Below are 57,671 nucleotides of genomic sequence, written 5' to 3'. Positions count from 1 at the left end.
ACGCGCCCAAGTCCACGAGCCCCGCCGGGCAGTCGACCCTGCGGACCGCCCCGGCCACCGAGAGCGCGCCGACGGCCACGACGCTGTCCGCGACCGCCGAGGGCAACCCGGGCCTCAAGGTGGGACTGACCGCGACCCCCCTCAGCGCGCACGCGATCGAGCTCAAGAGCGAGATCACCAGCGCGGCCACGCCGCTCACCGTCGTCATCGACTACGGCGACACGCACTCGACGGTCGTCCAAGCCTCTGGCAGCCAGACCCTGACCGAGCAGCACACCTACACCGAACTCGGCACGTACACGGTCAAGGTGACCGTGACGGACAGCACCAACAACGTGGTGGCCTCCAACCAGCTGTCCGTCACGACCGAGGGCTCGGACTACACCCCGTACGGCCCGACCCGCCTGCTGGACACCCGCAACGGCACCGGCGCGATCGCGGGCAAGGTCGCCCCGTACACCTCCGCGCGGGTGAAGATCGGCGGCAACGGCACCATTCCGGCCGGCGTGACCGCCGTGGTCCTCAACGTCACCGTCACGAACACCACGAGCGGCGGCCACATCACCGCCTTCGCCGGCGGCACCACGCGTCCGACCACGTCGAACGTCAACTTCACACCCGGCCAGAGCGTCCCGAACCTGGTCATCGTGCCCGTCGGCGCCAACGGCTACGTCGACCTCTACAACGGCGGCTGGGCATCGGTCGACCTGATCGCCGACGTCACCGGCTACTTCACCCAGTCCGCCTCCAGCGGCTACACCCCGCTGGCCCCGGCCCGCTTCGTCGACAGCCGCATAGCCCTCGGCGCCCCCAAGGGCCAGGTCCCCGGCTACGCGGTCTTCAGCACCCAGATCACCGGCCTCCGCCAGGTTCCCGCCTCCGGGGTCACCGCCGTGGCCCTCAACGTCACGGTCACCAACCCGAGGAGCGACGGCCACCTGACCGTCTTCCCGAGCGGGCAGCAGGTGCCGACCGCGTCCAACGTGAACTTCACGACGGGCCAGACCATCGCCAACTCGGTGATCGTCCCGGTCGGCCCCGACGGCAAGATCAGCATTCGCAACGGCGGCTGGAACCCGGCCGACGTCATCGTCGACGTCGTCGGCTACTACAGCCCGCAGAGCAAGGGCTCCTACCTGCCCTTCGCAGAGCCGGGGCGTTTCGTCGACACCCGTGACCCCGATGACGTCGTGTACGGCCCCCTGGGCGGCCGCGACTACATCCACGCGCCGCTGTCCGCACCGGGTGACGGCGTCACGGGCTTCGTACTGAACGCCACGGTGACCAACACCAAGGACAGCGGCTTCCTCGCGGTCGGCCCCGAACCGAGCACGGGCGAGCCCGTGGCGCCCGCCTCCTCGACCCTGAACTGGACACCCGGCAAGACCGTCCCGAACCTGGTCCAGGCGAGCACCGGCGAGACCGGCATCGTCAACTTCTGGAACCAGAGCGACGGGGACATCGACCTCATCCTCGACGTCTTCGGCCTGTACCAGGAGGACTGACCCAAGAGGCCGAGCACCCGCCCGGCCGCCCCTACAGCGCCCCGGGAACGGCCCTCGCAGGCCGCACCCGGGGCGCTGTCCGTCGTACGGGGACCACCCGCTAGCCTCAGCCACCACCGACACCGTCTGGGAGGCTTCCGATGAACGCAGCTGTCCGGCACGAACCGCGCACCGCGGAACGGGAGTACGACCTCGTGCTCTTCGGCGCGACCGGGTTCGTGGGGGCGCTCACCGCCGAGTACCTCGCGGTGCACGCCCCCGCGGGCTGCCGCTGGGCCCTCGCCGGGCGCGACCTCGCGAAGCTGGAGCGGCTGCGCGAGCGGCTGACCGCCCTCGATCCGCGCTGCGCGGACCTGCCGCTGCTGCGCGCCGACGCCCAGGACGCCGCCGCGACGCGCGAACTGGCCGCCTCCACCCGGGTGCTGGCCACGACCGTGGGGCCGTACGTCTGGTACGGGGCCGCGCTGGTGGCCGCCTGCGCCGAGGCGGGCACCGACTACCTGGACCTGACCGGCGAGCGGGAGTTCGTGGACCGGATGTACGTCGAGCACGACGCGCGGGCCCGCGAGAGCGGCGCCCGGATCGTGCACGCCTGCGGCTTCGACTCCATTCCGGCCGACCTCGGGGCGTACTTCACGGTCGGACAGCTGCCGGCCGGGGTCCCGCTGACCGTGGACGCGTTCGTGCGCTCCAACGCCCTGTTCTCGGGCGGCACCTTCACCACGGTGCTGACCGCGCTGGGGCGCGGACCGCAGAACCTGGCCGCCGCCCGCGCGCGCCGGATGCACGAGCCCCGGCTGCTGGGCCGGCGGGTACGGGTTCCCGTGGGCGCACCGCGCTTCAGCCGGGAGACCGGGACCTGGGCCCTGCCGATGCCCGTCCTGGACGTCCAGGTCGTGGCCCGTTCGGCGGCGGCGCTGGAGCGGTACGGCCCGGACTTCCGCTACCGGCACTACGCCTCCGTACGGCACCTGCCCGTCGCGGTGGGCGGTACGGCCGCGGTCGGCGGGGTGGCCGCCCTCGCGCAGATCCCGCCGGTGCGCCAGTGGCTCGCGGGCCGCTGGGAGCCGGGCCAGGGCCCGGACGCGGAGCGGCGGGCGCGCAGCTGGTTCAGCGTGCGGTTCGTGGGCGAGGGCGGCGGCCGCCGGGTCTTCACCGAGGTCTCGGGCGGCGACCCGGGGTACGGGGAGACGGCGAAGATGCTGGCGGAGTCCGCGCTCTGCCTCGCCTACGACGCCCTGCCCGAGCTCTCCGGCCAGTTGACCACCGCCGTGGCGATGGGCGACGCCCTGCTGGACCGGCTCCAGAAGGCGGGCATCCGATTCCGGGTGGCGGCCTCCGACTGAGCCCGCGGCCCGGCCGGGCGGCCGGGCGGCCCTATGCGGTGGCTTCGCGCAGGGCCCGCCGGCACAGCGAGTCGGCGTGCCGTGTGGTCTCGGGGATCCGGAAGCGGGGGCTCAGCGCCAGGGCGTGCGCGCAGGCGTTGTCCAGGGACACCCGGTGGCCCACCGACACGTACACGGGCTTGATCCCGTCCTGCGTGCGCAGCGCCCGCCCGACGACCTCGCCGTCGGGTGCGCGGAGCGGGGAGAGGTCTCCGCGCCGGCTGCCGGGTTCCTCGTAGGTGAAGGTGAACGGGTTCTTCGCGACGCCGATGGCCGGCAGCCCGGTGACCACGCCGAGGTGGCACGCGAGCCCGAAGCGGCGCGGGTGGGCCAGTCCGTAGCCGTCGCAGACGACGAGACCGGGCGTGACGGTCAGGGCCTCCAGCGCGGCGAGCACGGTCGGCAGCTCGCGGAAGGCGAGCAGTCCCGGCACGTAGGGGAAGCTGACGCGGCCGACGGAGGTGGCCTCCTCGACGACCCGCAGGGTCGCGGCGTCGAGGACGACGGCCGCGGCGGCCACCAGGTCGCGCTCGTCGTCGTAGGCCACGTCCACCCCCGCGATCAGCCCTTCGCCGGGCGGGGGTCCGGTTTCGGTCAGGACGACCCGACCGCGCAGTTCGTCCTGTATCGCCTTGGCCCCGGCCTCGTCGGCGGGGATCTTCGCACTCGTCATAGTGGTGCGAGAGTAGCCTGGCGATCATGTTCGTCATGGAGCTCACCTACACCGCACCCGTCGAAGCCGTCGAAGAGGAGATGGACGCGCACATCGCCTGGCTGGACGGCTACTACGCCGCCGGCATCTTCCTCGCCTCGGGCCGCAAGGTCCCGCGCGACGGGGGCGTGATCCTGGCCGGCGGGGTCTCCCGTGCGGAGATCGAGAAGATCGCGTCCGAGGACCCCTTCACGACGGCGGGAGTCTGCGCCTACCGCATCACCGAGTTCATCGCGACGAAGACGTCGGCGGACCTGGCGACGGTGCGGGACAACCCGGCCCTGTAGTTCGGGCGCGGATCGGTCCGGAGCTCCGGGTCCGGAGCTCCCTTTGGGCCTGTGGAGTGAGCGGGAACCGGCCGTACTGCGGCCGCTCCAGAGCCCGCGGACAGGCCCGGGACGCCCGCGCCCCCGTCACCCTGTGCGATCACACAGGCGTGTTCAGGCCATCCGGTGACACAGCTCACTCCACGTCGCGTGCACGGATTCGCCGCATCGCGCGTCTATCCCGTTGCCGGGCCCCCACCCCGCGGTCCGGCACGAGATCCGCCGCAAGGGAGCGAGCCTTGATCACTGTCATCGAGCAGGCCGTGCAGGCCCGACTGGTCGCCACCGCGCCGAAGGTCGACACCGTACCCGTCACGCTCTGCTACGACCGGTCGGATCCCTTCGCCGTCCGGATGGCCTTCCCCGCGCCCGCGACCCTGGAGGGCGTCGAGGTCTCGTGGACGTTCTCGCGGGAGCTGCTGGAGTCCGGACTGGACCGCCCGTCCGGCTGTGGAGACGTCCGCGTGCGCCCGTACGACGCCGACCGGACCACCGTGGAGTTCCACGCCCCCGAGGGGGTCGCGATCGTCCTGATGGTGACGGCCGAGCTGCACCGCTTCCTGGAGCGGGCCTCGACGATCGTGCCGCCCGGCCTGGAGCACCTGTACCTCGACATGGACCAGAGCCTCGCCGATCTGATGCGCGGCTCCTGCTGAACCCGGCCCCGCCGGTCGCTCCGCTTCGCTTAATTCGCTTGCCCGCCGCTCCGGCCGCCCCGTAGCTTTGTAGACGCCCCATCGCCGTCGAAACGGAGCAGGACGTTGCTTCTCTGAGGTCCGAGACACCGACCACCGCCCTCACCCGCGGTCCGCTGTCTCCCCGCGTTGCATTCACCACTCACGCAACCTGGAGGCCTCCATGAGTCCTGCTCCCACCTTCGTCACCTGCTCCGACCTGTCCTTCGACTGGCCCGACGGAACACCCGTCTTCGACGGGTTCCACTTGACCGTCGGCCCCGGCCGCACCGGCCTGATCGGGCGCAACGGCTGCGGGAAGTCCACCCTGCTGAAACTCATCGCCGGGGAACTCAGTCCGAGCGAAGGCCAGTTGGCCGTGGCCGGCACCGTCGGCCGGCTTTCGCAGACCGTCACCTTCGACACCTCCCTACGGGTGGACGAGGCGCTCGGAGTCCACACGGCCCGGGCCGCCCTGCACGCCATCGAGGCGGGCGAGGCGACCGGGGCGAATTTCGCGGCGGTCGGCGACGACTGGGACGTGGAGGAGCGGGCCCTGGCCACCCTCGACCACCTCGGGCTCGGCCGGATCGGGCTGGACCGCACCACCGGCGAACTGTCGGGCGGCGAATGCGTGTTGCTCCGGCTGGCCGCCCTGCTGCTGAGCCGCCCGGACGTCCTGCTGCTGGACGAGCCCACCAACAACCTCGACCTGCGGGCCCGGCGCCGGCTGTACGCGGCCGTCGAATCCTGGTCCGGGGTGATGCTCCTGGTCAGCCACGACCGGGAGCTGCTCGACCGGGTCGACCAGATCGCCGACCTGCGCGACGGAGAACTCCGCTGGTACGGCGGAAACTTCACGGACTACGAGGAGATGCTCGCGGCCGAGCAGGAGGCGGCCGAGCGGATGGTCCGGGTCGCGGAGGGCGACGTACAGCGGCAGAAGCGCGAACTGGCGCAGGCGCAGGCCAAACTGGCCCGGCGCAAGCGGTACGGCCAGAAGATGTTCGAGACCAAGCGCGAGCCGAAGATCGTCATGGGTGCCCGCAAACGCGCGGCGCAGGAGTCTGCGGGCAAGCACCGCATCATGCACACCGAGAAGCTGGCGGAGGCCGAGGAACGCCTCGACCAGGCGGCGCTGGCTGTCCGCGACGACGCCGAGATCCGCATCAAACTGCCCGCCACCAAGGTCCCGCCGGGCCGCCGCGTGCTCACCCTGAGCGGGTTGCACCCCGTCCACGGTGCCGCGATCGCGGGCGAGTGGGAGCTGCGCGGTCCGGAGCGGATCGCGCTGGTGGGGGCCAACGGCTCGGGCAAGACCACGCTGCTGCGCACGATCGCCGGGGAACTGGCGCCACGGTCGGGCGAGTCGGTGGCCCACGTCCCGGTCCGGTTCCTGCCGCAGCGGCTCGACGTACTGGACGACGAGCGCTCGGTCGTGGAGAACGTGGCGCGCTTCGCGCCGCACGCGACGAACAACCTGATCCGGGCGCGGCTCGCGCACTTCCTGTTCCGGGGTGCGCGGGCGGACCGGCCGGCCGGCACGCTGTCGGGCGGCGAGCGGTTCCGGGCGACGCTGGCTGCGCTGCTGCTCGCGGAACCCGCCCCGCAGTTGCTCATGCTCGACGAGCCGACGAACAACCTGGACCTGGGGAGCGTACGGCAGTTGACCGATGCCCTGGATTCCTACGAGGGGGCGCTCGTGGTGGCGAGCCATGACGTGCCGTTCCTGGAGTCGATCGGCATCACGCGGTGGCTGCTGCTCGACGACGTGCCGCGGCCGACGACGGCCGAGGAGGTCCGCCGGTCGCTGTGGCACGAATGACCGGGACGGGCGACGAGCACTAAGGCCGCAGGGACAGGGGCAGTAACGCCCAGGACTTGGTGCCGCCCATCGGAGTGAGCACCGGGGTGAGCCCCCAGTCCCCGCCGCAGGCCTCGACCACCGCCGACAGCAGCCACATCCCGCGGCTGCGCCGGATGCGGCACTCCTCGCTCGCCGCGGGCGAGGAGTGCGCCGGGTGCTGGTCGAAGACGACGATCCGCAGCGCGTCGAACTGCCAGCGGACTTTGAGCACCATCTCCTTGTCAGGCGTGAACCGATAGGCACAGGCCACGAGTTCGGAGGCGGCGAGGGCCGCGTTGTCGCACAGGTCGGGCAGTCCGTGCCGGACCAGGAGGGACCGCAGGGCGCCGCGGGCGCTGCCCGCACAGTGGGCGCCGCCCGGCAGGCCTATGGAGTAGCTCAGTTTCTCCGCCCCTGGCGGGGCCTGCCGGAACTCGTGGACCGACCGCAGGCCACGGAGAGTGCCCGTCATCGTGCTGCTCCAAGGTTCTGAGGTACTGAATGCGTGGATGCCGTGTGGTCATACAAGAGTCGAAGGTCGCCCCGTGTGAGACTTGCGCTACCGACCGTAGCGCAACGTGGTGCACAGTGCTACTACTTGTACGACGACTTGCTGTTTTCTCATGGCATTTCCGGACTCGTGCGGGCACTCCCGCACGCCCCGGCCGGAGGAGAGGGGACCCTGTGCCACCCAGGAGTACGCCGACCGCACGCCAGCAGCGCCTGGGCTCCGAGCTGCGCAAACTCCGCGAGCAGTCGGGCATGACGGTGCAGCAGGCCGCGGCGCTCATGGGCGTGGACCGCACCCGGATCCCCAACATCGAATCCGGCCGGATCGCGATCAGCGCCGAGCGTGTCCGCACCCTCGCCTTCAACTACGACTGCCCCGACACGGGGCTGGTCGACCTGCTCGCCTCGATGGCCCAGGAGCGCGACAAGGGGTGGTGGGAGCAGCACCGGGGGATGCTGCCGCCCGGACTCCTGGACATCTGCGAACTGGAGCACCACTCCGTCGAGTTGCACACCGCCGTGACCACGCACATACCCGGGCTGCTGCAGACCGAGGCGCACGCGCGGGCCGTTTTCGACACCGCCGACCCCCCGCTGCCCGAGCCCGACCTCCAGGCCCGGCTCGCCCTGCGGATGCAGCGCCAGCAGGTGTTCGCCCGCGAGACGCCGCCGTTGTACGAGGCGGTCGTGCACGAGGCGGCGCTGCGCATGCAGTTCGGCGGTCCGAAAGTGGCACGGGCGCAGCTCGAACACATACTGGAACAGTCGGAGCGGGCGCGTACGACCGTGCGCGTGATTCCGTTCACCGCCGGCGGGTTCCCCGGCGCCGGCCAGTCCTTCACGTACGCGGCCGCCACGATCAGCGAGCTGGACACCGTGCAGCTGGACAGTTCGCACGGCTCGATGTTGCTCGATTCGCAGATGAAGCTGCTCCGATACCGGGGCCTGCTGGAGCGGCTGCGCTCCCTGGCACTGCCGGCCCGCGACTCCCGCGATTTCATCCGCGCCATCGCACAGACCCTCTGACCGGGCCGACCGGCCGACCGGCTGACTGACCACCTGACCGGATCCGACGAGGAGACGAGAGAACGACATGGGCACGACGACCACGACCGCGACCACCCCATCGACCCCGTCGGCGACCCCGTCGGCGACGGCCGGCATCGCGTGGGACGAGGCATTCTGCAGCGAGGGGGCGAACTGCTTCCGCTTCGGGCGGGACGACGAGGGGAAGGCGTACATCGGAACCACCGACTCGGCCGCCTACGTCACCGACTCCATCGAGGCGCTCCGTGCGCTGATCTCGGCCGTCAAGGCGGGAGCCGCGGACCACCTACTCGCGTGACTTTGGTCCCGCCGGATCACGCCTATGCCCCCTTCAAACTGCGCAGATAACGGGATGCAACCGGACAGAGCGACCTCTGGGGCTTGGCTGGTCTTGATGTCGCGCTTAACCTACGACTCCGTAGGCTACGGAACCGTAGGTAATTCGCTTTGCACTCAGGAGTACCCGTGACGATCACCTCTCCCCACCTCGGCAGCTCGGAGGCGTGGACCGACGCCAAGTTGCTGTTCGCGCTGGAAGAGGTGGTCGAGAAGGAACTCAACCGCCACCTGACGGTCACCAAGGATTGGATGCCCCACGAGTACGTCCCGTGGAGCGACGGCCGGAACTTCCCCGGTTTCTTCGAGGACGGCGAAGCCTGGGACCCGGCGCAGTCCAAGGTCACCGAGATCGGCAAGATCGCGCTCGTCGTGAACCTGCTGACCGAGGACAACCTCCCCAGCTACCACCACGAGATCGCCTCGCTTTTCGGCCGCAACGGCGCCTGGGGCACCTGGGTGCACCGCTGGACCGCCGAGGAGGGCCGCCACGGCATCGTGATGCGCGACTACCTGCTGGCCTCGCGCGCCGTGGACCCGGACAAGCTCGAAGCATTCCGGATGCAGCACATGTCGGAGGGGTTCGAGTCCGACAACCGCCACTCGATGCTCCACTCCGTGGCGTACGTGGCCTTCCAGGAACTCGCGACCCGCATCTCGCACCGCAACACCGGCCACCAGTCCGGTGACCCGGTCTGCGACCGCATGCTGGCCCGCATCGCGCAGGACGAGAACCTGCACATGATCTTCTACCGCAACCTGCTGGGCGCGGCCTTCGAGCTCGCCCCGGACCTGACGATGCAGGCCGTGCGGGACGTCGTGGTCGGCTTCCGGATGCCCGGACACGGCATGCCGGGCTTCGAGCGGATGGCCGCGCAGATGGCGATCGGCGGGGTCTACAACCTGCGGATCCACCACGACGACGTGCTGAGCCCCGTGATCCGCTTCCTGAAGATCATGGACATCGACGGCCTCGGCCCCGACGGGCAGAAGGCCCAGGAGGAGCTCGGCCTCTTCATGGACGGCCTGGACTCCGAGGCCCGCAAGTTCGACGAGCGCCTCGCCGCCCGCGCGGCGCGCATCGCGGCCCGCAAGGCCTGAGTCCGGCCCCGGGTCCGCCGACCTGACCGGTTTCCGCTCGCTCGGGCGGGTGACGACGATTGCCCTGGCAGAGCCCCGCTCTGCCAGGGTTTCGCGTCATGACCGCCATGACGCCGCTCCAGGTCGAGATCGACCAGCTGGCCCGCCTCCACAACGCCCTGGACACCTCGCTGGCCGCGCTGCGCGAGGCCCGGCGGGAGCTGGACCACGTCCGGGCCGACCAGTTGGGCACGGCGGACCTCGACGCGGCGTGCGACGGATTCCAGGAGAGATGGGGCCACGGCACCAAGGAGCTCGCCGGGCGGATCAAGGCCGTACGCGCGGGTGTGCGCCGCAGCGCCGCCGAGTACGCGGAGCTCGACGAGGCCATCCGCGCGGCCTTCCGGCAGGCGGCGCCCGCCCGTGGCTGACTCCCCCGCGACCGGCTCCCCCGCGACCACCTCCCCCGCCCTCGGCTTCGACCCTGCCCCGGGGAACCCGGACGCGGTCCTGGCCCTGGCGAAGAAGCTCCGCTCCTCGGCCGACTGCCTCGCGGAGACCTCCCGCGTCGTCGACGCCCTGGTCTCGCACAGCTCGGCCTGGCAGGGCGAGGCCGCCACCGCCTTCCGCGCCTCCCTGTCGCGGGACCTCCCCCGGCACCTCCACGCGGCCCACACCTCCCTGGCGGAGGCGGCGCGCCGGCTGACCGGCTGGCACGACACCCTGGCCGCCCACCGCACCCTGGCCGCCCGCTACGCGTCCCAGGCCGCCGCGGCCACCACCGACGAGGCCCTCACCGATGCCCGCCGGCTGGCCCGCGAACTGGCCTCGGAGCACTCGGCCGCGGCCCGCCGGGTGGCGGACACGCTGACCGCGACGGCGGAGCGGCTGGCTCCGAAGGAGCCCGGGGTGCTGGAGTCGGTCTGGAACAAGATCGTCAACGATCCCGCGGACGCCCTCTCGAACGCCGCGGCCATTCTGGGAGCGGCCGGCGCGGCCGTCGCCCTCTTCTTCCCGCCGGCCGGGATGGCGGTCATGCTGGTCGCGGGCGGGCTCTCGCTGGCCGCCCTGACCGCGCACCTCGCGGACCCCGGCTTCCGGCGGCCGCTGACCGAGGGTTTCACCCGGGGCAAGTTCGACGCCGCGTTCTGGAAGAACAGCGTGACGCTGCTCGGCGACGGCCTCGGCGCCGTCCCGGGCGTGGCCGCGGTCGCCTCGGGCGCCAGGGCCGGTACGGTCGCCGCCCGCGCGGCCATGGCAGTCCCCGAGGCCGGCGCCCTGGCGGGCGTCTCGCCGGGCGCGGGCGCGTTCGCCCGTACGACGTGGCACACGGCGGACGAGCTGCGGAAGGTGGAGAGCCCGCTCGCCGCGTGGGCCCTTCGGTCGTCGACGCCCGAGGTCAGGGAGCGGGTGGGGGTGGCCGTGGCCGGCACCGGAGCGGCGACGGCGGCCGCCGACTACACCGGCGACGACGAAGCCGTCGACCGCGGTTCCACGGCTGTCGACGGCACCCGCATCGCGGTGGAGGACGGTCCGTCCACGGTCGCGAGGTCGGCGCGCCTCTGGACGCTGGTGCAACCGTGACGCTCCCCTCCGTCCCGCCCGTCTGGTTCCGGCTGCCGCCCGGGTTCCACGACATCGGCCCCGGGGACCGGGGCGACCTGGAGGAGGTCGCCGCAGCCCTGGAGGCGCTGGGCCGCGCCACCGATGCGGATGCCGGTGCGGACGCCGGTGCCGGGGCGGGGTCGCAGCTCGCCCGGCTGATGGACTGCCTCGACGAACTCGCCGGCCAGCCCGGACAGCGCCTGGTCCACTCCGCGGTCGGCCTGCACCCCGAGGGCCCGGAGACGGTCTCCACCTCGCTGTTCTCCCTCGCCGTCCGGCCCGCCGAAGACGCCGGGGCCGGGGCCGGGGCCGGCGCCGCGGCCGGGGTGGCACGGACGGCGCTGGCCCTCGCCCGGTCCGCGCCCGGGAGCGGCTCGGCGCGCCGGTTCCTGGACCTGGCCTCGGGACTCCCGTGCGCCATGGTCTCCGGGGCCTTCCCCGTCCCCGGCCTCGACCGGGGGTTGTTCCAGGCCAGGGCCGTCACGGCGCATCCGGACGGACGCCACCTGCTCCTGCTCGACCTCACCAGCACGGCCACCGAGCACGCCGATGCGTACACGGCCATCCTGGAGGCCGTCGCGCACACGATCGCCTTCGCCGATCCCGGCGCCCGGCCGCCCGCGCCGCCGGGTGGCACCGGAACCTCGCGGATCCTGGAACTGCTGGGATGACGCCGCCACCCGGTCGGGGGCCGCCCCGCACGGTGGCCCCGGCCGGGGCCGTCCGGCACGGTCGCCGGGCGGTCAGGGGCGGCGGGCGGTCACGGGCGGCGGCGCAGGGCCTGGCGCTCGCCTTCGGAGAGGCCGCCCCAGACGCCGAAGCGTTCGTCGTTGGCCAGCGCGTAGTCCAGGCAGGGTTTGCGGCCCTCGCAGGCACCGCACAGCCGCTTCGCGTCGCGCAGTGAGGAGCCGGGCTCCGGGAAGAAGAAGCCCGGGCCCGTCTGCGCGCAGAGGGCGAGTTCGTACCAGGCCGGGGCGGCGGTGGCAGTGGCGGTAGAGGTATCGGTGGTGTTCATCGACATGCCGCAGAGCCTGTCCGCAGGCGATGGACGTCCGATCAACGCCTGATCAACAGCAGAGTGAACGACCGTGCGTGCGGTGAATTGGGTACCATGGCGTCATGGCAGACGGACGTGTGGAACGCGGGAACCAGACGCGGCGGGCCGTCCTGGAACGGACGATGAGCACCGCCTCGGTGGACGGCCTGGAAGGGCTGTCGCTGGGGAAGATCGCCACGGACCTGGGGCTGAGCAAGAGCGGCGTGTTCGCCCTCTTCGGCTCCAAGGAGGAGTTGCAGCTCGCCACCGTGCACGCCGCCCGGACCGTCTTCGTCGAGCAGGTCGTGCGCCCCGTACGGGACGAGCCCGCCGGCCTCGCCAAGGTGTGGCGGCTGTGCGAGAGCTGGCTCGGCTACTCCGGCCGCCGGGTCTTCCCCGGCGGCTGCTTCTTCTACTCCGCCTCCGCCGAGTTCGATTCGCGCCCCGGGCCCGTCCGCGACGAGATCGCGAAGATCCGCGGCGACTGGACGCGGTACATCGAGCGGCTGCTCGACGAGGCCCGACTGGCGGGCGGGTTCGGCGAGTCGGCCGGGTCCGACGTCGAGGACGTGAAGCAGCTCGCCTTCGAGATCATGGCGATGATGGAGCTGGCCAACGCGCACTCCGTGCTGCACGAGGACACCACCGCCTACGACCGGGCCGCGCGGGGCATCCTCGCCCGGCTGCGCGCGGCGACGGCCGCCCCGGAGGAACTCCCGGAGCGGCCGCCCGTACTCGCGTTCCCCGTCGCCGGTTTCTCCGCCGACGACGCTCCGGCCGTCAGCCTCCCGGCCGCGCCGGCTTCGCCGGACCGCTGAGCCGCATCGAGGCCCCGGCGGCCGCCGCGCCCAGCGCGGTGAACGCGATCAGCAGGAAGACCCCGCGCCAGTGGTCCGCCGGGCCGGACCCGGTGAGCAGGGCCGCCGTGCCGGCGACGCCGAGCGCCCCGCCGAGCTGCCGGGCCGTCATCAGCAGGCCGGTACCGGCCGCGAAGCGCTGCGGCGGGAGGCCGGCCGAGGCCGTCGTGGACAGGGCGGTCACCACGACTCCTATGCCGAGCCCGCCGAGGAGTCCGGCGGGCAGGAAGACCTGGGCGTACGAGGTGGATTCCCCGGCCCAGCCCCACAGCAGCAGGGCGTTGGCCGCGAAGAGGAGCGATCCGACGGTGACGGCGGTCCCTTGGAGGCGGGCGGGGACCCGGCGGCCGACGACGAGCGCACCGGCCATGGCGAAGAGGGCGCCCGGTGTGACGCCGAAGCCCGCTTGCAGGACCGAGTAGTTCCAGCGCTCGATGAGGTAGGACGGGCCGGTCAGCAGCCACGCGTACATGGCGGCGCCGAAGAGCAGGGCGCCGATGTTGGCGCGGGCGAACAGCGGGTCGCGCCACAGGTCCCGGTCGACGGCCGGGGCGGGATGGCCGCGCGAGCGGCGCAGCGCGAAGGCGCCCGCCAGGGCTCCGCCGATGACCAGGACGAGCACCTTCGGGTCGGTCCAGCCCCACTCCGCGCCCTGGGAGAGCCCGGCCACGACTCCCCCGATGCCGAGGGCGAGGGCCGTCGTACCGACGGGGTCGGGGAGCCGGCGTCCGGTGCGGGGCTCCCGCGGGATGACCCGGGCGGCTGCCCAGGCGACCGCCAGGCCGGGCGGGACGTTGACGAGGAAGATCGCGCGCCAGTCCCACCACTCGACGAGCAGGCCGCCGACGCTCGGGCCGACGGCGGCGGCCAGTCCGCCCGCCGCCGACCAGGCGCCGAGGGCCGCGGCCCGGCGTGCGGGCGGGGTGTGGGCCAGGACGAGGCCCAGCGCCGCGGGGATCATCCCGGCGGCGGCCGCCCCCTGGAGGGCGCGGGCCAGGATGAGCAGTTCGGCGGTGGGGGCCGCGCTGGCGGCGAGCGAGGTCAGGGTGAAGGCAAGGGTCGAGCCGAGGAAGAGGGCCCTGCGGCCCAGGGTGTCCGCGAGCCGGCCGGCCGCGGCGAGCAGGGCGGCGAACAGTACGGCGTAGGCGCTGACGACCCAGGTCAGTCGGGCCAGCGACACCTCGGGGAAGGCCCGGCGCAGGTCGGGAAAGGCGACGTTGACGACCGTGGCGTCGAGGAAGGCGAGGAAGGTGACGGCACTGGCCAACACGAGCACCCGCCCGGCCCCGGGCCCGGGCCCGGCTCCGGGTCCAGGTCCAGGTCCAGGTCCAGGTCCAGGTCCAGGTCTGGGTCCGGGTCCAGCTCCGGGTCCGGCTCCGCGTCCGACTGCGGCTCCGGCTCCGACTCCGGGTCCGACTCCGGGTCCGACTCTGGGACTGGGCACGGGTCCGGGTCCGGGTCCGGACTCGGGTCCGGCTCCGACTCCGGACCCGGACGCGGAGTCCGGCGCCGACACGAAGGCCGGTTCGGACCCGGACGCCGACTCTGACCCGAAGGCCGACTCCGGCGCGGTGGGTTCGGGGTGGGTGGCGGTCATCGGGTGGCTCCCGCGGCCTCGGCCGGGCCGGCCTCACGGGTCTGTGACGGGGTCGCGCTCAGGAACTCGACGGCGGTCGCGACGACTTGCGGGTCCACGAGGATCCGGCGGTGGCCGAGCCCGCTCGTCTCGATCAGGCGGGCCCGATCCCCGTAGGCCGCCGCGAGGGCGCGGGACTGGCCGGGGGCCGCGGTGTCGTCGTCCGCGTCGTGCACGAGCAGGATCCGCGAGGGGATCTCCTCCGGGTGGCGGCACGCGTCGAAGCGGGGCCAGATGTCGGGCTCGGCCGGGAAGAGCCGCCGCTGGATGTGGCGGCGCATGGCGTCTTCGACGGCCTGGTTCACGCCGAGCATCGCGCGGAACCTCTCCGTGAGGAAGTCGAAGTCGGCGATGGCGCCGATGCCGGCGATCCGGTCGGCCCGGATTCCGTCCCGCAGCGCGAAGAAGGTGGACAGCACCCCGAAGGAGTGGGCCAGGACGCCCGAGAACTCCCCGTACCGCGCGCGCAGTCGGCGGATGATCTCGCGCTGCCGGAGGATGGTGGTGGCCCGGCCGCCGGACTCCCCGTGCCCGGGCGCGTCGAAGGAGACCACGGTCCGGCCCTCGGCCAGCAGCGCTTCGACGAAGCCTGCGAAGCGCGAGGCGCGCGAGGTCCAGCCGTGCACGATGAGAACCGGCCGGTCGCCGTCGCCCCAGCGGTACGTGGTCACGGATATCCCGTCCACGACGAGCCGGCCGGTCACGGCCCGGGCCATGACCTCCGCTTCGCCCGGCTTCACCTTCGGGCGGCCGAGCGGCCGCACGAACAGCGCGAACGCCACCCGCCCGACCGGGCCCGGGGCTACCCGGGCGGTGATGTTGAGGGTCGTGCTCAGGAGTGAAGCCATGGGGTGCATGCCCGGTTCTCCGGATCTCCTCAGAGTGGCCAGACAGAGCTGGCGGGTCAAGATGATGGGGAGATATTAGCACGATCGTTCGTGTTCTTATGAGGACGCGACCCTCTCCCTCGCTCCGCATCAAGGACGCGGCACGGCAGGAGTTCTTCGTACCCCTCGGCGACGGAGAGGGCAGCGCGTCAGTCCTCGGGCTTCGCGCGGCTCGGCTGGACCCGCTTGGGCTCGCCCGGCATCTTCGGGTAGTCCGGGGGGTACGGCATATCGCCGAGCCCGTGGTCGCGTTCGTGGCGGTCGGCCAGTTCCAGCGCGGCGTCCAGGACGAAGGCGTGGTCGTCCATGTCGGCGTGCAGATCGCCCAGTTCCGCGAAGCGGGCCGGCATCGTCACGATGTCGAAGTCGCGCGGCTCCGCCTCGTCCAGCTCGTCCCAGCGCAGCGGTGCGGAGACCGGGGCGTGCGGGCGCGGGCGGATGGAGTAGGCCGAGGCGATGGTGCGGTCGCGCGCCGTCTGGTTGTAGTCGACGAAGATCCGCTCGCCGCGCTCCTCCTTCCACCAGGCGGTGGTGACCTTCCCCGGCATCCGGCGCTCGAGGTCCCGGCCGATCGCGATGGCGCACCTGCGGACCTCCGTGAAGGTCCAGCGCGGCGCGATCGGCACGAAGACGTGCAGGCCGCGGCCGCCCGAGGTCTTGGGCCATCCCCGCAGGCCCAACTCATCCAGGAGAACGCGTAGTTCGTGGGCGACCGCGACCGCGTGGTGGTAGTCGGTGCCCGGCTGCGGGTCCAGGTCGATGCGCAGTTCGTCGGGACGGTCGGTGTCCTCCCGCCGGACCGGCCAGGGATGGAAGGTGAGGCAGCCCAGGTTGGCGGCCCACAGGACGGCGGCCGGCTCGGTCGGGCAGATCTCGTCGGCGGTACGTCCGCTGGGGAAGGCGATGTGGGCGGTCGGGATCCAGTCGGGCAGGTTTTTCGGGGCCCGCTTCTGGAAGAAGGACTCGCCCTCCACTCCGTCCGGGAACCGCTCCAGGGTCGTGGGCCGGTTGCGCAGCGCGCGGGTGATCCCGTCCGCGACCGCGAGGTAGTAGGCGGCCACGTCCCCCTTGGTGAGGCCGCGCTCGGGGAAGTACACCTTGTCCGGGCTGGACAGCCTGACGGTCCGGCCGCCCGCCTCCAGCTCGATCGCTTTGCCCGCTGCACCCATGTGCGCCACGGTAGGCGGACCCGCGCGGACCCGCACACCGAGCGGGCCCGGGCGTACCACCCCAGAATCGGAGACATGGATCTGCCGGTCATGCCACCCGTGAAGCCGATGCTCGCCAAATCCGTGTCCACGATCCCACCGGGCATGCAGTACGAGGCCAAGTGGGACGGCTTCCGCGCGATCGTCCACCGGGACGGGGACGAGATCGAGCTCGGCAGCCGCACCGGCAAGAGCCTGACCAGGTACTTCCCCGAGCTGGTCGCGGCGCTGAAGGCCAATCTGCCGGACCGGTGCGTCGTCGACGGAGAGATCGTCGTCGTCCAGGGCGGGCGGCTCGATTTCGACCGGCTCAGCGAGCGGATCCATCCCGCCGCCTCCCGGGTGAAACTGCTCGCCGAGACGACCCCCGCCTCGTTCGTGGCCTTCGATCTCCTCGCGCTGGGCGACGAGGCCCTCCTCGACACACCGCTCGCCGACCGCCGCACCGCTCTGACCCGCATGCTCTCCACCGCTCGGCCCCCCGTCCACCTCGCGCCCGCGACCACCGACCCCGCGCTCGCGCGGGAGTGGTTCGAACGATTCGAGGGCGCCGGGCTCGACGGGGTCGTCGCCAAACCCCTCGATCTTCCCTACCGGCCCGATGCCCGCCTCATGTTCAAGATCAAGCACGAGCGTACGGCCGACGCCGTCCTCGCGGGTTTCCGTTTCCACAAGAGCGGTCCGATTGTCGGATCGCTGCTCCTGGGGCTGTACGACGCCCACGGCACCCTCCAGCACGTGGGCGTCTGCGCCGCCTTCCCGATGAAGCGCCGAGCCGAGCTGATCGACGAGCTCGAACCGCTCCGGATGCCCGACCCCGGCGGCCACCCGTGGGCCGCCTGGGCCGAGGAGACCGCCCACGAGAGCGCCCGGCTGCCCGGGGCGCAGAGCCGCTGGACCGGGAAGAAGGACCTGTCCTGGGTGCCGCTGCGCCCCGAGCGGGTCTGCGAGGTGGCCTACGACTCCCTCACCAACAGCATCGACGGCGGCGAAGGCGGCAGGTTCCGGCACACGGCCCGGTGGCGCCGCTGGCGGCCCGACCGGGCCCCCGAGAGCTGCACCTACGACCAGCTCGAGGAAGTCGTGGGCTACGACTTGGACGAGGTGTTGGGCGTCAAGGACACCTAGACACGGCCGGTTTCCCGTTCTCAGCCACGCCCGAGGGGCTATGACGCCGAGTCACGAGCTCGACGATGTGCCGGGATCCACCGGCTGATCTCCGGGGTCGGAGGACCAGCCGAGGCCGGTGCGGTGCCGCTCCACGACGCCCGGGCGACAGCCGACCGCCGCCGGCCACCGTTCGGAGCCGCCGCGCCGGCCGCCCGCGTCCACGACGAGGCCCCCTCGTAGGCGCCCGCGGCCGTGGGTCACTCCCGTTACCCGGATCCCGGAAGAAGTCCCGGTCGAGCGTGAAGCCTGCGCGGCCGGGGACGTAAGGTCGCAGCGGGCCGCAGCGCACGCCGCCCCAGCACCCCGATCCACCGAAGGACGCGCATGAGTACAGAACCCGCCGGGCGGCCCGGATCCCACGACACCGGCGCACCGGGCGAGCGCTCCGTCCCCCGCCCGCACGCCGTCGTCGGCGTCGGCGTGGTCGTGGTCGGCACCGACGGCCGGGTGCTGCTCGGCCAGGCGCACGACGGGCGCTGGGAGCTGCCCGGCGGCAAGGTCGACCCCGGCGAGGGCTTCGAACAGGCCGCCGCACGCGAACTGGCCGAGGAAACCGCGCTGCGGGCCGCCCCCGAGGAGATCCGGATCGTGTCGGTGATGCTCGCCGCCCGCTCCGGCGCGACGCAGCTGACGGCCGCGGCCGTCACCTCGGCCGCCGAGGGCACCGCCACGGTCACCGAGCCCCACAAGATCGCCCGCTGGTCCTGGTTCGCCCCGGCCGAGCTCCCCGCGGCCCTCTACGCTCCGTCGGCGGCGGTCCTTCGGGCCTGGCGGCCCGAACTCACCGCGGTCCTTCCTCACGTGCCCTCGTACGACTACCCGACGGCCACGACCCCTTGATCCGAAAGAGACGGCCTCCGCCTAGCCGGCCGCCGCGACCGTCACCACGGTGATCGCGGCCACCGCCATCTGCATGTCGCGGATCGCGGAGCGGACGCTGTCGGACGCCCACTGCCCGTCTGCTATCTCCGCCGTGCGCGCGGAGATCTCCTTGCGCGGGCGGCCCGGGAAGGCCAGCCCGTGCAGTTTGGCCGCGTGGATCAGGGCGACGAGGCTCGCGGTGCGCTCGTCCGGCTCGGCGCCCTTGAGGACGACGGCGGCGAGACGCTCGCGCAGCGCGCGCTCGATCGTGCCGTCGGCCTCGGGATACCGCCGCACCGGGAACACACCGAGCGCCTTCCGCCGCTCCTCCACGACCACGCCGCGCCCGCTCAGCCGCTCCACCGCCGCGGCGATGGCCTTGGCCTGGTCCTTCGTCAGCCAGTCGGTCACCCGTCGCTTGCTCCGGCCGCGCATCCAGGTCTGCATCAACCGGATCCGGCCGTCGAGCAGTTCCTCTCCGGTGGGCGAGGTGTCGACCAGTTCCAGATACTTGCCGGTCACCGCCACCCGCTCCGCGAGCACCAGTTCGAGCAGGATCCCGCCCGCCACGGCCCAGCCCACCGACTGCCGCTGCTTCACCGACCCGGACTCGTCGTCCAGCGACAGCAGCGTGATCTCCTCCGCCAGCGTGATCGTCATGCCCAGCTCCCCCGTAGACCGTCCGCCTTCTCTTGATCAGACGTGCGCGCACGCCCGGAGGTTCCACCGGTTCCCCGCTCGCCCCACAGCCGCGCCGCACGACGCCCGCGCCGCGCCGCCCCCGCGCCCACGACGGCGGCGCCCGGAAGCGGCGCCCTACGGCCGCCCCGCCATCGCGCGCGGGGCGAAGTTCCCGTCGCCCAGGTCCTCCGCCAGCAGGCGCTTCGCGATCGCGTCCGCCGCGGCCCGCAGCTCCGCACTGCGCGGACGGCCCCGGTCCTTCTCCAGCTGGTCGCCCAGCCACTGGGCCCACGCGGCCGAGATGACGCCGGCTTCCCGCTCCCCCGCCGGGGTCTGCGTGTAGAAGCCGTTCTGCCGCGTCATGTAGCCCTCGTCCACCATCCGTTCGAAGACCGGCAGCAGTACCTCCGGGGGCAGGTGGCGGCGCGACGCGATGAGTCCCAGGCTCGCGTAGCCGACCGTGCGGGTCAGCAGGTCCACCTGCATCACCGCCCACGCGCCGGCCATGTCCAGCCGGGTGTCGGAGGAGTTGACGATCCCGCGCGCCGTCTCCGGCCCCATGCTCCGCACCAGCTTGCCGACCGCCAGTTCCAGCAGTTTCGCCGAGTCACCGGAGGCCGTGGCGGGCGAGCCGAAGCCGTCGCCCATGTCCGTGGAACCGGCCCGCGCGCTGTCGCGCAGCTTGACCTGCTTGAGGAACAGCGCCACGACGAATCCGACCACCGCCACCGGCACGGTCCACAGGAACACCGTGTGCAGGGTGTCCGCGTACGCGTCGATGACCGGCCCGGCCGCCGCCGGATCGAGCCCGTGCACGCCCTGTGGGCTCTGCGCCGCCGCGCCCAGCTGCCGCGGGTCCTGGCCGGTGGCGCGCGCCGCCTCCTCCACCCCCTTCGCCAGCGCGGGCGTCAGGGTGTTGGCGTAGATCGTGCCGAAGACGGCGGTCCCGAAGGCGCTGCCGAGGGTGCGGAAGAAGGTGACGCCCGAGGTCGCGGTGCCGAGGTCGGCGTAGTCCACGGTGTTCTGCACGGCGATGGTCAGCACCTGCATGCACAGGCCGATGCCGACACCGAGGACGAACATGTACAGCGATTCCAGCCAGGCGTTGGACTGCGGTCCCATCAGCGACAGCAGGTACAGCCCGAGGCCCATCACGGCGCAGCCGACGATCGGGAAGATCCGGTAGTGCCCGGTCTTGCTCGTGACGTTGCCGCTGAAGACCGACGCGATCAGCAGGCCGATGACCAGCGGCAGCGTCCGTACGCCCGAGACCGTGGCCGAGTCCCCGTCCACGTACTGCAGGTACGTGGGCAGGAAGGTCATCGCGCCGAGCATCGCGAAGCCGACGACGAAGCTGAGGACGGAGCAGACCGAGAAGACGGGGTTGCGGAACAGCCGCATCGGCAGCATCGGCTGCGCGGCGCGCGTCTCCACCAGGCAGAACAGCGCCAGTGCCACGACACCGCCCACGAAGAGCCCGACGATGAGCGGCGAGCTCCAGGCGTACTCGTTCCCGCCCAGGCTCGTGGCCAGGATCAGCGCGCTCGCGCCGGTCGCGACCATCGCGATGCCCAGGTAGTCGATGACCGGCTTGCCGGCGGCGCGCACGGAGGGGATCGTCTTCGCGGCCGCCACGACGACCAGGATCGCGATCGGCACGTTGACGTAGAAGGCCCAGCGCCAGGTCAGGTGGTCGGTGAAGAGTCCGCCGAGCAGCGGCCCGATGACCGTCGCGACGCCGAAGACGGCGCCGATCGCGCCCTGGTACTTCCCCCGTTCGCGCAGCGGGACCACGTCGGCGATGAGGGCCATCGCCGTGACCATCAGCCCGCCGGCCCCGATGCCCTGGAGGCCCCGCCACACGATGAGCAGGGTCATGTTGCTCGCGAGGCCGCACAGGAACGAACCGGTGATGAAGATGATGGCGGAGACCTGGAACACCAGTTTCCGGCCGAAGAGGTCGCCGAACTTGCCGACCAGCACGGTCGCGACCGTCTCCGTGAGCAGGTACGCGGTCACGACCCACGACATGTGGTCCCCGCCGCCGAGGTCCGCCACGATCGTGGGCAGAGCCGTGCCCACGATCGTCTGGTCCAGGGCCGCGAGCAGTACGCCGAGCATGATCGTGCCGAACACGATGTTGCGCGATCGCCGGTCGAGCACGGGCGGTGCCGCGGCGGGTACGGCGGGGGCTGCGCCTTCGGCTGTGGTCACACCTCGCACTCTCACAGCGCCCCCGCCCGCCCGCATGCGGCGTTAGCCCATACGGGCCGGGGCGCGGGGCCGTCGCCGCAGGTGGAGGGGCCGTCGGTACGGTCGGCCCGGCCGCCTCGGCCCGGGCAGCCCCACCAGCGGCACTCAGCGCAGGTAGCCCCGCCGACGGCCCTTGGCGCGCGCAGCCCCCGGCGGCCCTCGGCGCGCGCAGCCCCCCGGCGGGCCCTCAGCGCAGGTAGCCCAGCCCAGGATGCTCCGCCGCGTACCCGGCCACCAGCCGCCGGGCCACCCCGACCGAGTCCACCAGCGGATGCAGCGCGAAGGCCTTGACGGCGTCCGCCCGCGATCCGCTCGCCGCCGCGGCGAGGACCTCCCGCTCGGCGGCCTTGACCGAGGTCACCAGGCCCACCGCGTGCAGCGGCAGCGGGTCGACGGCGACCGGGTGCGCCCCGTTGGCGTCGACCAGGCAGGGCACCTCGATGACGGCCTCGGCGTCGAGCACCGACAGGGTCCCGCGGTTGCGGACGTTCAGGATCAGGGTGGCGCGCTCGTCCCGGGCGATGGCGCGCATCAGGGCGAGGGCCACCTGCTCGTACCCGCCCGACTCCAGGTCGCTCTCCTCGCGCTCGCCGACCCCCGCGACCTCGCGGTTCTCGGCCATGTACGTCGCTTCGCGCTCGGCCCTGGTGCGGTCCCAGGCGGCCAGCGCGGCCCCGGGCGCCTGATCCGGCCGCCCGGCCTCGGCGTAGAAGCCCCGCTGCTGGTCGCGCAGGAAGGCTCCGCGCGTCTGCTTGGCCTCCTGGTAGGCCCGTACCGTGTCGCGGTTGAAGTAGTAGTAGTGCAGGTACTCGTTCGGGATCGCCCCGAGCGAGCGCAGCCATTCGGCCCCGAACAGCCGGCCCTCCTCGAAGGATTCCAGCGCCCGCGCGTCGGCCAGCAGCCTCGGCAGTTCGTCGCGGCCGCCGATCCGCAGCCCGCGCACCCAGCCCAGGTGGTTGAGGCCGACGTAGTCGATCCAGGCGTCCTCGGGCCGTGCGCCGAGCAGCCGGGCGATCCGCCGCCCGAGGCCGACCGGCGAATCGCAGATGCCGATGACCCGGCCGCCGAGCTCCTCGGCCATGGCTTCCGTGACCACCCCGGCCGGGTTGGTGAAGTTGATCACCCATGCCGCGGGGGCCGTACGGGCCACCCTGCGCGCGATCTCGCGGGCCACCGGCACCGTCCGCAGGCCGTACGCGATCCCGCCCGCGCCCACCGTCTCCTGGCCCAGCACTCCCTCGGCCAGGGCGATCCGCTCGTCGGCGGCCCGCCCTTCGAGCCCGCCGACGCGAATGGCCGAAAACACGAAGTCGGCGCCGCGCAGGGCCTCGTCGAGATCGGTGGTGGCCGTGACGGCCGGGGCGTCCGCGATCCCGGCGGCCTGGTCCGCGAGCACCCGGGCCATGGCACCGAGCCGTCCGGGGTCCTCGTCGTACAGGGTCACGTGCGACACCCTGCCCTCGGCGTGATCGCCGAGCAGGGCTCCGTAGACGAGCGGGACCCGGAATCCGCCTCCGCCGAGGATCGTCAGCCGCACGCCCTTACCGCCTTTCGCAGTGCCACGTTTCGTGGCACCAGTCTCCCCCGCCGGATCAGTCCACCGGCGACGGCACGGCCCGCAGCCGCGGCGGCTGGTCCTGCTGCGCTCCCGGACCGCCCTGCAGCGGACCCGTCGGCAGACCCTGCGGCGTCGAGAGGACCAGCGTCATCCGGGTCAGCCCCATGCCGTCGAGCATCGGGCCGGATTCCGCCACCATCCGGCAGCGCACCAGGCCCCAGCCCGGGTCCGGGTGGCGCACGGTGCGCACGGCACCGTCCTGTTCCGCGGCCTCGGCTCCGTGGGTCGTCAGCCAGTGCGGCACTCCGTACCGGTAGGCGGCCTCCATGAAGGGGTCACGGGCCACCTCCTGGCGGATGCTGCGCAGCCCCTCGTCCTCGGGAGCGGCGGCCAGCGCGGTCGCGAACCGGGCCAGCAGCGGTACGCACCAGGCGGGTTCGTGATCCTCCAGCACGGCCGCGGCGTCCGGGTGGAACAGCACGAAGCGCAGGAAGTTGTCGTCCGGCAGGGCCGTCGGATGCGGGCGCACCGACTGGAAGAGCCGGTCGAAGGCCGAGTTGGTCAGGGCCACGTCCCAGCGGTGGTCCACGAGGAAGCTCGGGTAGGGCACGGCCTCCATGAGGGCCGCGTAGTCACACAGGTAGTCGCGTTGGGCCGGATCGTCGGGCAGCCGGTTGTCCTCGGCCGCGCGCCAGGTGGGCGGCGGGTCGCGGTCGACCATGATCCGGAAGAGCCAGAAGCACTGCCGCTCGCTCATTTCCAGGGCCTCGGCCAGGGCCAGCAGCTTGCGGTCCGTCCACTCCTTGACCAGGCCGCGCTCCCAGTTCCCGTACGCGCGCACGCTGATGCGCAAACGTGCCGCCAGGTCCTCCTGGCTCAGCCCGAGTTCCTCCCGGCGCTGGCGCAAAATCTCCTTGCGTCGCTCCGACCGCACGGCGCCGCGTGCGGACTCCTCGCCCGCGAGGCGCTCCCCACCGATGTGGGCGAGCCCTTCGGACGGGCCCACCGCTGCGAGATGTGGCACCGAGGGCTCCCCCCATCTTCATTACGGTCTGGATCTTCATTTCCGTGTGGCGATCCTGCTACCGACTTCATTCGAGTGTCAACTATTGTGGCAATTCCAGCCTCTGGGCAGCTCGATCCCGCCACAGATGTGGCACGTTCTAGCCGTACGGACAGAGACCGGATAGATTCCTGGAGCCGACCACGTGCCCGTACCCCGACCTCGCGCGATCTAGGAGAACCACTGGTGACAGACGGCTTCCCGGCTCCCGTCGCGGTGGCCAACACGCTCCTGGCAGCCACCGTCACGCGGGTCGCAGAACTCGCGGGCAAGCTGGGCCGCGACCTGAACCAGGTCTTCGACCTGCGCCGCCTCTCCGAGGCCTCGGGCGTACCCGCCGACGTGGTGCGGAGCCTGCTGGACGGCCGGCCCGCCGGTGAGCCCGATCTCCAGACCCGGTTCCTCCAGCGCCTCGACCTGCTGCGGCGCACCCGCGTGAAGCCCAACGGCCGCCGCTACACGCAGCAGGAGATCGCCGACGGCGCCGCCATGTCGCGCCAGCAGGCCGGCGCCCTGATCAACGGCGACAGACGGCCGACCATGGAACACTGTGACGCGATCCAGCGCTTCTTCGGGGTACACGCCGGATTCCTCACCGCCCACGACGCGGACGCGCTCACGGACGCCCTCCAGCGCACCGAGCAACAGCTGCTGCAGGACTTCGCGGGCCGCGCACGGGAAACCGCACCCGCCCAGGCCGCTTCGGCGGGCGACCCCCTGGCAAGACTTCTCCAGAACCACGGCGTACGGGGCATCGCCTGGCGCGCCGCCCAACTGCCCAGCGACAAGCACCGGGACAAGGTGACCGAATGGCTGGACATGCTTCTCGAAAGCGTCAAACCGAACGAATCCTGACCCAGTCGAAAGTCTGGGTCTGATCCTTGAGTCCTGATCCGGATCCGCGCCGACGGGGAGAACGGTGAGCATAGGCAGAGAGCAGCGGCGGTTGTGCGGGGAGCTGGTGGCAGGCATCAACCTGACCGCGCCCGTGGAGCCCGTGGACCTCTACGCCGCCCTCTGCGAGGGCATGAGCAAGCACCGCGGCCGCCGGGTGGAGTTCCGGATGGCCTCGTTCCCGCCGGGGACGGCCAGCGGCCTGTGGCTCGACATGGCGGACCGCGATCTGGTGGTCATCGAGGAACGCACCGCACCCGACCACCAACTGGTGATCCTCGGGCACGAGCTGTGGCACATGAAGGCCGGCCACTGCAGCCACCACGTCGACGGCGCCGCCGTCGCCGCGCGGCTGCTGACGGACGAGGCCGACATCGGCGAGACCGTACGCCGGGTCGCCGCGCGCACCCGCGCCGACGTCCAAGAGGAGACCGAAGCGGAGACCTTCGGCTTACTGCTGGGCAGTAGGTGCAGGACCTGGCTCGCCGGATCGGCGAGCCGCCGCGCACCGGCGCAGCGAGACCAACTGGCGGGCCGCATCGAGGCATCGCTCGGATACCGGGGGCACAGGAACGACCGTTGAACGGCGAGGACTACTACATACCGGCCGCGGCCCTGGCGATCGCACTCGCCTTCAAGCTGCCGGCCCTACGGCACAACTGGCGCGACCCGCTGCTGCGATCGGTCTGCGCCCTGCTCACCCTGGCCGGTGCGGTCTTCACCTTCGCGGCCCCGCCCACCATCGTGGCGGTCAACCGCTGGACGGGCATCACCAACTTCTCGGCCCCGCTCGTCTACTGCCTCATGAGTGCCTTCAGCGCTTCCTGCCTGGTCCTGATCGTCAACTGGCGCGGCGGCCCGCCCGAGCAGACCAGACGGGTCTCACGCCGGTGGATCCTGGGCTACGGCACGGTCACCGCGACCCTGATGACGCTCTTCCTCCTCGGTGACGCACCGGTCGAGCGACTGCGCGACTTCGACACGTTCTACGCCAACACCCCGTACATGGGGCAGATGATCGGCCTCTACCTGCTCGCGCACAACGTGGCCGCCTTCGTCATGGTCGCCATGTGCTGGCGCTGGTCCCTCCAGGTGCGCGGCTGGCTCCGGACCGGCCTGATGATCATCGTCGTCGGCTACATCCTGAACCTCAGTTACGACGCCGCCAAGATGAGCGCCGTCATCGGGCGCTGGGTCGGCCTCGGCCCCCGGCTCGACGACCTGAGCACCTACGTCGCCCCGCCGCTCGCCGCCGCCGGCGCCCTCGTCAGCGCGATCGGCTTCGTCCTGCCGCTGCTCTGCCAGCGCCTCTCGGACAGCTGGCAGCACTGGTCCACGTACCGCAGGCTCGGCCCGCTCTGGCACGAGGTCCGGATCTCCGCGCCCCACACCCCGGTCGGTGTCCAGATGTCCTGGTGGTCCGCCGCCGACATCCGGGTGATCCAGCGCGAGTCGGACATCCACGACGGCTTCCTGCACCTCGGCCCGTACTTCGACCGGCGCCACCGGGACGACGCCCTCGCGCGGGCCCTCGGGGCCGGCGCCGACGAGGAGACCGCGCGGGCCGTCGCCGACGCGGCCATGGTCGCGGCCGCCGTGCGCGCCCGGGCGGCCGACCCCGAGGGGCGGATCATCGGGGCCAGCGACGAGGGGGCCCCGCCGCCCGCCGACGGTCCGCGCGACCTCGTGCGCATCTCGCACGCGCTGCGCAACTCCCGGGTGGTGGCCGAATGCCGGCGGCAGTCGTCCCTGTCGGGGAGCTGAGCCCCGGGCGGCGGGGCCGGTGATCAGCGCCCGGCGGCCAGGGGCAGGGACGGGAACAGGTCCTGGAACGGCGCCGCCGAGTCGATCCCGTCCCGCCCGAAGGGCGCGTCGAAGCTCCACACCATGAACAGCAGGAACACGATCAGCGCGCTGAACAGCCCCGCGAGCAGCAGCTCCCGAGCCGAACGCCGGATCTGCAGGGTGAAGATCAGCCCGACGGTGACCAGCCCGCCCGCGACCAGCCCCAGCCAGACCACCCCCGGCAGCGTGGACTCGTCGGTCTGCGTGCGCTCGTGGCGGGCGTCGTCGGCGGCCGCGATGTGGTCCAGCAGCGGCTGGTAGGCCTGCGCCTGCAGCTCGTTGCCCGGGCTCTGGTGGGTGACGCCGCTGCGCAGTTTGCCGAGCAGCTCGCCGCCCTCCGGGGACACCGGCGCCCCGGAGGTCAGCCGCGGCCAGTCCACGCTGACGGTGTGGGACACGTACGCGTTGACCTCGCCCCGGATCCGGTCGCGCACGGCGGCCGGGTAGACGTCGGCCCGCTGGGTGACCTCGTACAGGGACTGGGCCTCGCGGCGCACGCTGTCCTCGGCAGCGCCGCGCGCCTCCCAGACGCCCGCGATGGCCAGGCCTAGCACGATCGCGTAGACCACGCCGACCATCATCACCATGTACTCGAGGACGTCGGGGGTTTCGCTGGTGTCCTCGTCGTCGGCGACCCGGCGGTGCCGGATCGCGGTGAAGGCGAGGACGAGGGCGCAGACGAGCGCCATGGCGATGGCCAGGACCAGCCATTCGGACACGAGGGTTCTCCGTAGGTCGAGATGAGCGGACTGAACGTTAGCCGCGGCTCCTGGAGCGGGGCCGCAGCGCGACGGCCGCGAGCACCGCCGGGGTCGTGACGACGACCATGAGCATCAGGGTGGACATGCCGTCCGGGCCGCGCCGTGCCAGGGCCGCGGAGTGGTACGGGCGCACGTGGAACCGCCCCGCCTCCCCGGCCCCCACCGCACCCCGGTGCGGAGCCACCACTTCGCCCGGAGCCGCCTCCGTGACCCCGGCCGCCTCCGACGCGGCCACCCGCGGCTGCGTCGGCGCGGGCCTTGCCCGCGCCGTCGGCCCCGGGGCGGGCTCCGCCGCCGCGCCGGGCCGCGCGGGGTCGAGCGGCCCGAGCCCCGGATGGCGCACCGTCGGTGCGGCCGGGCCCGGCAGCAGCACCCGGGCGGTCGGCCGTACGGCCGGAGCCGGAGCCGACACCGAGGGTGGCGGCGCGGGCGGCCGCGGCCGCGACCCGGCCGGAACGCACAGGTCGACCCGGGCGCCGCGCCCGTGGCCGTCTCCGGCGACCGCCACGTGGCCGTGCAGCGGGCAGAGCGCCGCCACCAGGCCGGCCCCGGCGAAGTACTGCCAAGCGGTCACCGCGCGTTCTCCCGATTCCGCAGCAGGGATGAGGGCTATGCCTGAAGAAACGATCACGGCGGTGCTTCGATACGCGGCAGACAGGTCGAGATCGGCCCGTGACAGCCGACTTCAAGCCACCCCGGCTCCCCGTCGGGGTGGCCACCGGCCCGGACCCGTACCCACGGGCGCGCCCGCTCGCGCCACCGTTCCGCGCCGCCACGCGCCCCCGTACCGGCGCCCCGCCCCGACAACGCCGCACCACCGCACGCCGCACCACCGCACCACCGCACACCGCGGCCGGCGTTCACCCGCCCGGCCCACTCCGCCACGGCGCGGCCCGCTCCCCCCGCCGATGATCGGAGAACCCGATCCCGCAGCTCAGCGGGGTCGCCCCGGGGAGCACAGGAACGGTGGCAGGTGGACGCGGACGGATCGCAGACCCTCGAAACACAGGTCGACGCCCTGATGGACGGCCTCCGGGCCGATCTGGAACGGCTCGCGTCGATCCCCTCGGTCGCCTTCCCCGGCTACCCCGCAGAGCCGGTCCTGGAGGCGCACGACCTGATCGTCTCGCTGCTGCGCGCGGCGGGCGTCCCCACCATCGAGCGCATCGACCTCCCCGACACCGCCCCGGTCATCTATGGCGAGATCCCGCCCCCGCACCCGGACGCACCGACGGTCCTGCTCTACGCGCACTACGACGTCCAGCCCGCCGGCAACCCGACCCTGTGGCTCTCCCCGCCCTTCGAGCCGACCCCCGTCAGTTCGAAAGGGGGGCGGCCCGAAGCCCTGCGGGCGCGCGGGATCGCCGACGACAAGTCGAACGTGATCGCGCACCTGGGGATGCTCCGGGTCTACGGCGGCCGCCCGCCCGTCGGGATCAAGCTGGTGATCGAGGGGCAGGAGGAGTACGGCAGCCCCTTCGACGACTACCCGCCCACCGATCCGCACCGGTTCGCCTGCGACGCGATGGTCATCGCCGACCTCGGCAACCTGCGGCCCGGGACGCCGACCCTGACCACCGGTCTGCGCGGGGCCTGCGAGGTCGTGGTGGAGGTGCGCACCCTCGCGGAGGCGCGGCACAGCGGGGAGTTCGGCGGAGCCGCCCCGGACGCCCTGCTGGTCCTGCTGCGGGCGCTGGCCGCCCTGCACGACGAGCACGGAGACGTGGCGGTGCCCGGGCTGCGCCGCGATCCCTGGGAGGGAACGACCTACACGGAGGAGGAGTTCCGCGAGCTGGCCTCCGTCCGGGCCGGGCTGCCGCTGATCGGCACCGGCTCGCTCGGCGAGCGGCTGTGGAGCGGTCCCGCCGTCACCGTCATCGGGCTGGACGCCCCGGACGTGGCGGGCGCCGCCTCCGCCGTGGTCCCGTACGCGCGGGCCAAGCTGAACCTGCGCTTCCACCCCCTCCAGGACCCGAAGGAGGCCCGGACGGCGCTCGTGAGGCACCTGCGCGCGCAGCGCCCCTTCGGGATCCCGCTCACCGTCACCCCGGGCGACACCGGCCCCGGCTTCGAGGCGCGGACGGGCGGGCCGGCGTACCGGGCGGCGCTGACCGCGCTCAAGGAGGCCTGGGGCACGCAGGCCTCGTACGTGGCCACGGGCGGCTCCATCCCGCTGGTGAACGGCCTCGCGAGGGCGGCTCCGGACGCGGAGGTGCTGCTGTTCGGCGCTCAGGACGGCATGTGCAACCTGCACGCGCCGAACGAGCGGGTGCTGCTGTCGGAGGTGCGCAACACGGTCGTGGCGATGGCGGCCTTCGTCCGGGAGTACGCGGCGGACTTCTGCGCGGCCCGCTCCGCCGGCGTCGCCCAGGACCCGGCCGGAGGCGCCCGGTGACCACCGCGGCCCCGCCACCGGCGGCCCCGCCACCGCCGGCCGCACCGGCTCCCCCGGAGGGGCCGGCGCCCGCGCGGAAGTTCTCGTTCCCCAGCGCGCTGACCATCCTGGCCGTCGTCACCATCGCGATCTGGCTGCTGGCCTTCCTCGTCCCGGCCGGCGAGTACGACCGCGACGACGGCGGCGCCCCGGTCGCCGGCACCTACCACCAGGTCGAGGGCACCCAGAGCTTCACGGACCGCCTGAACGACCTGTTCCTCTCCCCCGTCAACGGCCTCTACGGCCTCCAGGACCCCAAGACCGGCCAGGTCGGCCCCACCTTCAGCGGTGATCTGTACGGCAGCGCGGGCGTGTTCCTCTTCGTGCTCGCCATCGGCGCGTTCATCACCGTCGTGTTCGCCACGGGGGCCCTCGACCGCGGCATCGCCCGCCTCGCCCACCGGCTGCGCGACCGCGGGGCGCTGCTGATCGCCGCCGTGATGGTGGTCTTCTCGATCCTGGGCACCGTGGAGGGCTTCGCCGAGGAGACCCTCGGGTTCTACGGACTGCTGGTGCCGATGATGCTGGCACTCGGCTACGACAGGCTGGTCGCCGTCGGCGCCGGCATCCTCGGCGCCGGCGTCGGCGTGCTCTGCTCCACGGTGAACCCGTTCGCGACCGGCGTGGCCTCCTCGGCGGCCGACATCTCGCTCGGCGACGGGATCGGGCTGCGGTTCCTCATGTGGATCGTGCTGACCACCGTGACCGTCCTCTACGTGATCCGGTACGCCCGGCGGGTCCAGAAGGACCCCGCCAAGTCGATCTGCGGGTTCCTGCCCGGGGACCGGGAGCAGAAGGCCACCGGCGCCGAGGAGGAGGAACCGGAGCTGACCCGGCTGCACAAGACCGTGCTGGTCCTGCTGGTCCTCGTCTTCGCCTTCATGATCTTCTCGGTGGTGCCCTGGTCGAGCGCGCTCACCGGCAAGGCGGACGCGATCCCGTACGCCTGGGAACTGGACTGGTCCTTCGCGCAGTTGGCGGCGCTGTTCATCTGTGCCGCCGTGCTGATCGGCCTGGTCGCCCGGATGGGGGAGGCCGGGCTCAGCTCCACGATCATCCAGGGCGCCGCCGACTTCATCTCGCCCGCCCTGGTCATCATGCTGGCGCGCGGCGTCACGGTCATCATGAACAACTCGAAGATCACCGACACCGTGCTGCACTCCATCGAGGGCGTGGTGAAGGGGACTTCGTCCGGGATCTTCGCGATCATCGTCTTCCTCGTGAACCTCCCGCTCGCCTTCCTGATCCCCTCCACGTCCGGGCACGCCACCCTCACCATGCCGATCCTGGCCCCGCTCGCCGACTTCGCGGGCGTCTCCCGCGCGCTGATGGTGACGGCATGGCAGTCGGCGAGCGGCTGGATGAACCTCTGGGTCCCCACCACCGCCGTCACCATCGGCGGGGTCGCGCTGGCCAAGGTCGGCTACGACAAGTACCTGCGCTTCGTCTGGCCGTTGCTCGGCATCCTCTTCGTGCTGATCTGCGGGTTCCTGGCCCTGGGCGCCGCGATGTGACGGTGCCCGGCCCACCGCTCCCGGACTGCCGCCCCCGTCCTGCCGCCTCGGTCAGCGCCGCCGGACGACGACGAAGTCGGCCAGGGCGGTGAGCTGTTCGCGGACCTCGTCGGGCAGGTACACCGCGTCGAGCGCGCCGAGGGCCGTGTCGTACTGCCGCCTCGCCTCGGCGGCGGTCCAGGCGCGGCCCCCGGCCTCCTCGATCAAGTCGGCCCGCAGGGCGAACTCCGCTTCGTCGAAGACCGCGTCCGGCGCGGTGCCGGCCGCCCCGGCCCCCGCGTCGGCGGCGAGCAGCGCGGCGAGGCGTTCCGCGGCCGGCCCGCCGGCCTGGAGGGCCGCGCACACCGGCAGCGACTTCTTGCGCTGCTTGAGGTCGCTCCACGCCTGCTTGCCGGTCTGCTCCGGCGTGCCCCAGATGCCGAGCAGGTCGTCGACGGCCTGGAAGGCGAGGCCGAGGTGGTACCCGTAGCGCTCCAGGGCGTCGGCGGTCTCGTCGTCGGCTCCGTTGAGGACGGCGCCTATGGAGGCGGCGCAGGCGAGCAGCGCGCCCGTCTTGTTGCCCTCCATCTCCAGGCATTCGGCGACCGTAGCCCGGTCGCGCTGCTCGAAGGACATGTCCTGGGCCTGGCCGTCGATCAGCCTGCGGGTCGCGGTGTTCAGCCGGCGGGTGGCGCGGCACGCATCGACGGTGCCGAGTTCCAGCAGGACCTCGGCACCGAGCGCCAGCAGCGCGTCGCCGACCAGGATCGCCTGGGCCGGGCCGTGCACCTTCCAGACCGTGTCGCGGTGGCGGCGCTGCTCGTCGCCGTCCATGAAGTCGTCGTGCAGCAGCGAGAAGTTGTGCACGAGCTCGACGGCGACGGCTCCGGCCACTCCCGCCTCGGGCGGGGCGCCCGCGGCTTCGGCGGACATCAGCGCCAGGGCGGACCGCAGGGCCTTGCCGCCGTCGCCGTCCGACGGATTGCCGGCGGCGTCGATCCAGCCGAAGTGGTAGGCGGCGATGGTGTCCATGGGCGCTGCCAGCCGTTCGACGGCCCGGCGCAGCACGGGCGCGGACAGGGTGCGCCCCCGCTCCAGCAGGCCAGGTACGTCGACGGCGCCGGCTCCGCGGCTCCTCGGCTTCACATCCAGGCGGTTCACGCTGTCTCCTCCCATGAGGGCCGGGCGCCGTGCAGCCAGGCCATTCGCTCGTACAGGTCGTCCTCGCCCAGGGACCGCAGCATCGCGTTGCGCGCGCGGGCGGCCTCGTCGGCCGGGTGGTAGAGCCGGTCTCCCATCTCCCTGGCCAGGAGCTGGACGCGTGCGGTGCGCCCGCGCCGTTCGGCGGTGTACTTCTCCAGGCGCGCGGGCACCTCGGCGGCGGTGGCGTCGTCGAGGACCTCCCCCAGCACCACGGCGTCCTCCAGGCTCTGACACGCGCCCTGGGCCGCGTACTGGAGCATCGGGTGGGCCGCGTCGCCCAGCAGGGTCACCCGCCCGTCGGTCCAGACGTCCACGGGATCGCGGTCGCACAGCACCCACTCGCGCCATTCCTCGCCCAGTGCGAGGAGCCGGCGGGCCGGGCCGCGCAGGTCCCGGAAACGGTCCCGTACGAGGTCGCGGTGCGCGGGCCGGCCCGACACGGGCTCGCGGGCGCCGTCGTCCAGGACCGCGGCGAGGTTGAGGTACTCGCCGCCCCCGATGACGTAGTGGACGAAGTGCCACCGGGGGCCGGCCCACAGCGTCACCGCGTTCCACCGCAGCTCCTCGGGAACCTTCCCGATCGGTATCACCGAGCGGTAGATGGTGTGCCCGCAGACCCGGGGTGCACCGTCGCCGACGAGCTGCGCGCGTACGGCCGACCGGATGCCGTCGGCTCCGACGAGGAGGTCGCCGGTGAACGTCCGGCCGTCGGCCGTGGACACGGTGACTCCCGACGGGTGCTGCGCGTACGAGCGCACGGCGGCGCCGGCCACCAGCTCGACGCCGTCGGCCGCGCGGCACGCCGAGAGCAGCGGCTGGTAGAGGTCGACGCGGTGCACCACCGCGTACGGGCCCGCGAACCGGCGGCGGTAGCGGTCGGTGAGGGGCAGGGTGGCGACGGTCTCGCCGGTGACGCCGTCCATGAAGCGCAGCTCGGCGATGAACACCGCCCGCTCGCGCACCCGTCGGCCCACGCCCAGCCGGTCCAGGGCGTGGAAGGCGTTCGGGGCGAGCTGGATGCCCGCGCCGATCTCGGTGAAGGCGTCCGCGCGCTCCAGGACCGTCACCCGGTGTCCCCGCCGTGCGAGGGAGAGGGCGGCGGCGAGACCGCCTATGCCCCCGCCGGCGACGAGTGCGTGCGTCGTGGCCCCGTACGCGTTCACGGCCGTAGCACCCCCGTGAGGAGCGACCCGAGGATCCGCCGGCCTTCCCGCGTCAGGATGGACTCCGCGTGGAACTGCACGGAGGCGAAGCGGCGGCCCTCCAGGGCGTGCACCTCTCCGGTGTCCCGGTCCCGGCTCACCGTCACCCGGCCGTAGTCGGGATGGTCGAGGACGTCGGCCTCGGCGCGGGCGGCGAACGTGTTGTAGAAGCCCACCCGTTCGCGTCCGCCCAGCAGGTCGATCTCGCGCTGCACCCCCTGGTTGGGCGCCTCGCGGCGCACCAGGCCGAGCCCGAGGAACCCGCTCAGCACCTGGTGGCTCAGGCACACCCCCAGGAAGGGGTGCTCCCGCGCGAGGAGCCGGGACACCTCGGCCCTGAGGTGCGCGATCTTCGGATGCGCGAGGTTGCCGGGGTCGCCCGGGCCGGGGCCCAGGACCACCAGGTCGTGCGCTCCGGTGTCGTACGGCTCGTCGAACCGCCGTACCGCGACCTCGGCGCCGAGGGAGCGGATCAGCTGGGCGAGCATCGCCGTGAAGGTGTCCTCGGCGTCGACGACGAGCACCCGGCGCCCCGCCAGTTCGGCGGCGGCCCCGTTCCTGGCGCCCGGGTCGTCCAGCCAGAACCCGGCGACGGTCTCGTTGCGGAGGGCGAGCGCGGCGCGGACCTCGGGATGCGCGGCGAAGCGGCTGGGGGCGGGACCGGCCAGGGCCGCGAGCAGCCCGGCCGCCTTGGCCCGGGTCTCGCGCGCCTCGGCCTCGGGGTCGGAGTGGCGCACCAGCGTGGCCCCGACGCCGATGCGCAGCCGGCCGTCCACGGCGATGTCGGCCGTCCGGATCAGGATGGCGGAGTCGAGGCTCCGCGCGCCCGAGGCGTCCCGTCCGATGAGCGCGGCCACGCCGCTGTAGTAGCCGCGTCCGGTGGTCTCGTGGCGGCTGATCACCCGGGCGGCGCTCTCCAGCGGTGCGCCGGTCACCGTCGGGGCGAACAGGGTCTCCCGGAGGATGTCGCGGACGTCCAGGTCGGTGCTGCCCTCGATGAGGTACTCGGTGTGCGCGAGCCGGGTCATCTCCTTCAGGTAGGGGCCGATGAGCCGCCCGCCGGACCGGCAGAGGCGGGACATCATCTTCAGCTCCTCGTCCACGACCATGTACAGCTCGTCGGCTTCCTTCCGGTCCGTCAGGAAGGACAGGACGCCGTCGAGCGTGGGGCCGCCCGGGGGGTAGCAGTAGGTGCCGCTGATGGGGTTCATCACCGCGGTGCCGCCCCGCACGCTGATGTGGCGTTCGGGGGTGGCGCCGACGAGCATCCGGTCGCCGGTGTGCACGAGGAAGGTCCAGTAGGCCCCCGCCTCCCGTTCGAGGAGGCGGCGGAAGAAGGACAGGGCGCCGGCGACCGAGCAGTCCGGCAGCCAGGCCGTGAAGGTCCGCTTGATCACGAAGTTCGCGCCCTCGCCGGTGCCGATCTCCTCGGCGACCACCCGCCGCACGATGTCCGCGTACGCCTCGTCCGAGAGGTCGAACTCCTCGGATTCGACCTTGACGGGATCGTTGGGCAGCCGCCGCAGGGCCGCGGCGAGCGGGAGGTCCTGCCGGTCCGTGACGGTCAGCGCGAGCAGCGGCTCGCCGTCGTCGAGGGCGGCGAACCCGCGCTCGGTGATCTGCCGGTACGGCACCAGGGCGAGCACCTCGCCCGTGCCGGCCGGGTCCGTGGGGTCGGCGGGGTCCGTGAGCGGGAGGTCGGCCAGTGTGGCGCAGGCGGCCGTATCGGCGAGCAGCACTTCGAGGGTGCCCGGCGCCTTGGTCTCCGGGCGGTACAAGAGGGCGAAGGCCCCCGCGGAGCCGTCCAGGACCCGGGCGAGGAGGTCCGGGGCCGAGGCGGCGCGCGGCCCGGCCGCGGTCCCGCCGGCCGCGGTCCCACCGGTCCCGGTCAACGCCGCCCCCCTGTCGGCAGGGCGGCCAGCGCCTCGTAGACGGAGGCGGTGGTGACGACGGCGGCGCACCGCTCGGCCGCGTACTCCAGGGCCAGCCGGTGGTAGGAGGCGGAGAAGTCCGCGACGGCGTCGCCCACCAGGAACGGCTGGATGTCGTGCGTGAAGGCGTCCACGGCCGTCATCAGGACCCCCACGTGGGCGTAGACCCCGCAGATGACGAGCTGATCGCGGCCTTCGGCCCGCAGCCGTTCCAGCAGGCCCGAGTTGAAGAAGGCGCTGTAGCGCCATTTGGTGAACACCCAGTCTTCCGGGGCCGGTTCGAGTCCCGCGACGACTTGGCGGTGCTCCGGCGAGGTACGCATCCCGGGTCCCCAGAAGTCCGCGAGCAGGCCCCGCTCCGCGGGTGTCATCCCGCCGGGCTGGGCCGTGTAGGCGACGGGGACGCCCAGTTCTGCGCAGCGCCGGCGCAGCAGGGTCGCGTTGCTCACGAGCGGGTCCCCGGGGGAGGTTCCCCGCGCGAACGGCCGGAGGAAGTACTCCTGCATGTCGTGGACGAGCAGCACGGCGCGCCGCGGGTCCACCCGCCAGCCGACCGCCGCGGGAGGAAACTCACCGGGCAGGGGCATCGGGTAGGGATCGATGGAAGGTAGGCCTGCCATGCGGTGGTCGGTCCTTTCGGGATGCGATCGGTGGAAGGAGCGGACCCGCGCGGACCCGCGCGGGCGACGTCGGCACGCGGTGCGGCGGTGCGGCGGTGCGGCGGTGCGGCGGTGCGGCGGTGCGGCAGGGGCTACACCCCGAGGGTCGCCCCGCCGTCGACGGTCAGGCCCTGCAGGGTGATGTGCCCGGCCTCGTCGGACAGCAGGAAGCGGATGGCGTGGGCGACGTCCTCCGGGCTCGCCACCTTTCCCAGCGGTATGCCGGTCCGGTAGGCGTCCGGGTCCCCCGCCACGGAGGCGGCGACCGCGCTCCCGTCGGCGTGCATGCCGTGCAGCATGTGGGTGTCCGTGGAGCCGGGGGTGACCACGTTGCAGCGGACGCCGTACCGGGCGACCTCCAGGCCCATGCACTTGGTGAAGGCGATCGCCGCCGCCTTGGACGCGGCGTAGGCGGCCATGTGCGAGCGGGCGGTGCCCGCGGCGTTCGACGCGACGGTGACGATGGAGCCCCTGCGGCGCGCCACCATGCGTCTGGCCACGGCGCGGGACACGAAGAAGACCCCGTTCGCGTTGACCGCGAAGGTGAAGTACCACTCCTGGTCGCTCAGGTCCGTGACCTCGCCCAGGCGGAGTACGCCGGCGGCGTTCACCAGGTAGTCGATGGGCCCCAGTTGTTCCTCGACCGCCTCCACCACGGCATCGACGTCCGTACTCGACGTCACGTCCGCCGGGTGGCCCCGTACGGGCAGGTCCTCGGCGGTGAGCTTCTCGACCGTTTCCCAGAGCTGCCCGTTGTCCAGGTCCACGGCGGCGACCACCGTGCCCTGTTCGGCGAGCAGGCGGACCACGGCCGAACCGATGCCGCCGGCCGCGCCGGTCACCAGGGCGACCTTGTGGGCCATCCCGTCACTCATCGCGAGACCGGCGTCGGCACGGACCGCGGCGCCGGGGCGGCTGCCGCTTCTTCGGCCCCGGCGGACGGCGACCCGGCTTCGCGCAGGGCCGCGATCTTCAACTGGCGGACGAGCATGAAGAGTCCGTAGGTCACGATCAGGGCGATGGCCGGGGCGCCGACGATGTACGCCCACACGTGCCGGATGCCGTACCGCCGGCCCTCCACGATCATGTACGCGCCGACGGCCGCCCAGACCAGCACCAGGTCCATGTAGACGAACTGGGACGCCAGATTGGTCGTCGCATCACGGAGGAAGTTCTCCACGACCCCGGCCGCACCTGCGTCGGCGTTCTGGACGACGAACGCGACGGCCATCGTCCCCATGACGCCCAAACCGATCAGGGCTGACGCCCCGTACAGGAAGCACAGCGCGCGGTCCCTTCCGCGCACCTCGCTCAAACGCATCACAACTGCCTCCCAGGCATTGGTGTCTCCTGCGGCCGACCGGGCCGCAGGGCTCATCGTTCGTAGCTGTAGTCGTCCAGGTCGAAGTGCCGGGCCCGCCAGGCCGCTTCGTAGGTGGAAGCGGGCCGGACGGCCGGCGCGTCACCGTGCTCGTCGAGGTAGTAGCTGTTCGTGCCCTGGCAACTCGAGTCCAGGAAGACGGTGTTGCGCATGCGGCGCAGGTTCCGCCGGAAGGAGCCGTCGTGCTTCTCCGGGCGGACGACCGCTTCCGTGGCCCGGCGCCGCCGGGCCTCGCCGATCACCCGCAGGGCGTGGGTCACCTGGTAGTCGATCATTCCGAACCAGGACCCGCCGGTGAAGGAATAGGGGCCGACGATGAACCACAGGTTCGGATAGCCCTTGATCGAGGTGCCCTCGTACGTCTGGAAGCGCTCGGTCTTCCAGAACTCCTTGAGGTCCCGGCCCCCTCGGCCGCGCATCGGGAAGGGGGGCAGGTTGTCGAGCACGTGGAATCCGGTGGCGAGGATCAGCACGTCGAGGTCCTGCTCCTCGCCGTCCGTGGTGCGGATGCCGGAGGGGGTGATCTCCTCGATGGGCTCGGTGACGAGCTCGACGTTCTCGCGGGTGAAGGCGCGCCAGTAGCCCTTGCTCAGCGACGGCCGCTTGCAGCCCACCCGGTAGGAGGGCGTCAGCTCGCGCATCAGCGTGCGATCGCCCTTCACCTGGCGCCGCAGGTAGAGCTTGGACGCCGCTTCCCCGGCCTTCGCCAGGAACGGGAAGCGCCGGTAGTGGACCATGGCGATCACGAAGCTGAGCTCGGTCACGACGTCCGTGAGCAGCCGGATCGCCCGCTGTGTCGCGGGAACCTTCCGGAAGAGCCGGCGGACGGACTCGGGCACCGCGACGTCCGGCTTCGGGAGCAGCCAGACGGGGGTCCGCTGGTAGACGTGGAGCCGCTCCGTCCGGTCGGCGATCTCCGGAACGATCTGCACGGCCGAGGCGCCGGTGCCGACGACTCCCACCCGCTTGCCGTCCAGGTCCAGGGACCGGTCCCACCGTGCCGTGTGGACAAGGTCGCCCTTGAACGTGTCGAGGCCGGCGATGGCCGGCGTCTTGGGCTTGGTGAGCCACCCGGTGGCGCAGATGACGAAGCGCGCGGTCAGCGAGGCGCCGTCGGCGAGGACCACCTGCCACATGTGCGTGGACTCGTTGTAATCGGCTTGCTCCACGCGCGAGTTGAACCGCAGGCGGGGGCGCAGGGCGTACGCGTCGATGCAGTGGTCGGCGTACGCCTTCAGCTCCTCTCCCGGGGGGAAGACCCGGGACCAGGACGCGTAGGGTTCGGCGGCGAAGGAGTAGGAGAAGGCGGAGATGTCCACGGCGACGCCGGGGTACGTGTTGGCGTACCAGCTTCCGCCGACGCCGTCCCGCTCCTCCAGGATGACGAAGTCGTCGATGCCCGCGCGGCGCAGGCCGAGCGCTGCTCCGATGCCCGAGAACCCCGCGCCGATGACGAGGACTTCGTGGTCGGGACGCTCCTTCTCCCCCATGGCCGTCACAGGGCCAGCCCGATCGCCTGGAGCGACCCGAACGCGAGCAGCAGGAGACAGGTGTGCTCCAGTGCCGGGATCAGGTCGCGGCCCGCCGCCCCGCTCAGTACTCGGCGCACCGGGAGGACGGCCGCCGGGACCGCGCCGAGGACGAGGAACGCCCCGGGCCGGGCCGAGCCGAGGAGCAGTGTGGACACGAAGGCCGCGGCCACGCAGAGGACGTAGAACCGCCGGGTCGGTCCGGCGCCCAGCCGCACGGCGAGGGTGATCTTCCCCGCGGCCGCGTCGGTCGGGATGTCGCGGAGGTTGTTCGTGGTCAGCAGCGCGCAGGCGAGGAAGCCGAGGGGCACGGACGCGCCGAGGGCGATCAGGGGCACGTGGCCGAGCTGGATGTAGACGGGGGCGCACACGAAGACGACGCCGTGATAGAGGAAGATGCTGATCTCGCCCAGCCCGCGGTAGCCGTAGGGCCGTGAACCGCCGGTGTAGAACCAGCCGCCGAGGGCGAGGGACACGGTCAGCGCGAGCACCCACCACGAGACCAGTACGGCCAGGACCAGCCCGGCCAGGGCCCCGGCCGCGTACAGGACCACTCCGTGCCGGAAGACCTGCCCGGGCGTGGCCTGTCCCGAGCCCACCAGCCGGGCCGGGCCCGCCCGGTGGTCGTCGACGCCCCGGACCCCGTCGCTGTAGTCGTTGAAGAAGTTGGTCCCCAGGACGAAGCCCAGGACGAGCACGGCCGTCAGGGCGGCGTGCCACCAGTCCACGGCCCCGGCCTCGTGGGCGAGTGCCAGGCCCACCGCGAGCGGGGCGAAGGTGACGGGCAGGGTCTTGAGCCGGGCGCCGGCCACCCAGTTCCGCACGGGGTGGCTGCGCACCGCCCGCTGCTGGAGGGTCATCTCTTCGACCCCACGCCCAGATAGAGGACGGACGTGGACTTCGTGCGCACCATGCTCACCTCGTCGAGCCGGCCGGCCGCGAAGCGGGCCATCTCGCGCATCCTCGGGCGCAGGCCGAGCAGTTCGAGCTCGACCCCGTGCTCCCGCGCGGCCCGGGTCAACCGCTCCCGGTTGACGAAGAGCCGGTGGTCGTGGGTGCCGCGGGGCGGCCGGCCGGGGAGCGGGAGGTTCTCGGCGAGGGTGATGGAGACCAGCCTGGCCATCCGCGTATCGGCGATGGTGTCGACGATCAGCGTGCCTCCGGGCCGCAGGACCCGGCACGCCTCCGCCACCACCGCGTACGGGTCGGGTACGTGCTCCAGGCACTGCCCCGCGGTGACGACGTCGAACGACTCGTCATCGAAGGGGAGTCGGGACACATCGGCGCGGACGACCTCGTCGAAGCCGTGCCGCAGCGCCTCGCGGAGCGACATCTCCGACAGGTCGACGCCGACCACGCGGTAGCCCTTGGCCGCCGCGTGCGGGCCGAACAGGCCTCCGCCACAGGCGACGTCGAGCAGAGCGGCCTTCTCGCCGCGGGCGGCGGGAACGAATTCGGCCCGAGCCTTCGCGATCCAGCTCAGTGGCGCCAGCGCCCCCCTCGGATCCCACCACTCATCGGCGAGCCCGTCGTAATCCGAGATGAAGTCCTGCCGGATTTCCGACCTGTCCTTTTCTCCACTGCGTGTAAGCAAAGCAGTTACCTCCGCCCATCAGTCGCACTGCGGTCAACCCTTTCCAGAAGCCTGACAGGGGCCGATAGAGCCCGCATGGAGCATCCCTACAGCCGCCGCACCACGACCGCCCCGCACCCTTCCGGAGCGGGTCAGGTGCCGTGTTAGTCTCCCCTGGCTTCTCCAACTCCAGCAACCTGCCGGTCAATTGTCAGGTTCCCATGCGGCGTAACCCGGAGGGAATTCCGGGAAAGGTGGCGCACGATGAGCACATTCAGCAGCGATTTCGGACGGTCCCTCTCCATCACCCCCGGAAAAGTGGTCCGGGAAGGCGCGGACGGAGGCGTCGGCGACCTCATGGCCGAGGCGGCCGCGTCCGGCAAGGACACGGCGGTACGGGGCGCAGGCCGCTCGTGCAACACCCAGACCCTCGCCTCCGGGACCGTGCTGGACAATTTCCGCGAAGACGCGGAGCCGCGCTTCACCGACGGGGAACACCGCGTGGAAGTTCCGAGCGGAATGACCTGGCACGCGCTGGAGAAATGGCTGAACGGGCACGGCCGCGCCAATCCCGTCCTGCCCAGCTATCTGGATCTCACGGTGGGCGGAACCCTGTCCATAGGAGGTTTCGGCCACGGTTCCCTGCGCTCGGGACTCCAGATCGACCAGGTGGAAGAGATCGAGCTCATCAACGGAACGGGCCGTTCACGGACCTGCTCCCGCCAGGAGAATTCCGAGCTGTTCCGGTTCGCCCTGGGCGGCCTGGGACAGGTCGGGTTCATCAGGACCGCGGTGCTCCGCACCGTGCCGTACCGGGCGGTCACTCCCGTCTCCAGGATTTCGCACACGGGAATGTCCGAGCTGGCGGAATTCATGAAGGACGTCGCAGGCGATCCCGCGGTTTCCGGCTATTTCGGCATGTACGACCGGACCTCCTGGTATTCGCAGATCTCCTTCTCGGCGGAGGCCGCGGAAGCCGTGGCGGCCGGCGAGCCGGGCACCGTGCTGCCCGCACCCGACTATTCCCTGCTGCTGCACCAGGAGGTCGACCAGCACCTCCTGCCCGTCCTTCAGGACGCGTCGCGCGTGAACCTCTGGGCCGACTACGTCTTCGACGAAGCGGGCTTCGAGGGGATCACGAAGACCCTGGAGGAGCTGACCCGCGAGTCCCCGTTCGCGGACAACCTGATCAGCCTGTACTTCCTGGTCATCAAGCGTCCCGAAGCGGCGACGCCGTTCGTCTTCGCACCGTCGCTCGACGCCCCGGTCCAGTACGGCATCGGCGTGTTCACCACCATCGAGAAGTCCGACACCCACGCGGTGGCCGAGACCCGGCGAGTGCTGCGCGAGCTGCTGGCGGCCTGCGCGCAGGCGAAGGGCCGCCCGTACCTGTACGGCTCCCACGAGCTGGACGCGGAGCTGCTGGAGGGCTTCTACGGCGCCGACGCGCTGCGGCGGCTGGAATCCCTGCGCGAGGAGCACGCGCTGACCCGTTTCAACCCGCGGGCGTTCGGCGGCGTACGGCCGTGAGGAACGCGCGCAGGGGCGCGACCCCAACGGGTCGCGCCCCTGCGTAGGTTGATGCCCGGATGCCCTGGCGTCCGAGTGCCCTGGCGCCGTGGCGCCCGCCCTGGAAGCCGGTCCGGCTCAGGCCTCGGGGTTGCCGCCGAAGCGCTCGCGGTACGACTCCAGGTCCTCTTCGGTGACCCTCGGGAAGAGCACCGCCGGAACCGTGAACGGGGCGCCCGCCGGCACCGCGTCGAGGGACGCGGCCTGCTCCGGGGTGACCCAGGTGGCCGTGTCGTCGGCGAGGTCGAACGCGGAGCGCATGGCGCGCGCCGAGGCCGGGATGAACGGCTCGGAGACCACCGAGTAGAGGTGGATGAGGTTCATCGCCGTGCGCAGGGTGAGCGCCGCGCCCTCCAGGTCGGTCTTGACCTCCGTCCAGGGGGCCTTCTCGTCGAGGTAGGCGTTTCCGGCCGACCACAGGGCGCGCAGCGCGGCTGCGGCCTTGCGGTACTGGAGGGCGTCCATGTGGCCCTCGTACTCGGCCAGCAGTTCGGCGATCTGCGCGCCCAGCTTGGCCTCGACCTCGCCCGCGGGGCTGCCCGCGGGGACCTCGTCGCCGAACTTCTTGCGGGAGAAGGTCAGTACGCGGTTGACGAAGTTGCCCAGGGTGCCGCCGAGGTCCTTGTTCACCGTGGCGGCGAAGTGCTCCCACGTGAAGGAGGAGTCGTCGGACTCGGGCGCGTTGGCGATGAGGAAGTAGCGCCAGAAGTCGGCCGGGAGGATCTCCAGCGCCTGGTCGGTGAAGACGCCGCGCTTCTGCGAGGTGGAGAACTTGCCGCCGTAGTAGGTCAGCCAGTTGAAGGCCTTGACGTAGTCGACCATCTTCCACGGCTCGCGGACGCCGAGCTCGGTGGCGGGGAACATCACCGTGTGGAACGGGACGTTGTCCTTGGCCATGAACTGGGTGTAGCGGACGTCCTCGGCCTCGTACCACCAGGACGTGTAGTCGCGGTTCGCCGGGTCGGCGTCCGCCCACTCCTTGGTGGAGGCGATGTACTCGATCGGGGCGTCGAACCAGACGTAGAACACCTTGCCGTCGGCGGCCAGCTCGGGCCACGTGTCGGCCGGGACCGGGACGCCCCAGTCGAGGTCGCGGGTGATGGCGCGGTCGTGCAGGCCCTCGGTCAGCCACTTGCGGGCGATGGAGGACGCGAGCTGCGGCCACTCCTCCTCGTGCTCCGCGACCCAGGCCTCGACCTCGACCTGGAGCTTGGACTGGAGGAGGAAGAGGTGCTTGGTCTCGCGGACCTCCAGCTCGGTGGAGCCGGAGATGGCCGAGCGGGGCTCGATCAGGTCCGTGGGGTCCAGGACGCGGGTGCAGTTCTCGCACTGGTCGCCGCGGGCCTTGTCGTAGCCGCAGTGCGGACAGGTGCCCTCTACGTAGCGGTCCGGCAGGAAGCGGCCGTCGACCGGCGAGTAGACCTGCCGGATCGCGCGCTCCTCGATGAAGCCGTTCTTCTCGAGCTGGCGCGCGAAGTGCTGGGTGATCTCGCGGTTCTGCTCCGAGGAGCTGCGGCCGAAGTAGTCGAAGGACAGCTCGAAGCCGTCGTAGACCGCCTTCTGGGCGTCGTGGGCCTGCGCGCAGAACTCGGCGACCGAGAGGCCGGCCGCCTTCGCGGCGAGCTCGGCGGGGGTGCCGTGCTCGTCGGTGGCGCAGATGTAGAGGACGTCGTGGCCGCGCTGGCGGAGGTACCGGGAGTACACATCCGCCGGAAGCATCGACCCGACCATGTTGCCCAGGTGCTTGATCCCGTTGATGTAGGGAAGCGCGCTGGTGATCAGGTGTCGAGCCATCCTCGGATGCTCCATTTCATATATGCCGGTTACGACGTGACGTGCGGTTCATCGTATCGAACCGCCGAAACGCCACGCGCCGCATTTCTTCGGGGTGGACAACGCAAAAGCGAGGACTGTGACCACTCCGTCACGGCCCTCGCGCTGCGGCCATGGTACAGCGGGCCGGACAGCGCCCGAACCGCCGTCCACGCCCGCGGGACACCGTCCGCGGCGGCCGCGGACGGTGCTCGGGCGAGCGGCGGGCGCGGCGGGAGCGGCGGGCGCCCCCGGCCGCGGGCGGTCAGTCGCGGCCGCCCCGGGCGCCGTCGATCGCGGTGATCCGGACGCCGCCGGCGAGTCTGCCCGTCAGGGTGGCCGAGGGTCCCTGCGGACCGGCGACGGGGACGGTCAGGGTCCGGCCCGCGGCCTCCGCGCGGACGGCGCCGGCCGCCGTGATGCCCGCGACCTCGCGGCTGCCCGCCGCCAGCAGGTACCAGCGGCCGGCCGGAGACCTCCACCGGGTGCCCGCGAGGAGGTGCTGGCCGAACCGTCCGCACGCGGCGGTCCCGCGGGACCGGGCCACGTCCCGGGGCGGTCCGGCGGGCGGGCGCAACTGGACCAGGACGTCGCCCGGACCGGCCCAGCCGGAGGCCCGCGCGCAGGTCCAGACGGCCCGGCCCGCGCCGTCGGGGAGTTCGGATTCGGCGAAGTCCCAGACGTTGACGGCCCGTACCCCGCCGGCCCGGTACTCCCGCAGCCGGCAGGCGGCCGGCGCCCACGCCGCCCGCGCGGCCGGGCCGGTGGCCTCGCGCGGCTGGCGTGCGGCCACCGCCGCCGGACCGTCGGGCAGCGGCGTGTAGGTCAGGTGTACGGGGGTCAGCGCGCCCAGGTCGGCGAGGACGAAGGCGTGCTTCTCCACGATGCGGGCGGAGGAGGTCAGCTCCAGCACGGGCCACGCCGCGCAGGCGCCGCCGGAGCCGTCCGTACGGGGCACCCCGGTCTCCTCGGTGACCCCGTCGGCGGAGACGGCCAGCGGCTTGGCCGCGTCCCCCGTCCGGAGCAGGTCGCGGGTGCCGGCCCGGGCGATCCACGGCGCGAGCAGGTACCTGGCCCGGCCCCCGTCCGTGGTCCCGGTCCCGTTCCCGTTCCCGATCCCGATCCCGGGTGAGCGGCTCAGGGTCAGCGCGGCGGCGGTGGTCACGTTCGCGTCGTCGGTACGGGCGAACGCGAGCTCCCGGCCGCGCGGCCCCCCGCTGCCGTCCGCACCGTTCGCGGGTTCGCCGTATCGAACCACCCGGTCCCCGTCGAGCAGCAGCACGACCGCCCGCCCGGCGACGTCCCCCGCGTACAGGAGCTGCGGCGCGCGCAGCGGCGCATCGGTGGCCGTCCCCGGCGCGGCCGTCACCGCCACCTCCGGGGGCCGGGCGGCCCAGGCCGCCAGGGCGCGGGCGAGCAGGCCGCGGTCGGCGGTGCGGGCGCCGCGGGCGGGCCAGGCGGTGAAGTCGACGCGGGCGGTGTCCGCCCAGGCCTCGGCCGGAACGCGGACCAGCCGGGCCGGGTCCAGTGCCCCGGCGGCGGCCGGTCCGGCGAGCGGCGAGGCCTCGGGGCGGGGCGGCGACCCGTCGGCCGCGAGGACCCCGGCGGCCAGGGCCAGCGCGAGCACGGCGGTCCAGCCGGCCCGGGTCCGGCGGCGCCGGCGCAGCAGGTCGGTGGGGCGGGCACTGACCACGGCGGCATCGAACTCGGCGCCGCCCGGCCCCCGCAGGAGCGTTTCCCCAGCCGCGTGCCCGGCAGGGGCACGCACACTCCCGCCGGCGCCTGTACCGGCGAAGGCACCGGAAGCACCCCGGGCCCCGGCCCCCGGCGGCGCCCCATACCCATACCCAGCCCCGGACCCCGGCTCCTGCCCCAGCCCCAGCCCCTGCCCCGGGGCGAGGGCCGCCCACTCCCGCCAAGCGGCCAGCGCCTCCCGCACGGCGTCCGCCGGGTCCGCCACCCCGGCGGCGCCGAGCAGCCGGGCCACCGCCTCCTCGGGCAGTCCGTCCATGCCGTGCAGGACGAAGGCGGCCCGGACCGGCCCCGGCGCCGCGCCCAGCATCCGGGCGGGCTCGTCGATCCCGCCCGCCGGGGGCCACAGCCGCAGCCCCCAGACGAAGGGCGGCACCGGCGGCCACCCGAGCCCGGCCGCAGCGATGCGGGCCCGGCCGGACGGAGCGAGGCTCGCGCGCAGGACCCGTACGCGCACCTGGGTCAGGGGGCCGCCCGGCCCGTCGGCTCCGGCCGGTCCCCGCGTACTGCCGCGCCCGCCGCGCGGGAGTGCCCGCTGGACCGCCCTGTGCGCGAGGAGTACCCGGCCATGGCGGCCCAGGGTGACCGGGAGCGTCACGTAGGCGAGCCGTACCAGTTGGGGGTAGTGCTCGACGAGGACGGCCTCGGCCTGCTCCACGGCGGTGGAGCCGAATCGCTGTGTTGTGCCCACCCTCCGACAAACGAGTGAATCTTGGGATGGTCACACGCCGTGCCCTCCGGCAGGGCGCGAACCGGACGCACAGGAGAACGGCATATGCGTTTGTGCTGGTTGAGCGGGCGTGTGATCGACATCGATCAGCACGTGATCATCACCGAACGTAATTCTGCCAGCTTTCAACTCTGCGCCCTCCGAGTGCGCCCGCGCTGATTTCCTTGCCCCGCACACGGGATGGGGTGGAGCGGTGAGCGATGGCAGCGGTCCGGAGGAGTCCGGTGGCGGGGCCGTGGGTCTGCCGAGCCGGCGACGGCGACCGGCGCCCATGAGCCAGTGGGATTCGACGGCGCGCGTGTCGTACTGGGCCTTCCACGCCGACCGGCGACCGGCCTACATGCGGTTCGCGTACCTGCAACTGGGCTCGGACGCGGCGGCCGAGGAGGCGGTCGACGCCGCCTTCGACTCGATCATGTGCGAATGGCTGCGGATGCTGCACATGGACCGGCTCGACGCCTACGCGTGGACCGTTCTCAAACAGCGGCTGATCGACCGCCAGTTCCTCCGCAGCCCCTGCCCGGAGCCGATGGACACCAGTGCCTTCGAGGCTGCGCTCAAGGAGGCCCACGCGGAAGCCGACCAGTACGAGGTGCTCACCGACACCATCCGCTTCTACTCCGCCGTCTCCCGGCTCGCCGAACGGCAGCGCGACGCCGTGCTGCTGCGGTACGGACTCCAGTGCACCCCCGGCGAAGCCGCCGCGATCATGGGTGTGGACGAGGCCACGGTCCGCTCGCACCTCGGCCAGGCGCAGCGGCGGCTCGCCCGGCTGCTCGACACGTCCGCCGAGTCATGAACCGCAACACGAGCCGCGGAACCCGTCGCGAGGACGGCGGACTCCCGCGTTCCCTGGAGCAGTTCCTGGCCCGGGCCAGCGTGCGCGACCGCTATCCGCACTACGACGTGGGCGCGGCGGAGGCCCGGCTGCTGCGGAGCGCCGACGCCGTGAATCCGGCGTCGAAGCCGGCCTCCGCACCGGCCTCCAGGCGCGCCGGGGCCCACGCCCGGCGCCGTGCGCCGGGCTGGAGCGACCCCCTGCGCGACCTGCCGCTGGACGCCGAGCGGGCCGGCCGCGACCTCAAGGCCGCCTGTCTGGCCTCCGTTTGCGCCACGGGGGCCCGGGAGCGGCTCGACGCCTTCGAGAGCGGCGGCCACGCCGACCTGCCCGGAGCCGTGGTCTTCGGCTGTCTGCTGCACCTGGCCGGGCTGCGCGAAGGGGCCCGGTTCTGGTGGCAGTTCGCCGCCGGGTCCGGGCGCAGCCGGACCACGCACGCCGCGTACTGCCTCTTCCTGGACCACTCGCGGCGGGGCGAGCACCACGACGCCCGGTTCTGGGCCCGCGAGTTGGGCCGGCGCCGCTTCCGGCCGAGCGGGCGCCGGGAGCTCCGCGAGGTGCGGTTGTGCGCCCAGGCGGCCGTCCTGCGCTACGTCGACCAGCTCGAAGACCCCGACCTGGGCCCGGTGCCGCTCCCCAGGCCGGGGGTGGCCCTGGCGCTGGACGCGTTCCGGCCGCCGGTGCCCGCTCCGCCGCGGCCGCCCCGGCCTCCCCGGCTGGGGGCGGGCCCGCTGCGCCACCCCGCGCTGACGGCGGCGGCCCGCGGGACCGTCGTCCAGCCCGGCGGGGGCGAGGCCCTGGCGGCGGCGCGGCGCGCCCTGGCCGTCGTACGGGTCCTGCAGCGGCGGCCGCTCGGCGTACGGGCCGGGCGGCTCGGGCGGGAGGCCGGCCTGGCCGAGGCGGAGCTCGGGCCGCTGCTGTCGATGCTCTGCGAGGAGGAGTACGCGTACCGGTCCGGCGTCGGGGTCTACGCCCCGGGGCCTGCCCTCGACCGGCTCGCGGCCCCGGGCGGCCGGGGCCTGGCGGGCCAGTTGCAGCGCACGCTGTCCCTGGCGCGGGACAGCGCGGGCGCGGCCGTGTACCTGAGCCGGTACGCGGAGGGGGAGGTCCGGATCACCCAGATGGCGGACGGACCCGGCGCCCCGCCGGTGCGGGAGTGGGTGGACTTCCGCGATGCCGCGCACGCCAGCGCGGTGGGCAAGTGCCTGCTGAGCCAGCTCGACCACGACGGCCGCGCCGACCACGTGGCCCGGCACCGGCCCGCCCGGCTGACCGAGCGGACCATCACCGACAGCCGGGCCCTGTTCAGCGCGCTCGACGCGGTGGCCCCCGGGGCCCCCGTCTTCGACCTGCGCGAGTACGCCCCCGGCGTGGTGTGCGCGGCGGTGCCGCTCGCGCTCGGCGACGCGGCGGGCAGCCTCGCGCTGTCCCTGCCCGGCGGCCACGCGCACCGGCTGGGCCGGGCCACCGAGGCGCTGCGCCTCAAGGCGGTTCCGGTGCTGCTGGCGCTGCTGCTGGCGGGGGCGATCCCGCCGGACGGCACGGGCGGCACGGACGGGTCGGACGGGTCGGGCGGTGCGGACGGTACGAGCGCCCTCGACTCCGTGTTCGCGGCCGACGGTCCGGGCGGGCCGGGCCCGGCCGACGGCGCGGCCGGCCCGGAGTCCGCGTGGAGGCCGGAGGAGCGGCAGCCGATGCCGGTACCGGTCACCGCGGAGACACTGCGCCAGCTGCGCAGCCTCTTCCGGACTCCGCTGACGCGGGCCACGGCCGGGGCGGACGGGCCCCATCTGGTCAGCGACAGCGCCTCGGAGGCGGCGTACCTCTTCGACGCCCGCGAGGGCGACGGGGCGCCGGGCCTGGCGCTGCCGCGCACCTTCGCCCCGCTGGTGCCCGGCAGCCTGCGGACGCCCGGCGGGCTCGACGGGCTCGTGGTGCTGCGGACCTGACCGGAGCCTGTGCGGGGCAGTGGCGTTCAGGGCGCGACGGAGCCGGGGGCGCCGGGGACGAAGGTGGCCACGGCGGTGTCGAAGTGCCGCTTGGCTGCGACCAGTTCACCCGCCGGGGCGGAGACCCAGATGTCGTACATCCGGCCGTTCTGGTCCCAGCAGAGGTCGTAGGTGTGCCGGGCGCCCTCGGCCGGACTGAACCCGTTCCAGGTGAACTCCCAGAGCGCCGCCGGACTTTCGTGATGGGTCGTGGAGACGACCGTGCCGCCGCGATAGCCGGGGTTGGTGTCCGGCCCCTTGGCGTGGGCCTGCCGCATCACGCCGAGCGGGCCGCCGGGCACCGGCATCTTCACCCGGATCCCGATGCGGAAGGCACCGTCCGGGGAGACGTAGAAGACCCGTTGGTCGTCGGTCGCCCGTTGGTACCCCTCGGGCACGGCGATGGCGAAGCCCTGCGGGTCGGCGGCGGTCCGGTACCCGGAGGGCGGTCCGCTCGGGGTCACGCCCACCGGACTCGGAGTGGCGGCGGCCCCGTCCCGGGTCGAGGGCGGGCTCGCGGGTCCGCCGGGCACCGCCGGCGCGCTCCGCGACCCCTGCCCCGGCTCCTCCACCCCGAACAGCGAGCGCAACGGGTCGGCTCCCACCACCGCCGCGGCCGCCGCCAGGACGGTGGCGGCCGCGATCAGGCCGAGCCGCAGGCCCGGCCGGGTGGCGACGCGCTGCCTGGCCGTCGGGCGCGGAGCCACGGCCGGGGCCGTCAGCCCCTCGGACTCCGGGGCCGGCGGAGGCCCGCCGGCGGAGTGGGGGCCGGCCGCCGACCCGGAGGCGGGCATCCCGTCAAGGGGCACGGGCGCACGGTCGGCCGGTACGGAGCCGCCGCCGCGGCCGCCGGCCAGGTACGCCGACAACAGCCGGTCCGCCTCCGCGGCCGTCATCCTGCGCTCCGGGTCGCGTTCCAGCAGGCCCCGGATCACCGGCAGGAGCGGCCCGGCCTGGGCGGGCGGGCGGATCTCCGCGGAGACGACGGCGTGCAGGACGCCGCCCAGCGAATCGCGGTGGAAGGGGGACTCCCCGGTCAGCGCGGTGCACATGAGCGTGCCGAGCGACCACAGATCGGCGGCCGGCCCGGCCTCGGCCCCCTGCATCCGCTCCGGAGCGGTGTACTCGGGCGAGCCGACGAAGGCGCCCGTCTCGCTGATGGTGGTGGCCCCGGAGAACCGGGCGATGCCGAAGTCGGTGAGCACCACCCGGCCGGTTCCCGACTCCACGAGGACGTTGGCCGGTTTGACGTCCCGGTGGAGCACCCCCCGGCCGTGCGCCGCGGTCAGGGCGCCGAGCAGGGCGAGTGCGGTCCTGGCCGTTTCGACCGGGGTGAGGGTCTTCCCGGCGGAGATCAGGTCGGCGAGCGACCCGCCGTCGACCAGTTCCATCACGATGCAAGGGCGGCCGTCGTGCTCGACGACATCGTGGACGACGACGACATGGGGGTGGCGCACGTGGGCCACGGCACGTGCCTCGCGCAGCGCCCCCGCGGCCACACCGTCCCCGTCGCCCTCACCCACGTGCAGTTCCTTGACGGCTACCGGACGGCCGAGGAGTTCGTCGACGGCCCGCCAGACGGTGCCCATCCCGCCCCGGCCCAGCCTGTCTTCCAGGCGGTACCGCCCGGCCACCACGACACTGCCGCGCACCTCGTCCTGTGCCACCGCGATCCCCCTCGCCCGATCTCCGAGCCATGATGCCGTAGCCCGCTCTCCCGGCGGGGTGAGCGGCGCGCGCCCTACAATCGCGTCGGGCGGGCACCAGCACAGCTCTACGGGGGGCACACATGGAACCCACAGCCATCGGGCTCAAGTTGGCGACGGCCGTGATCGGCCCGCTCATCAGGAAGTTCTTCGTCGCCGACGCCCCCGGGGCGGGGCTGGTCGACAAGCCGGTCCGGCTCTCCGGGTACGTCTCGTTCAGGGGCGAGAAGCGCACCCTCACCGAGTCCGACGTACGCGTCCTGGCCGCCGCTCTCGTCCAACAGGCCCTGAGCACGGGCGAACGCCGGATCCCGGCGGACGAACGCGAAGCCGTCACCGACGCCGTCGCCAGCACCCTGCACGCCCTCGGCGACCTCACGATCACGGACGTCGACGCCGTCCGCCTCGGCCCGGACGCCTTCGCCCGCGAACTGCGCCGCGCGGCGGACCGCCCGGAGCGCCACCTCTCCGCCGACGCCACCCACTTCTACGAGGCCCTGCTCGCAGCCGCCTCCCTGCACATCCTGGAGTTCTTCACCCAGCGCAAGACCTTCACGGCGCACGCGCTGGTCAGCCAAACCAGGGCGGTGGACGAACTCACGTCGAAGACGGATGAGTTGATCCGCCGCACTCCGCTCCCCGAAGCGGCGGACGTCGCGTTCGAGACCACCTACCTGCCGTACGTGGCGAAGAAGTACTCCAAGCTCACCATCTACGGCATCGACCTGAGCAATTCACCGACGCGCTGGCCGCTGGACGTGGCGTACCTGAGTCTGGAGGCGGCTCCGCTGGGGCGCTCCGAGATCTCCTGGGACGCCTACGAGACCGCGGACGATTTCCTCGCGGTACAGCGGACCCTGGAGTCCCAGCCCGCCGATCAAGCGCTGGCCCGCACCCCCCGCGTCCTCCTGCGGGGCGAGGCCGGTTCGGGCAAGACCACGCTCGTCCAGTGGCTGGCCGTCACCGCCGCACAGCAGGACCGCCCGGACCGGCCCGCGTACCTCCGCGACCGGATCCCCTTCGTGCTGCCCCTGCGCACCCTCACCCGCCACGGCGAACGCCTCCCCGCCCCAAAGGACTTCCTCGCGGCCATCGGCTGTCCCCTCGCCGGCTCCCAGCCCGCCGGATGGGAACACCGGGTGCTGACCGCCGGGCGGGGACTGGTCCTCGTGGACGGCATCGACGAGGTCCCGGAACCGGAACGGGAGCGGACCCGCCGCTGGCTGCGGGACCTCATCGACACGTACGGCGACAACAACAACCGCTGGCTGGTCACGTCACGCCCGTCGGCCGTGGGCCAGGACTGGCTCACCGAGGAGGGCTTCGGCGAACTGGCGCTGTCCTCCATGAGGCCGGCCGACACCGCCACGTTCATCAAGCGCTGGCACGCGGCCGCCCGCGGCGGCTCCGAGTCCGGCGGCGAACTCGACGCGTACGAGGCTCAGCTCCTCTCCGCCGTCCGCTCGAAGGCAGACCTCGGCAGGCTGGCCACCAATCCCCTGATGTGCGGCCTGATCTGCGCCCTCCACCGGGACCGGCGCGGTTATCTCCCGCACGGCCGGAAGGACTTGTACGAGGCCGCGCTGTCCATGCTGATCAGCCGCCGCGACCGTGAGCGGGACATGGACGTCCCGGACCTCAGGGAAGAGCCGCAGCTCGAGCTCCTCCAGCGGCTCGCGTACTGGCTGATCAAGAACGGCCGTACGGAGATGGACCGCTCCCAGGCCGAGGACATCATCGGACGGGTCCTCCCCGCCGTCCCGGAGGCGGCAGCACTGGGCGCGGCGCCGGCCGTCTTCGACCACTTCCTCCAGCGCAGCGGCCTGCTCCGCGAACCGGCCCCGGGGACGGTGCACTTCGTCCACCGCACCTTCCAGGACTTCCTGGGAGCGCGGGCGGCGGTGGAGGAGGGCGACTTCGGCCTGCTCGCGTCGCACGCCAGCGACGACCAGTGGGAGGACGTCATCCGCATGGCCGTCGCCCTGGCCCGGCCCCGCGAGCGGGTGGCTCTGTTCGAGGACATCCTGCGCCTCGGCGACGGCACCCGGGACCAAAACGTCCGCTTCCGCGTCTACCTCCTCGCCGCCGCCTGCCTGGAGCACGCCACGACGCTGGAGCCGGCGGTCCGCGACAGGGTGGAGGAACGCGCGGCCAGGCTGATCCCGCCGCGCAGCGAGAGCGAGGCCCGCGCCCTGGGGGAGCTCGGTCCGCTGGTCCTGGACCTCCTGTCCGGCCCCGATGGCCAGGATGAGATGGCCGGCTACCACACGGTCGTCGCGGCTTCCTGGGTGCCGTCCGATGCCGCCGTGCCCCTCCTGGGCAGCTACTCACAGCATCCGTCGCTCAAGGTGCGCAGCCAACTCGTCTGGTCCTGGGCCCGCTTCGACGGCGCGCTGTACGCGGAGGAGGTCATCGCGCGTCTGGATCCGGAGGGACTGAACCACACCGTCACCTCCGACGAGCAGTTGCACCATCTGGAGCGGCTGGAAGTGCCTGTCGAATCCCTGGACGTCCGCAGCGCCGTGTCCGTGGAGGCGCTCGCCTCGTACCTCTCCCGGCACACACCGGCCAAGCTCAGGCTCAAGGACCACCCGGTGGGGGATCTGGGATTCCTGACCGGCCAGACGAGGCTCTCGTCGTTCACCGCCTTGGACTGTCCGGCGCTCGTCGACCTGTCCCCGCTCCGCGGGCTGCCCATCCGGACGCTGGAGATCCAGAGCCAGGCAGCCATGAATCTGAGCGCGCTGAAGCACCTGCCGGAACTCGCGACGCTTCAGATCGATGGAGTCGCCGGAGTGCACTGGTCCGTGGAGACCCTGCACCCGAGCGCACCCCTTCAGCACCTGCTCCTGGTGGGGCTCACCTCAGACGGACTCAGGGGCCTCTCCCGCTTTACCGGGCTGATGTCCCTCGACTTCGCGGTCTCCACGGCATCGGCCGAGGACTGGCAGGTGATGGCCGGACTGCCGGCCCTCCACGCGCTCTGCCTGGAGGCGTCCTCCTTCGCGAGCCTCCCGGCCGACGCCGTCCTGGCGCAGGTCACCGATCTCCGCCTCTGGCACAGAGGGGACGTACAGCCGGTGCAGCAGGTGATCGACCGGCTGCCGCACGCCTTCCCCCATCTCCGCTCCCTCGGCCTCGCGGGAGAACTGGCCCTGCGCATCGACACCTCCGCCGTGGAGGAGATGCCGACGTTCGCGCACCTCCGGATCAACAGCCACCGCTACTCCTCTCGCCGGATCACGGCACTCACCACCTCCGCCTACGGCTGACCGGGCCTTCGGCCCATCCCCATCCGCCGCGGCACCCACCCCCTCCGGGTAAGGTGTCGGACCGTGGCTGATCGTCGAACGGCAATCATGGAAGGCGCCGCGCGGGTCATCGCCCGGCGCGGTGTCCGCGGCCTGCGCGTGGAGGAGCTCGCCGCCGAAGCGGGCGTGTCCACGGCCTTGATCTACTACCACTTCAAGGACCGCGCGGGGATCCTCCGCGCCACCCTGGAGTTCATCAACGACCGCGCCGGCCGCTACACCACGGAGCGGGACCCCGCCGATCCGCCCCTCGACGCCCTGGGCGAGCTGGAGCAGACGCTCCTGCTGGAGTTCCAGGACGACCCCGCGGTACGGGAGAACAGCACGGCCTGGGGAGAGCTGCGGGCCAGCGCGGTGTTCGACCCCGACCTGCGGGAAGACCTCGCCGACGCCACCCGTGTATGGATCCAGGAGGTGGGCGAGCTGCTCGGGCAGGTCCGTCCCATGGCCGGAGCCGCCGCCCTCTCCGGTGCCGCCGAGCGGCTGACCGCCCTGGTGGAGGGGCTGAGCTCGCGCTGGCTCAGCGGCAGCCTGCCCCTGGCGCACGCCCGCGAGCTGATGGTGTCGTCCATCGCCGCCGAGCTGGACCGCCTCTCCCGCACCGCCTGAGCCGCAGGCTTCGTACGACCAACCACCCTCCCTCCATAGGGATCACGCACGTTCAGCATCTTGACTGAATTTTCAGTCAGTGACAGGGTCTGGCCATGGCCGCTCTCGGCCCGTACCCACACGTGATCCGGAGGCTCCCCGATGCACGACTCCCCCGACGACAGCCGCTCCCTCCTCGGCCGGTTCTTCGGCTCCACCCCCTCCCGCAGGCGCGTCCTCGGGGCGGCCGGACTCGGAGCGGCGGGGGTCGCGCCCGGGACCGCGGCCGCCGCGGCCCCGGGGGCGCTCCGGTCGCCGAGCGCCGCGGTGCAGCGCTGGCGGGTCGACCTCGACGACGTCCCCCACGCCCGCACCTGGATGTCCTGGCCCTCGCGCTCGTCCATCGGGGGCGGCCGCACCCTGGCCGGGGTTCAGGAGGACATCGCGCTGATCGCGAAGACGATCGCGCGCTACGAGCCCGTCGTCCTGTGCGCGCCGGACTCCTCCACGGCCGCCACCGCCCGCTCCTGGTGCGGTCCGGCCGTGACGGTGACCACCGCCATCGGCACCGACGACCTCTGGATGCGCGACACCGCGCCGGTCTTCCGCCGGGACGGCCGCGGCGGAGTCGACGCGATCGGCCTGAACTTCAACGGCTGGGGCAACAAGCGGACCCACTCCTACGACGCCCACGTCGCGGAGAGCATCGCGTACGAGTCTCATCTCCCCTTCGGCAAGACGGACTTCGTCGGCGAGGGCGGGTCGATCGAGACCGACGGCGACGGGACCGTGATGGCCACGGAGAGCAGCCTCGTCAACAAGAACCGCAACCGCGGCTGGAGCCGGGCCGAGGTCGAGGACGCCGTTCTGCACGCGTACGGGGCCGACAAGATGATCTGGGTGCCCGGCATCAAGGGCAAGGACATCACCGACGACCACATCGACGTGACCTCGCGCTTCATCCGGCCCGGTGTGGTCATGGTCCAGGTGCCGCCCGCGGGCCGCGACGACGTATGGGCGCGCGACGCCCGCGAGCAGTTCTCGATCCTCTCCGCGGCCACCGACGCCCGTGGCCGACGCCTGACCGTCATCAAGGTCGACGGTCCCGACACCACGCGCTCGAAGAACCCCGAGTTCGTCGACTCGTACATGAACTTCCACGTGGTCAACGGGGCCGTCATCACCGCCCAGTTCGAGGACTCCGCGAAGGACGCGGCGGCGAAGCGGGCCCTGGCCGCCGCCTTCCCCGGCCGCACCGTGGTCCAGCTCGACGTCGACCGGCTGATGGCAGGGGGCGGCGGCATCCACTGCTCCACGATGGCCGAACCGCGCCCGTAGCCCAGCACCGGCGGCGCCGGCGGCGGCAGTACACCGGGGGCGGCCGGCCCTCCCCTATACAGATGAGGCCGTATGCGACTGACACCGACCGAGCGGGACCGACTGCTGATCTTCACGGCGGCGGAGCTGGCCCGCGCCCGCCGCGCGCGCGGCGTGAAGCTCAACGTCCCCGAGGCCACCGCCCTGATCACCGACACGGTGTGCGAGGCGGCGCGGGACGGCCGCAGGCTGGCCGAGGCCATCGAGGCGGGCCGCCTCGTGCTCCGCGCCGACGAGGTGCTGCCCGGGGTCCCCGACGTGGTCGCCTCGATCCAGGTCGAGGCCGTCTTCGACGACGGCACGAGGCTCTGCGTCATCGACGACCCCTTCCGGCAGCAGGGTTCGCTCGGGGCCGACGCCCCCGGCGCCGGTCTGCCCGGGGACGGTACGGGCTACGGGCCATCACCCCGACGGTGCGCGTCGCCGTACGGAACACCTCGAGCGTGCCCATCAGCGTCACCTCGCACTTCCACTTCTTCGAGTCGAACCCGCGCCTCGCCTTCGACCGCGCCGCCGCCTACGGCACCCGGCTCGCCGTACCGGCGGGCTCCTCGGTCCGCTTCGACGTCGGAGCGACCGTCGTGGTGGAGCTGCTGCCCATCGGCGGGGCGCGCGTGGCCATCGGCTTCGCCGGTCTCGTCGACGGCCCCCTGGACGCGCCCGGCGCGCGTGAGGCCGCCCTGGGCAAGGCCCGGGCCACCGGGTACCTCACCTCGTACGAGGAACACGCACAAGGACAGGAGCAGGAATGAGCGGCAGCGTCTTCGACTCCGCGGGCTGCCACGGCCGTCCGGGCGCCGCCCCGGCGGACAGCACCGACCCGCACGACTACATGGCCGTCCACGGCCCCCGGGCGGGC

48 protein-coding genes and 2 pseudogenes (1 of these 50 running past the window's edge) are annotated in these 57,671 nt (G+C 72.8%); 26 read left to right on the top strand and 24 right to left on the bottom strand.

The window, feature by feature from the left end; translation table 11 throughout:
• Together AC6CKD_RS29335 and AC6CKD_RS29330 are read left to right on the top strand one after the other, a co-directional pair.
• Positions 1-1,505, top strand: the 3' portion of a protein-coding gene (locus AC6CKD_RS29335; protein ID WP_498331394.1) for a hypothetical protein. 79 nt of this gene lie to the left of the window's left edge; only the last 1,505 of its 1,584 coding nucleotides appear in the window; its start codon lies off the left edge, out of view; the stop codon is at positions 1,503-1,505.
• 140 nt (positions 1,506-1,645) lie between these two features.
• Positions 1,646-2,851 (top strand): saccharopine dehydrogenase family protein, encoded by a 1,206-nt coding sequence (locus AC6CKD_RS29330; RefSeq protein ID WP_498331392.1) that lies wholly within the window; start codon positions 1,646-1,648, stop codon positions 2,849-2,851.
• Positions 2,852-2,882: 31 nt separating this feature from the next.
• On the opposite strand, the gene AC6CKD_RS29325 is transcribed toward AC6CKD_RS29330, so the two are convergent.
• Positions 2,883-3,563 (bottom strand): endonuclease V, encoded by a 681-nt coding sequence (locus AC6CKD_RS29325; protein WP_498331391.1) that lies wholly within the window; start codon positions 3,561-3,563, stop codon positions 2,883-2,885.
• Positions 3,564-3,589: 26 nt separating this feature from the next.
• Here AC6CKD_RS29325 and AC6CKD_RS29320 point away from each other — a divergent pair, with 26 nt between their 5' ends.
• The 3 genes from AC6CKD_RS29320 (at position 3,590) to AC6CKD_RS29310 (ending at position 6,427) form a co-directional block, all read left to right on the top strand.
• Positions 3,590-3,889, top strand: a complete 300-nt coding sequence (locus AC6CKD_RS29320; RefSeq protein WP_498331389.1) for a YciI family protein — start codon at positions 3,590-3,592, stop codon at positions 3,887-3,889.
• A 278-nt stretch (positions 3,890-4,167) separates the two neighbouring features.
• Positions 4,168-4,584, top strand: a complete 417-nt coding sequence (gene ssgD, locus AC6CKD_RS29315; RefSeq protein ID WP_498331387.1) for a spore wall synthesis regulator SsgD — start codon at positions 4,168-4,170, stop codon at positions 4,582-4,584.
• 202 nt (positions 4,585-4,786) lie between these two features.
• Positions 4,787-6,427 carry an ABC-F family ATP-binding cassette domain-containing protein gene (locus AC6CKD_RS29310; protein ID WP_498331385.1) on the top strand — a complete coding sequence of 547 codons (1,641 nt, stop codon included), beginning with the start codon at positions 4,787-4,789 and terminating at the stop codon, positions 6,425-6,427.
• A 19-nt stretch (positions 6,428-6,446) separates the two neighbouring features.
• On the opposite strand, the gene AC6CKD_RS29305 is transcribed toward AC6CKD_RS29310, so the two are convergent.
• Complete coding sequence (locus tag AC6CKD_RS29305) at positions 6,447-6,920, bottom strand: ATP-binding protein (protein ID WP_498331384.1); 474 nt, start codon at positions 6,918-6,920, stop codon at positions 6,447-6,449.
• 212 nt (positions 6,921-7,132) lie between these two features.
• Here AC6CKD_RS29305 and AC6CKD_RS29300 point away from each other — a divergent pair, with 212 nt between their 5' ends.
• From AC6CKD_RS29300 to AC6CKD_RS29275, 6 genes are all read left to right on the top strand, one after another.
• The gene (locus AC6CKD_RS29300; protein WP_498331382.1) at positions 7,133-7,984 is read left to right on the top strand and encodes a helix-turn-helix domain-containing protein; all 852 of its coding nucleotides are present in this window, start codon (positions 7,133-7,135) and stop codon (positions 7,982-7,984) included.
• A 67-nt stretch (positions 7,985-8,051) separates the two neighbouring features.
• Entirely contained in the window at positions 8,052-8,303 is a 252-nt protein-coding gene (locus AC6CKD_RS29295; RefSeq protein ID WP_498331381.1) for a hypothetical protein, read from the top strand.
• A gap of 167 nt (positions 8,304-8,470) precedes the next feature.
• The gene (locus AC6CKD_RS29290) at positions 8,471-9,442 is read left to right on the top strand and encodes an acyl-ACP desaturase (RefSeq protein ID WP_498331379.1); all 972 of its coding nucleotides are present in this window, start codon (positions 8,471-8,473) and stop codon (positions 9,440-9,442) included.
• 98 nt (positions 9,443-9,540) lie between these two features.
• Complete coding sequence (locus AC6CKD_RS29285) at positions 9,541-9,852, top strand: DUF6317 family protein (protein ID WP_498331378.1); 312 nt, start codon at positions 9,541-9,543, stop codon at positions 9,850-9,852.
• Entirely contained in the window at positions 9,845-11,005 is a 1,161-nt protein-coding gene (locus AC6CKD_RS29280) for a hypothetical protein (RefSeq protein WP_498331377.1), read from the top strand. Before AC6CKD_RS29285 ends, AC6CKD_RS29280 begins: the two co-directional genes overlap by 8 nt.
• The gene (locus tag AC6CKD_RS29275) at positions 11,002-11,697 is read left to right on the top strand and encodes a hypothetical protein (RefSeq protein ID WP_498331375.1); all 696 of its coding nucleotides are present in this window, start codon (positions 11,002-11,004) and stop codon (positions 11,695-11,697) included. Before AC6CKD_RS29280 ends, AC6CKD_RS29275 begins: the two co-directional genes overlap by 4 nt.
• Before the next feature lie 89 nt (positions 11,698-11,786).
• On the opposite strand, the gene AC6CKD_RS29270 is transcribed toward AC6CKD_RS29275, so the two are convergent.
• Positions 11,787-12,047, bottom strand: a complete 261-nt coding sequence (locus AC6CKD_RS29270; protein WP_498331373.1) for a WhiB family transcriptional regulator — start codon at positions 12,045-12,047, stop codon at positions 11,787-11,789.
• A gap of 98 nt (positions 12,048-12,145) precedes the next feature.
• On the opposite strand from AC6CKD_RS29270, the gene AC6CKD_RS29265 reads away from it, so the two are divergent.
• Entirely contained in the window at positions 12,146-12,880 is a 735-nt protein-coding gene (locus AC6CKD_RS29265; protein WP_498331371.1) for a TetR/AcrR family transcriptional regulator, read from the top strand.
• Here the strand turns inward: AC6CKD_RS29265 and AC6CKD_RS29260 are convergent.
• From AC6CKD_RS29260 to ligD, 3 genes are all read right to left on the bottom strand, one after another.
• On the bottom strand, positions 12,843-14,189 hold the full coding sequence (locus tag AC6CKD_RS29260; protein ID WP_498331369.1) for a DHA2 family efflux MFS transporter permease subunit: 1,347 nt from the start codon (positions 14,187-14,189) through the stop codon (positions 12,843-12,845). The genes AC6CKD_RS29265 and AC6CKD_RS29260 overlap by 38 nt on opposite strands.
• A 323-nt stretch (positions 14,190-14,512) precedes the next feature.
• Positions 14,513-15,403 (bottom strand): alpha/beta hydrolase, encoded by an 891-nt coding sequence (locus AC6CKD_RS29255; RefSeq protein ID WP_498331367.1) that lies wholly within the window; start codon positions 15,401-15,403, stop codon positions 14,513-14,515.
• Between the two features lie 188 nt (positions 15,404-15,591).
• Complete coding sequence (gene ligD / locus AC6CKD_RS29250) at positions 15,592-16,611, bottom strand: non-homologous end-joining DNA ligase (RefSeq protein ID WP_498331365.1); 1,020 nt, start codon at positions 16,609-16,611, stop codon at positions 15,592-15,594.
• Between the two features lie 75 nt (positions 16,612-16,686).
• Between ligD and AC6CKD_RS29245 the strand changes: the two genes are divergently transcribed.
• On the top strand, positions 16,687-17,778 hold the full coding sequence (locus AC6CKD_RS29245) for an ATP-dependent DNA ligase (RefSeq protein ID WP_498331363.1): 1,092 nt from the start codon (positions 16,687-16,689) through the stop codon (positions 17,776-17,778).
• 366 nt (positions 17,779-18,144) lie between these two features.
• Positions 18,145-18,660: a nucleotide triphosphate diphosphatase NUDT15 gene (locus AC6CKD_RS29240; RefSeq protein ID WP_498331361.1), complete on the top strand. Its 516-nt coding sequence runs from the start codon at positions 18,145-18,147 to the stop codon at positions 18,658-18,660.
• 21 nt (positions 18,661-18,681) lie between these two features.
• Here the strand turns inward: AC6CKD_RS29240 and AC6CKD_RS29235 are convergent, their stop codons facing one another.
• The 4 genes from AC6CKD_RS29235 to AC6CKD_RS29220 form a co-directional block, all read right to left on the bottom strand.
• Complete coding sequence (locus AC6CKD_RS29235; protein ID WP_498331360.1) at positions 18,682-19,341, bottom strand: GOLPH3/VPS74 family protein; 660 nt, start codon at positions 19,339-19,341, stop codon at positions 18,682-18,684.
• 156 nt (positions 19,342-19,497) lie between these two features.
• On the bottom strand, positions 19,498-21,576 hold the full coding sequence (locus AC6CKD_RS29230; RefSeq protein ID WP_498331358.1) for an MDR family MFS transporter: 2,079 nt from the start codon (positions 21,574-21,576) through the stop codon (positions 19,498-19,500).
• Positions 21,577-21,802: 226 nt separating this feature from the next.
• Positions 21,803-23,152 (bottom strand): 6-phospho-beta-glucosidase, encoded by a 1,350-nt coding sequence (locus tag AC6CKD_RS29225; protein WP_498331356.1) that lies wholly within the window; start codon positions 23,150-23,152, stop codon positions 21,803-21,805.
• Positions 23,153-23,207: 55 nt separating this feature from the next.
• Positions 23,208-24,197: a helix-turn-helix domain-containing protein gene (locus tag AC6CKD_RS29220; RefSeq protein ID WP_498331354.1), complete on the bottom strand. Its 990-nt coding sequence runs from the start codon at positions 24,195-24,197 to the stop codon at positions 23,208-23,210.
• A gap of 225 nt (positions 24,198-24,422) precedes the next feature.
• Between AC6CKD_RS29220 and AC6CKD_RS29215 the strand changes: the two genes are divergently transcribed.
• From AC6CKD_RS29215 to AC6CKD_RS29205, 3 genes are all read left to right on the top strand, one after another.
• A complete protein-coding gene (locus AC6CKD_RS29215; protein ID WP_478689176.1) occupies positions 24,423-25,091 on the top strand; it encodes a helix-turn-helix domain-containing protein in 669 nt (222 codons plus the stop codon).
• Between the two features lie 64 nt (positions 25,092-25,155).
• On the top strand, positions 25,156-25,713 hold the full coding sequence (locus tag AC6CKD_RS29210) for a toxin-antitoxin system, toxin component (protein WP_478689175.1): 558 nt from the start codon (positions 25,156-25,158) through the stop codon (positions 25,711-25,713).
• Positions 25,710-26,894, top strand: coding sequence for an MAB_1171c family putative transporter (locus AC6CKD_RS29205; protein WP_498331352.1), 1,185 nt, complete (start codon positions 25,710-25,712; stop codon positions 26,892-26,894). The genes AC6CKD_RS29210 and AC6CKD_RS29205 overlap by 4 nt, the downstream gene beginning before the upstream one ends.
• A gap of 23 nt (positions 26,895-26,917) precedes the next feature.
• Here the strand turns inward: AC6CKD_RS29205 and AC6CKD_RS29200 are convergent, their stop codons facing one another.
• Together AC6CKD_RS29200 and AC6CKD_RS29195 are read right to left on the bottom strand one after the other, a co-directional pair.
• Positions 26,918-27,694, bottom strand: a complete 777-nt coding sequence (locus AC6CKD_RS29200) for a bestrophin-like domain (RefSeq protein WP_498331350.1) — start codon at positions 27,692-27,694, stop codon at positions 26,918-26,920.
• Positions 27,695-27,731: 37 nt separating this feature from the next.
• A complete protein-coding gene (locus tag AC6CKD_RS29195) occupies positions 27,732-28,310 on the bottom strand; it encodes a hypothetical protein (RefSeq protein WP_498331348.1) in 579 nt (192 codons plus the stop codon).
• A 447-nt stretch (positions 28,311-28,757) separates the two neighbouring features.
• Here AC6CKD_RS29195 and AC6CKD_RS29190 point away from each other — a divergent pair, with 447 nt between their 5' ends.
• Positions 28,758-30,131 (top strand): M20/M25/M40 family metallo-hydrolase, encoded by a 1,374-nt coding sequence (locus tag AC6CKD_RS29190; RefSeq protein WP_498331569.1) that lies wholly within the window; start codon positions 28,758-28,760, stop codon positions 30,129-30,131.
• The gene (locus tag AC6CKD_RS29185; protein ID WP_498331347.1) at positions 30,128-31,684 is read left to right on the top strand and encodes a YfcC family protein; all 1,557 of its coding nucleotides are present in this window, start codon (positions 30,128-30,130) and stop codon (positions 31,682-31,684) included. The genes AC6CKD_RS29190 and AC6CKD_RS29185 overlap by 4 nt, the downstream gene beginning before the upstream one ends.
• Before the next feature lie 51 nt (positions 31,685-31,735).
• Here the strand turns inward: AC6CKD_RS29185 and AC6CKD_RS29180 are convergent, their stop codons facing one another.
• From AC6CKD_RS29180 to ubiG, 9 genes are all read right to left on the bottom strand, one after another.
• Positions 31,736-32,839 (bottom strand): polyprenyl synthetase family protein, encoded by a 1,104-nt coding sequence (locus tag AC6CKD_RS29180; RefSeq protein ID WP_498331345.1) that lies wholly within the window; start codon positions 32,837-32,839, stop codon positions 31,736-31,738.
• Positions 32,821-34,029, bottom strand: a complete 1,209-nt coding sequence (locus AC6CKD_RS29175) for a 3-hydroxybenzoate 6-monooxygenase (protein WP_498331343.1) — start codon at positions 34,027-34,029, stop codon at positions 32,821-32,823. Before AC6CKD_RS29175 ends, AC6CKD_RS29180 begins: the two co-directional genes overlap by 19 nt.
• The gene (locus AC6CKD_RS29170; protein ID WP_498331342.1) at positions 34,026-35,960 is read right to left on the bottom strand and encodes an anthranilate synthase family protein; all 1,935 of its coding nucleotides are present in this window, start codon (positions 35,958-35,960) and stop codon (positions 34,026-34,028) included. Before AC6CKD_RS29170 ends, AC6CKD_RS29175 begins: the two co-directional genes overlap by 4 nt.
• A complete protein-coding gene (locus AC6CKD_RS29165) occupies positions 35,957-36,619 on the bottom strand; it encodes an isochorismatase family protein (RefSeq protein WP_498331340.1) in 663 nt (220 codons plus the stop codon). Before AC6CKD_RS29165 ends, AC6CKD_RS29170 begins: the two co-directional genes overlap by 4 nt.
• Positions 36,620-36,750: 131 nt before the next feature.
• Positions 36,751-37,521 (bottom strand): 2,3-dihydro-2,3-dihydroxybenzoate dehydrogenase, encoded by a 771-nt coding sequence (locus AC6CKD_RS29160; RefSeq protein WP_498331338.1) that lies wholly within the window; start codon positions 37,519-37,521, stop codon positions 36,751-36,753.
• Between the two features lie 8 nt (positions 37,522-37,529).
• Complete coding sequence (locus tag AC6CKD_RS29155; RefSeq protein WP_498331336.1) at positions 37,530-37,979, bottom strand: DUF2834 domain-containing protein; 450 nt, start codon at positions 37,977-37,979, stop codon at positions 37,530-37,532.
• Between the two features lie 53 nt (positions 37,980-38,032).
• Positions 38,033-39,529, bottom strand: a complete 1,497-nt coding sequence (locus AC6CKD_RS29150; protein WP_498331567.1) for a flavin-containing monooxygenase — start codon at positions 39,527-39,529, stop codon at positions 38,033-38,035.
• A 5-nt stretch (positions 39,530-39,534) separates the two neighbouring features.
• Positions 39,535-40,428 (bottom strand): 1,4-dihydroxy-2-naphthoate polyprenyltransferase, encoded by an 894-nt coding sequence (locus AC6CKD_RS29145; RefSeq protein ID WP_498331334.1) that lies wholly within the window; start codon positions 40,426-40,428, stop codon positions 39,535-39,537.
• Positions 40,425-41,162 (bottom strand): bifunctional 2-polyprenyl-6-hydroxyphenol methylase/3-demethylubiquinol 3-O-methyltransferase UbiG, encoded by a 738-nt coding sequence (gene ubiG / locus AC6CKD_RS29140; protein WP_498331332.1) that lies wholly within the window; start codon positions 41,160-41,162, stop codon positions 40,425-40,427. Before ubiG ends, AC6CKD_RS29145 begins: the two co-directional genes overlap by 4 nt.
• A gap of 243 nt (positions 41,163-41,405) precedes the next feature.
• Here ubiG and AC6CKD_RS29135 point away from each other — a divergent pair, with 243 nt between their 5' ends.
• On the top strand, positions 41,406-42,671 hold the full coding sequence (locus AC6CKD_RS29135; protein WP_498331330.1) for an FAD-binding oxidoreductase: 1,266 nt from the start codon (positions 41,406-41,408) through the stop codon (positions 42,669-42,671).
• Positions 42,672-42,788: 117 nt separating this feature from the next.
• On the opposite strand, the gene metG is transcribed toward AC6CKD_RS29135, so the two are convergent.
• Together metG and AC6CKD_RS29125 are read right to left on the bottom strand one after the other, a co-directional pair.
• Positions 42,789-44,504, bottom strand: a complete 1,716-nt coding sequence (gene metG, locus AC6CKD_RS29130) for a methionine--tRNA ligase (protein ID WP_498331328.1) — start codon at positions 44,502-44,504, stop codon at positions 42,789-42,791.
• A gap of 283 nt (positions 44,505-44,787) precedes the next feature.
• Positions 44,788-46,965, bottom strand: a complete 2,178-nt coding sequence (locus AC6CKD_RS29125) for a hypothetical protein (protein WP_498331326.1) — start codon at positions 46,963-46,965, stop codon at positions 44,788-44,790.
• Positions 46,966-47,275: 310 nt separating this feature from the next.
• Here AC6CKD_RS29125 and AC6CKD_RS29120 point away from each other — a divergent pair, with 310 nt between their 5' ends.
• Positions 47,276-47,803 (top strand): sigma-70 family RNA polymerase sigma factor, encoded by a 528-nt coding sequence (locus AC6CKD_RS29120; protein WP_498331324.1) that lies wholly within the window; start codon positions 47,276-47,278, stop codon positions 47,801-47,803.
• Between the two features lie 836 nt (positions 47,804-48,639).
• Positions 48,640-49,359 (top strand): annotated as a pseudogene (locus AC6CKD_RS29115) (IclR family transcriptional regulator domain-containing protein); the annotation flags it as partial.
• Positions 49,360-49,817: 458 nt separating this feature from the next.
• Here AC6CKD_RS29115 and AC6CKD_RS29110 read toward each other — a convergent pair.
• Positions 49,818-51,497 carry a serine/threonine-protein kinase gene (locus AC6CKD_RS29110; RefSeq protein ID WP_498331322.1) on the bottom strand — a complete coding sequence of 560 codons (1,680 nt, stop codon included), beginning with the start codon at positions 51,495-51,497 and terminating at the stop codon, positions 49,818-49,820.
• Between the two features lie 122 nt (positions 51,498-51,619).
• Here AC6CKD_RS29110 and AC6CKD_RS29105 point away from each other — a divergent pair, with 122 nt between their 5' ends.
• The 4 genes and pseudogenes from AC6CKD_RS29105 (at position 51,620) to AC6CKD_RS29090 (ending at position 57,564) form a co-directional block, all read left to right on the top strand.
• On the top strand, positions 51,620-54,808 hold the full coding sequence (locus AC6CKD_RS29105) for an NACHT domain-containing protein (protein ID WP_498331320.1): 3,189 nt from the start codon (positions 51,620-51,622) through the stop codon (positions 54,806-54,808).
• A 63-nt stretch (positions 54,809-54,871) separates the two neighbouring features.
• Positions 54,872-55,456: a TetR/AcrR family transcriptional regulator gene (locus AC6CKD_RS29100; RefSeq protein WP_498331318.1), complete on the top strand. Its 585-nt coding sequence runs from the start codon at positions 54,872-54,874 to the stop codon at positions 55,454-55,456.
• A 141-nt stretch (positions 55,457-55,597) separates the two neighbouring features.
• Complete coding sequence (locus AC6CKD_RS29095; RefSeq protein ID WP_498331316.1) at positions 55,598-56,773, top strand: agmatine deiminase family protein; 1,176 nt, start codon at positions 55,598-55,600, stop codon at positions 56,771-56,773.
• Positions 56,774-56,845: 72 nt separating this feature from the next.
• Positions 56,846-57,564: pseudogene (locus AC6CKD_RS29090) on the top strand (urease subunit gamma).
• The last annotated feature ends 107 nt before the right edge of the window (positions 57,565-57,671 follow it).

It is taken from the genome of Streptomyces sp. GQ60 (assembly GCF_059758875.1).
This window is presented reverse-complemented; position numbering and strand designations above follow the sequence as displayed.

What these genes read in the sequence shown, in the direction of transcription:
- AC6CKD_RS29235 (WP_498331360.1), bottom strand. Translation starts at nt 19,341, where the DNA reads ATGACGATCACGCTGGCGGAGGAGATCACGCTGCTGTCGCTGGACGAC.
- AC6CKD_RS29305 (WP_498331384.1), bottom strand. Translation starts at nt 6,920, where the DNA reads ATGACGGGCACTCTCCGTGGCCTGCGGTCGGTCCACGAGTTCCGGCAG.
- AC6CKD_RS29095 (WP_498331316.1), top strand. Translation starts at nt 55,598, where the DNA reads ATGCACGACTCCCCCGACGACAGCCGCTCCCTCCTCGGCCGGTTCTTC.
- AC6CKD_RS29120 (WP_498331324.1), top strand. Translation starts at nt 47,276, where the DNA reads ATGAGCCAGTGGGATTCGACGGCGCGCGTGTCGTACTGGGCCTTCCAC.
- metG (WP_498331328.1), bottom strand. Translation starts at nt 44,504, where the DNA reads ATGGCTCGACACCTGATCACCAGCGCGCTTCCCTACATCAACGGGATC.
- AC6CKD_RS29240 (WP_498331361.1), top strand. Translation starts at nt 18,145, where the DNA reads ATGAGTACAGAACCCGCCGGGCGGCCCGGATCCCACGACACCGGCGCA.
- ligD (WP_498331365.1), bottom strand. Translation starts at nt 16,611, where the DNA reads ATGGGTGCAGCGGGCAAAGCGATCGAGCTGGAGGCGGGCGGCCGGACC.
- AC6CKD_RS29270 (WP_498331373.1), bottom strand. Translation starts at nt 12,047, where the DNA reads ATGTCGATGAACACCACCGATACCTCTACCGCCACTGCCACCGCCGCC.
- AC6CKD_RS29320 (WP_498331389.1), top strand. Translation starts at nt 3,590, where the DNA reads ATGTTCGTCATGGAGCTCACCTACACCGCACCCGTCGAAGCCGTCGAA.
- AC6CKD_RS29325 (WP_498331391.1), bottom strand. Translation starts at nt 3,563, where the DNA reads ATGACGAGTGCGAAGATCCCCGCCGACGAGGCCGGGGCCAAGGCGATA.
- AC6CKD_RS29135 (WP_498331330.1), top strand. Translation starts at nt 41,406, where the DNA reads ATGAGCACATTCAGCAGCGATTTCGGACGGTCCCTCTCCATCACCCCC.
- AC6CKD_RS29285 (WP_498331378.1), top strand. Translation starts at nt 9,541, where the DNA reads ATGACCGCCATGACGCCGCTCCAGGTCGAGATCGACCAGCTGGCCCGC.
- AC6CKD_RS29180 (WP_498331345.1), bottom strand. Translation starts at nt 32,839, where the DNA reads ATGGGAGGAGACAGCGTGAACCGCCTGGATGTGAAGCCGAGGAGCCGC.
- AC6CKD_RS29150 (WP_498331567.1), bottom strand. Translation starts at nt 39,529, where the DNA reads ATGGGGGAGAAGGAGCGTCCCGACCACGAAGTCCTCGTCATCGGCGCG.
- AC6CKD_RS29160 (WP_498331338.1), bottom strand. Translation starts at nt 37,521, where the DNA reads ATGGCCCACAAGGTCGCCCTGGTGACCGGCGCGGCCGGCGGCATCGGT.
- AC6CKD_RS29155 (WP_498331336.1), bottom strand. Translation starts at nt 37,979, where the DNA reads ATGCGTTTGAGCGAGGTGCGCGGAAGGGACCGCGCGCTGTGCTTCCTG.
- AC6CKD_RS29310 (WP_498331385.1), top strand. Translation starts at nt 4,787, where the DNA reads ATGAGTCCTGCTCCCACCTTCGTCACCTGCTCCGACCTGTCCTTCGAC.
- AC6CKD_RS29255 (WP_498331367.1), bottom strand. Translation starts at nt 15,403, where the DNA reads ATGGCTTCACTCCTGAGCACGACCCTCAACATCACCGCCCGGGTAGCC.
- AC6CKD_RS29330 (WP_498331392.1), top strand. Translation starts at nt 1,646, where the DNA reads ATGAACGCAGCTGTCCGGCACGAACCGCGCACCGCGGAACGGGAGTAC.
- AC6CKD_RS29190 (WP_498331569.1), top strand. Translation starts at nt 28,758, where the DNA reads ATGGACGGCCTCCGGGCCGATCTGGAACGGCTCGCGTCGATCCCCTCG.
- AC6CKD_RS29265 (WP_498331371.1), top strand. Translation starts at nt 12,146, where the DNA reads ATGGCAGACGGACGTGTGGAACGCGGGAACCAGACGCGGCGGGCCGTC.
- AC6CKD_RS29245 (WP_498331363.1), top strand. Translation starts at nt 16,687, where the DNA reads ATGGATCTGCCGGTCATGCCACCCGTGAAGCCGATGCTCGCCAAATCC.
- AC6CKD_RS29295 (WP_498331381.1), top strand. Translation starts at nt 8,052, where the DNA reads ATGGGCACGACGACCACGACCGCGACCACCCCATCGACCCCGTCGGCG.
- AC6CKD_RS29105 (WP_498331320.1), top strand. Translation starts at nt 51,620, where the DNA reads ATGGAACCCACAGCCATCGGGCTCAAGTTGGCGACGGCCGTGATCGGC.
- AC6CKD_RS29145 (WP_498331334.1), bottom strand. Translation starts at nt 40,428, where the DNA reads ATGACCCTCCAGCAGCGGGCGGTGCGCAGCCACCCCGTGCGGAACTGG.
- AC6CKD_RS29165 (WP_498331340.1), bottom strand. Translation starts at nt 36,619, where the DNA reads ATGGCAGGCCTACCTTCCATCGATCCCTACCCGATGCCCCTGCCCGGT.